The 57,671-nt window shown below is 40.2% G+C and carries 51 protein-coding genes (1 of these 51 running past the window's edge); 28 read left to right on the forward strand and 23 right to left on the reverse strand.

What is annotated here, in order from left to right; all coding sequences use genetic code 11:
• From EHQ59_RS03405 to EHQ59_RS03415, 3 genes are all read right to left on the reverse strand, one after another.
• On the reverse strand, positions 1-396 hold a 396-nt coding region (locus tag EHQ59_RS03405; protein WP_135617748.1), incomplete at its 3' end, for a helix-turn-helix domain-containing protein.
• A gap of 687 nt (positions 397-1,083) precedes the next feature.
• Entirely contained in the window at positions 1,084-1,647 is a 564-nt protein-coding gene (locus tag EHQ59_RS03410; RefSeq protein ID WP_135617749.1) for a hypothetical protein, read from the reverse strand.
• A 407-nt stretch (positions 1,648-2,054) separates the two neighbouring features.
• Positions 2,055-2,876 (reverse strand): hypothetical protein, encoded by an 822-nt coding sequence (locus EHQ59_RS03415; RefSeq protein WP_135617750.1) that lies wholly within the window; start codon positions 2,874-2,876, stop codon positions 2,055-2,057.
• A gap of 84 nt (positions 2,877-2,960) precedes the next feature.
• Here EHQ59_RS03415 and EHQ59_RS03420 point away from each other — a divergent pair, with 84 nt between their 5' ends.
• The 5 genes from EHQ59_RS03420 (at position 2,961) to EHQ59_RS03440 (ending at position 10,326) form a co-directional block, all read left to right on the forward strand.
• Positions 2,961-4,268 (forward strand): ATP-dependent 6-phosphofructokinase, encoded by a 1,308-nt coding sequence (locus EHQ59_RS03420; RefSeq protein ID WP_135617751.1) that lies wholly within the window; start codon positions 2,961-2,963, stop codon positions 4,266-4,268.
• A gap of 62 nt (positions 4,269-4,330) precedes the next feature.
• Complete coding sequence (locus EHQ59_RS03425) at positions 4,331-4,756, forward strand: hypothetical protein (RefSeq protein WP_135617752.1); 426 nt, start codon at positions 4,331-4,333, stop codon at positions 4,754-4,756.
• A 180-nt stretch (positions 4,757-4,936) separates the two neighbouring features.
• Entirely contained in the window at positions 4,937-6,160 is a 1,224-nt protein-coding gene (locus tag EHQ59_RS03430) for a TolC family protein (RefSeq protein ID WP_244245365.1), read from the forward strand.
• Positions 6,150-7,154 (forward strand): heavy metal-binding domain-containing protein, encoded by a 1,005-nt coding sequence (locus tag EHQ59_RS03435; RefSeq protein ID WP_135617754.1) that lies wholly within the window; start codon positions 6,150-6,152, stop codon positions 7,152-7,154. Before EHQ59_RS03430 ends, EHQ59_RS03435 begins: the two co-directional genes overlap by 11 nt.
• A complete protein-coding gene (locus tag EHQ59_RS03440; protein ID WP_135617755.1) occupies positions 7,135-10,326 on the forward strand; it encodes an efflux RND transporter permease subunit in 3,192 nt (1,063 codons plus the stop codon). The genes EHQ59_RS03435 and EHQ59_RS03440 overlap by 20 nt, the downstream gene beginning before the upstream one ends.
• A gap of 43 nt (positions 10,327-10,369) precedes the next feature.
• Here EHQ59_RS03440 and EHQ59_RS03445 read toward each other — a convergent pair whose 3' ends face one another.
• The 3 genes from EHQ59_RS03445 to argB are packed head-to-tail and all read right to left on the reverse strand — an operon-like array spanning position 10,370 to position 13,606.
• Positions 10,370-10,960, reverse strand: a complete 591-nt coding sequence (locus tag EHQ59_RS03445; RefSeq protein ID WP_135617756.1) for a hypothetical protein — start codon at positions 10,958-10,960, stop codon at positions 10,370-10,372.
• Between the two features lie 15 nt (positions 10,961-10,975).
• Positions 10,976-12,721, reverse strand: a complete 1,746-nt coding sequence (locus tag EHQ59_RS03450; RefSeq protein WP_135617757.1) for a SpoIIE family protein phosphatase — start codon at positions 12,719-12,721, stop codon at positions 10,976-10,978.
• A 6-nt stretch (positions 12,722-12,727) separates the two neighbouring features.
• Positions 12,728-13,606 carry an acetylglutamate kinase gene (argB, locus tag EHQ59_RS03455; protein ID WP_135617758.1) on the reverse strand — a complete coding sequence of 293 codons (879 nt, stop codon included), beginning with the start codon at positions 13,604-13,606 and terminating at the stop codon, positions 12,728-12,730.
• Positions 13,607-13,626: 20 nt separating this feature from the next.
• Between argB and EHQ59_RS03460 the strand changes: the two genes are divergently transcribed.
• Positions 13,627-14,436: a carbon-nitrogen hydrolase family protein gene (locus EHQ59_RS03460; RefSeq protein ID WP_135617759.1), complete on the forward strand. Its 810-nt coding sequence runs from the start codon at positions 13,627-13,629 to the stop codon at positions 14,434-14,436.
• 2 nt (positions 14,437-14,438) lie between these two features.
• Here EHQ59_RS03460 and EHQ59_RS03465 read toward each other — a convergent pair whose 3' ends face one another.
• Positions 14,439-15,332, reverse strand: a complete 894-nt coding sequence (locus tag EHQ59_RS03465; RefSeq protein ID WP_135617760.1) for an alpha/beta fold hydrolase — start codon at positions 15,330-15,332, stop codon at positions 14,439-14,441.
• 8 nt (positions 15,333-15,340) lie between these two features.
• Positions 15,341-16,471, reverse strand: a complete 1,131-nt coding sequence (alr, locus tag EHQ59_RS03470; RefSeq protein ID WP_135617761.1) for an alanine racemase — start codon at positions 16,469-16,471, stop codon at positions 15,341-15,343.
• Between the two features lie 56 nt (positions 16,472-16,527).
• Between alr and EHQ59_RS03475 the strand changes: the two genes are divergently transcribed.
• From EHQ59_RS03475 to EHQ59_RS03495, 5 genes are all read left to right on the forward strand, one after another.
• On the forward strand, positions 16,528-17,730 hold the full coding sequence (locus tag EHQ59_RS03475; protein ID WP_135617762.1) for an aminotransferase class V-fold PLP-dependent enzyme: 1,203 nt from the start codon (positions 16,528-16,530) through the stop codon (positions 17,728-17,730).
• Positions 17,731-17,760: 30 nt separating this feature from the next.
• Positions 17,761-18,705, forward strand: a complete 945-nt coding sequence (locus EHQ59_RS03480) for a bile acid:sodium symporter family protein (RefSeq protein ID WP_135617763.1) — start codon at positions 17,761-17,763, stop codon at positions 18,703-18,705.
• A gap of 34 nt (positions 18,706-18,739) precedes the next feature.
• Positions 18,740-18,901, forward strand: coding sequence for a 50S ribosomal protein L33 (gene rpmG, locus EHQ59_RS03485; protein ID WP_081431684.1), 162 nt, complete (start codon positions 18,740-18,742; stop codon positions 18,899-18,901).
• Between the two features lie 8 nt (positions 18,902-18,909).
• Positions 18,910-19,374, forward strand: a complete 465-nt coding sequence (locus EHQ59_RS03490) for a TraR/DksA family transcriptional regulator (protein ID WP_012476636.1) — start codon at positions 18,910-18,912, stop codon at positions 19,372-19,374.
• Between the two features lie 262 nt (positions 19,375-19,636).
• Positions 19,637-21,715: a hypothetical protein gene (locus EHQ59_RS03495; RefSeq protein WP_135617764.1), complete on the forward strand. Its 2,079-nt coding sequence runs from the start codon at positions 19,637-19,639 to the stop codon at positions 21,713-21,715.
• A 16-nt stretch (positions 21,716-21,731) separates the two neighbouring features.
• On the opposite strand, the gene EHQ59_RS03500 is transcribed toward EHQ59_RS03495, so the two are convergent.
• Together EHQ59_RS03500 and EHQ59_RS03505 are read right to left on the reverse strand one after the other, a co-directional pair.
• A complete protein-coding gene (locus EHQ59_RS03500) occupies positions 21,732-22,226 on the reverse strand; it encodes a YiiD C-terminal domain-containing protein (protein WP_135617765.1) in 495 nt (164 codons plus the stop codon).
• Between the two features lie 42 nt (positions 22,227-22,268).
• Positions 22,269-23,504 carry a methyl-accepting chemotaxis protein gene (locus EHQ59_RS03505; RefSeq protein WP_135617766.1) on the reverse strand — a complete coding sequence of 412 codons (1,236 nt, stop codon included), beginning with the start codon at positions 23,502-23,504 and terminating at the stop codon, positions 22,269-22,271.
• A 76-nt stretch (positions 23,505-23,580) separates the two neighbouring features.
• On the opposite strand from EHQ59_RS03505, the gene EHQ59_RS03510 reads away from it, so the two are divergent.
• Positions 23,581-23,892 (forward strand): hypothetical protein, encoded by a 312-nt coding sequence (locus EHQ59_RS03510; RefSeq protein ID WP_135617767.1) that lies wholly within the window; start codon positions 23,581-23,583, stop codon positions 23,890-23,892.
• Between the two features lie 25 nt (positions 23,893-23,917).
• Complete coding sequence (locus EHQ59_RS03515) at positions 23,918-24,289, forward strand: PAS domain-containing protein (RefSeq protein WP_135617768.1); 372 nt, start codon at positions 23,918-23,920, stop codon at positions 24,287-24,289.
• An 84-nt stretch (positions 24,290-24,373) separates the two neighbouring features.
• On the opposite strand, the gene EHQ59_RS03520 is transcribed toward EHQ59_RS03515, so the two are convergent.
• From EHQ59_RS03520 to EHQ59_RS03530, 3 genes are all read right to left on the reverse strand, one after another.
• Positions 24,374-25,783 (reverse strand): non-ribosomal peptide synthetase, encoded by a 1,410-nt coding sequence (locus tag EHQ59_RS03520; RefSeq protein ID WP_135617769.1) that lies wholly within the window; start codon positions 25,781-25,783, stop codon positions 24,374-24,376.
• Between the two features lie 63 nt (positions 25,784-25,846).
• Positions 25,847-27,610 carry an LruC domain-containing protein gene (locus EHQ59_RS03525; RefSeq protein WP_135617770.1) on the reverse strand — a complete coding sequence of 588 codons (1,764 nt, stop codon included), beginning with the start codon at positions 27,608-27,610 and terminating at the stop codon, positions 25,847-25,849.
• Positions 27,611-27,778: 168 nt separating this feature from the next.
• Positions 27,779-28,507: a ubiquinone/menaquinone biosynthesis methyltransferase gene (locus EHQ59_RS03530; RefSeq protein WP_167481372.1), complete on the reverse strand. Its 729-nt coding sequence runs from the start codon at positions 28,505-28,507 to the stop codon at positions 27,779-27,781.
• 16 nt (positions 28,508-28,523) lie between these two features.
• Between EHQ59_RS03530 and EHQ59_RS03535 the strand changes: the two genes are divergently transcribed.
• Complete coding sequence (locus EHQ59_RS03535; protein ID WP_135617772.1) at positions 28,524-28,988, forward strand: MotA/TolQ/ExbB proton channel family protein; 465 nt, start codon at positions 28,524-28,526, stop codon at positions 28,986-28,988.
• Positions 28,985-29,380: an ExbD/TolR family protein gene (locus EHQ59_RS03540; RefSeq protein ID WP_135617773.1), complete on the forward strand. Its 396-nt coding sequence runs from the start codon at positions 28,985-28,987 to the stop codon at positions 29,378-29,380. The genes EHQ59_RS03535 and EHQ59_RS03540 overlap by 4 nt, the downstream gene beginning before the upstream one ends.
• Here EHQ59_RS03540 and EHQ59_RS03545 read toward each other — a convergent pair.
• Entirely contained in the window at positions 29,377-31,371 is a 1,995-nt protein-coding gene (locus EHQ59_RS03545) for a PAS domain-containing sensor histidine kinase (RefSeq protein ID WP_135617774.1), read from the reverse strand. The two genes, EHQ59_RS03540 and EHQ59_RS03545, sit on opposite strands and share 4 nt — an antisense overlap.
• Positions 31,368-32,501 (reverse strand): PP2C family protein-serine/threonine phosphatase, encoded by a 1,134-nt coding sequence (locus EHQ59_RS03550; RefSeq protein WP_135617775.1) that lies wholly within the window; start codon positions 32,499-32,501, stop codon positions 31,368-31,370. Before EHQ59_RS03550 ends, EHQ59_RS03545 begins: the two co-directional genes overlap by 4 nt.
• 74 nt (positions 32,502-32,575) lie before the next feature.
• On the opposite strand from EHQ59_RS03550, the gene dinB reads away from it, so the two are divergent.
• From dinB to EHQ59_RS03565, 3 genes are all read left to right on the forward strand, one after another.
• Positions 32,576-33,652: a DNA polymerase IV gene (dinB, locus tag EHQ59_RS03555; protein WP_135617776.1), complete on the forward strand. Its 1,077-nt coding sequence runs from the start codon at positions 32,576-32,578 to the stop codon at positions 33,650-33,652.
• A 3-nt stretch (positions 33,653-33,655) separates the two neighbouring features.
• Positions 33,656-34,357 (forward strand): alpha/beta hydrolase, encoded by a 702-nt coding sequence (locus EHQ59_RS03560; protein WP_135617777.1) that lies wholly within the window; start codon positions 33,656-33,658, stop codon positions 34,355-34,357.
• 72 nt (positions 34,358-34,429) lie between these two features.
• Positions 34,430-35,188: a DUF547 domain-containing protein gene (locus EHQ59_RS03565; RefSeq protein WP_135617778.1), complete on the forward strand. Its 759-nt coding sequence runs from the start codon at positions 34,430-34,432 to the stop codon at positions 35,186-35,188.
• Positions 35,189-35,370: 182 nt separating this feature from the next.
• On the opposite strand, the gene EHQ59_RS03570 is transcribed toward EHQ59_RS03565, so the two are convergent.
• The 3 genes from EHQ59_RS03570 to EHQ59_RS03580 all read right to left on the reverse strand — a co-directional run bounded on the left by EHQ59_RS03570 (position 35,371) and on the right by EHQ59_RS03580 (position 39,361).
• Positions 35,371-35,787, reverse strand: a complete 417-nt coding sequence (locus EHQ59_RS03570; RefSeq protein ID WP_135617779.1) for an OsmC family protein — start codon at positions 35,785-35,787, stop codon at positions 35,371-35,373.
• Positions 35,788-35,830: 43 nt separating this feature from the next.
• Positions 35,831-36,466, reverse strand: coding sequence for a peroxiredoxin (locus EHQ59_RS03575; RefSeq protein WP_135617780.1), 636 nt, complete (start codon positions 36,464-36,466; stop codon positions 35,831-35,833).
• A 120-nt stretch (positions 36,467-36,586) separates the two neighbouring features.
• Complete coding sequence (locus tag EHQ59_RS03580) at positions 36,587-39,361, reverse strand: adenylate/guanylate cyclase domain-containing protein (RefSeq protein ID WP_135617937.1); 2,775 nt, start codon at positions 39,359-39,361, stop codon at positions 36,587-36,589.
• A gap of 188 nt (positions 39,362-39,549) precedes the next feature.
• On the opposite strand from EHQ59_RS03580, the gene sthA reads away from it, so the two are divergent.
• From sthA to EHQ59_RS03600, 4 genes are all read left to right on the forward strand, one after another.
• On the forward strand, positions 39,550-40,953 hold the full coding sequence (gene sthA / locus EHQ59_RS03585) for a Si-specific NAD(P)(+) transhydrogenase (RefSeq protein ID WP_135617781.1): 1,404 nt from the start codon (positions 39,550-39,552) through the stop codon (positions 40,951-40,953).
• Between the two features lie 123 nt (positions 40,954-41,076).
• The gene (locus EHQ59_RS03590) at positions 41,077-41,574 is read left to right on the forward strand and encodes an RNA polymerase sigma factor (protein WP_135617782.1); all 498 of its coding nucleotides are present in this window, start codon (positions 41,077-41,079) and stop codon (positions 41,572-41,574) included.
• A gap of 7 nt (positions 41,575-41,581) precedes the next feature.
• Positions 41,582-42,625 carry a FecR family protein gene (locus EHQ59_RS03595; RefSeq protein ID WP_135617783.1) on the forward strand — a complete coding sequence of 348 codons (1,044 nt, stop codon included), beginning with the start codon at positions 41,582-41,584 and terminating at the stop codon, positions 42,623-42,625.
• Positions 42,626-42,703: 78 nt separating this feature from the next.
• Positions 42,704-43,243 (forward strand): HAMP domain-containing protein, encoded by a 540-nt coding sequence (locus EHQ59_RS03600; protein ID WP_135617784.1) that lies wholly within the window; start codon positions 42,704-42,706, stop codon positions 43,241-43,243.
• A gap of 578 nt (positions 43,244-43,821) precedes the next feature.
• On the opposite strand, the gene EHQ59_RS17815 is transcribed toward EHQ59_RS03600, so the two are convergent.
• The 3 genes from EHQ59_RS17815 to EHQ59_RS03615 form a co-directional block, all read right to left on the reverse strand.
• The gene (locus EHQ59_RS17815; protein ID WP_244245367.1) at positions 43,822-44,004 is read right to left on the reverse strand and encodes a hypothetical protein; all 183 of its coding nucleotides are present in this window, start codon (positions 44,002-44,004) and stop codon (positions 43,822-43,824) included.
• Positions 44,005-44,307: 303 nt separating this feature from the next.
• Positions 44,308-44,838, reverse strand: a complete 531-nt coding sequence (locus EHQ59_RS03610) for a hypothetical protein (RefSeq protein ID WP_135617786.1) — start codon at positions 44,836-44,838, stop codon at positions 44,308-44,310.
• Positions 44,839-44,849: 11 nt separating this feature from the next.
• Entirely contained in the window at positions 44,850-47,738 is a 2,889-nt protein-coding gene (locus EHQ59_RS03615; protein WP_135617787.1) for a choice-of-anchor D domain-containing protein, read from the reverse strand.
• 301 nt (positions 47,739-48,039) lie between these two features.
• On the opposite strand from EHQ59_RS03615, the gene EHQ59_RS03620 reads away from it, so the two are divergent.
• Entirely contained in the window at positions 48,040-48,780 is a 741-nt protein-coding gene (locus EHQ59_RS03620) for a lysoplasmalogenase family protein (protein WP_135617788.1), read from the forward strand.
• 80 nt (positions 48,781-48,860) lie between these two features.
• Here EHQ59_RS03620 and EHQ59_RS03625 read toward each other — a convergent pair whose 3' ends face one another.
• The gene (locus EHQ59_RS03625; protein ID WP_135617789.1) at positions 48,861-49,709 is read right to left on the reverse strand and encodes a methylated-DNA--[protein]-cysteine S-methyltransferase; all 849 of its coding nucleotides are present in this window, start codon (positions 49,707-49,709) and stop codon (positions 48,861-48,863) included.
• 117 nt (positions 49,710-49,826) lie between these two features.
• Between EHQ59_RS03625 and hrpB the strand changes: the two genes are divergently transcribed.
• On the forward strand, positions 49,827-52,292 hold the full coding sequence (hrpB, locus tag EHQ59_RS03630; RefSeq protein ID WP_135617790.1) for an ATP-dependent helicase HrpB: 2,466 nt from the start codon (positions 49,827-49,829) through the stop codon (positions 52,290-52,292).
• On the opposite strand, the gene EHQ59_RS03635 is transcribed toward hrpB, so the two are convergent.
• Positions 52,274-52,756, reverse strand: a complete 483-nt coding sequence (locus tag EHQ59_RS03635) for a hypothetical protein (RefSeq protein WP_135617791.1) — start codon at positions 52,754-52,756, stop codon at positions 52,274-52,276. The genes hrpB and EHQ59_RS03635 overlap by 19 nt on opposite strands.
• A gap of 83 nt (positions 52,757-52,839) precedes the next feature.
• Between EHQ59_RS03635 and EHQ59_RS03640 the strand changes: the two genes are divergently transcribed.
• The 4 genes from EHQ59_RS03640 to htpX form a co-directional block, all read left to right on the forward strand.
• Positions 52,840-54,723: a polysaccharide biosynthesis protein gene (locus EHQ59_RS03640; RefSeq protein WP_208652317.1), complete on the forward strand. Its 1,884-nt coding sequence runs from the start codon at positions 52,840-52,842 to the stop codon at positions 54,721-54,723.
• A complete protein-coding gene (locus tag EHQ59_RS03645; RefSeq protein ID WP_135617792.1) occupies positions 54,720-55,178 on the forward strand; it encodes a ClpXP protease specificity-enhancing factor SspB in 459 nt (152 codons plus the stop codon). The genes EHQ59_RS03640 and EHQ59_RS03645 overlap by 4 nt, the downstream gene beginning before the upstream one ends.
• The gene (locus EHQ59_RS03650) at positions 55,175-56,791 is read left to right on the forward strand and encodes an NCS2 family permease (RefSeq protein ID WP_135617793.1); all 1,617 of its coding nucleotides are present in this window, start codon (positions 55,175-55,177) and stop codon (positions 56,789-56,791) included. Before EHQ59_RS03645 ends, EHQ59_RS03650 begins: the two co-directional genes overlap by 4 nt.
• Positions 56,792-56,876: 85 nt before the next feature.
• Positions 56,877-57,671, forward strand: partial view of a protease HtpX gene (htpX, locus tag EHQ59_RS03655; RefSeq protein WP_135617794.1) — the 5' portion only. 96 nt of this gene lie beyond the right edge of the window; only the first 795 of its 891 coding nucleotides appear in the window; the start codon lies at positions 56,877-56,879; its stop codon lies beyond the right edge, outside the window.

The raw sequence follows: 57,671 nt of genomic DNA on the forward strand, positions 1-57,671 counted from the left end.
ATCGAGTCTTAGAAGTCGTTGGTGTTTTGTAAGAAGCTTAGTTCTTGTCCAGACTCCTCGGACTCCGCCTGAACTAACACTGTGTCCTTTCAGATTCAATTGTTGTGCAACACGAATAGAACCATGGGTAGGATTAATAAGGCTATAATCCAGAATCACTTTTTCGAGCTCTTCGGATAATCGGTTTGGATGAGGGTTAGTAGCTCCTGAAACTCTGTCTATTAAACCCTCTGATCCAAACGTTTGGTAATTCCTTCTGATCTCATAAAACTGTTGTCTGGAATAACCCATGATCTTACAGGCTTTACTGACATTGCTCAATTCATTTGCTAACTCTAGTAAATTTAGCTTTCTTCTCGCTGCTTTGGTGTTTACGTTGGTATTGGTGGTGGTCATGCATTTTCCCTCCTAGGAAATGACTTTGTGGTAAAAATCATTTTTCTAATTAGAGTATGTGTGACCACTGCTTCTTTTCGAAACTGTCAGGTGAATACTATACTAGCACAAATGAATGTTCCGTTGATTGTCGAGATATAAGGAATTCTTTTCTTTTACAGAAGAGACTATTGAATCAAAACTTGCAGACAATGAGAGAAAACCGAAGCTTAAAAGAGAGTGATCTCTCTTAAGCGCTTGTTTCCAGGAGTAGGTGTGGTAGAGACCACCTACTACGGGATTGGATTCCAAGTGGCAGTTTCCATCTCGCGGTTTGTGGAGAATCGGTTACGGGGATACGTCAATACTTTTTTGATAAGGCGCTTTTAATTGCAATGCGGATAGCCGGTAGGGCAGGGATGATAAACGAATTTCGCAAAGCCAATCGAATCCCAGCAGTTATCTAAAGTTCTATTATTGTCCGCCAAAAGATTATTATACGTATTGCAATTAACACCCGTCTTCCCCCTCCCAAGTCCCCCGCGCCATTGACACTGAGTTTATCGAAGTGTCGATAGTAGCGGAAATACAAAGGATAAAATTTCGCAAATAAAACCGATCCATAGTCAAAATGTATCATCACACAAAAAAGTGATGATTCCTCCCTCAATTCACTAACATCTTCTAGGAAGGAAATGAGAACCATGATTATTGGCTTTCGATGATTACACTTAGTGTTCGGCTAAGATCATCTAAATCATCTCTTGATACTAACATGGAAAATTGTGAAGGTGTTGTCCCACTTGCATTATAGAGCCATCTGTTGCTCACTGAATTGTCGCGAGTCAACCCTAAGGTATTAAATCCATCTACCATTGTAGATGCTTGGAAAGGGCATGTAGTTGAGGTTGATTTCGTTCGCCCAGGGCTGAAATCGTTTAAATCAGTTCCTGAGTAAACAAATCTTATTCGATCTGTGCTGGATACACCAGTAAAGATCAGTAATACCCTCTGCGATTCGGTAGAACCGCTTTTCGTGGATTCCCATGTATCAATTGTACGCAATGTGCGGTTGACTTCAAATTTACCAGCAGCAATTGTGCTACCAGAAGTGAGTAGGTAACCACAAGCGGTAGCAGTCGTTCGGCTTGAATTTAAAGCATTTAGTAAGAAAAGCTGTGTCAGGTCATCAGATTTCTTTTCGGTAGAACAGTTTGCAACGGTTAGGAGGGAAAATACAAAACAAACGAGAATTTCTTGATATTTAATCATATTTAATCATATTTAATTTTCGTCAAACACAAAGAGAATGGGATATGTTTTGTCAATAAAAAAATCAATGCAGTTAAATCAAAATTATATTATCACCACACACTAAGTGAACGTAAGCTGGTTGTCCCCCCCATTCCCTCGCGCCAGCGATAGTAGCGGAAATCCTTTCCGTAAACTGAATTATTTTAGTCAACTAACAGACTGGAAAGATTGGAGCGAATAGCGCGATCGTTATAGAATTAAATGCCAATCGACTAACGGATTCGAGGCGCCCAAATAAACATTCATCAATTCTTTTCTTAACCAAGTGAAGTGTCTCCCACGGAGGCGTGGCCAGGGATTTTCTTGCGCTCGCCAATCGGACCCGGACGGGACGCTGGCAGGAGTGGGGGATACTGAACTCGTTCTTAATTTGAACGACTAGGAGTGACAGGCATGTAGTACTTGAGTCCTAAGTTTCCTTGGATCTCAGGTGCCCATAGTTCGTCAAGCGTGCGACCAGCTTCTCTGGCGTTAATCGGAACTCGCACCATCCCTTCAAACGTAAGGTTGCTATTGGAGATACTAATCCCTGGAGTTACGTACACTTGTCTTCCTACGAAGTTGGTGCGAGAAGGTTCTTGGGCACGAATAGACGAGTTAAAACGATTAGAGTATTCGGATGCGTCAAACCGGTGTAATTCGGAGAGTTGCAAAAATAATTCCCAACGAGAGTTTTTGATAAAAGAAAACAAGTTGCGATTGAGGCGGTATTTGATTCGCACTTTTGATTCTGCTACATCGACATACCCACTGGAACCTTGGTTGAGGGACATTCCCATACTAAGGCCTAAATCAAATGTGAAACCATTTCGGTAATACACATAAGTCACATTGGGTTGGTAGGAAAGCATGGCGGCATTAGACCTTTCTGGTCGAACGTCAAAATTTCCTTCTGGGTTACGATAAGGATTGATGGAAGTAAACGGAATGACGGGAGAAAAAATTTGAATGCCTGCCATGGGATCGTTTGATTTTGAAAAAACATAATTGGATCCCAGTTCCAATTCTTTAGGGAAACGAAAGGGGATTAGAATCGCCAAATTTCCGTTATGTGAACCGCCTACTTGGAAGAGGGAGGCTTTGGGATCAGTAAAAGAATAACTCGAAAAGAAAGGAAGGCCTTGTGCTAAAACCGAAAGGCTCGTGATGGTTACGAGAATGGAGATAAGTACGACCTTTTTTAGCATCTAAATGCATTTCTGCCTGATTTTCCTTTGTTTGGCAATGAAATTTGCTTTCTTCTCTTTCTTTTTTTGTTATAAGTGAGACCGATGAATCAAAACGATACCAAAGTAGAACAATTTGGACCATGCACCATCCCAAACCCAGCTGGGTATGACTACTGGACGGAAGACAATTCCGTTGTTCTCTTCCAAACCATCTTTTCTGGCGTGGAAGATGCCAAAAAAACCATCGATTCGAGTCCTGTATTTTTTGAACAAGCTGGCCCGAAAGAAAAGATCTATTTTCGACCTGAAGAAGTGACGGCAGGGATTGTGACCTGTGGGGGACTTTGCCCTGGCATCAATGATGTGATCCGTGCGCTTGTGATGGAGTTACACTACCGTTACAAAGTGCCGAGAATTCTTGGGTTTCCCTTTGGGTATGAAGGACTCGTAAAAAAGTTTGGACATAGGCCGATTGAGCTCACTCCCGATAAGGTGGCCCACATCATGAATTTTGGAGGATCCATCCTTGGGTCTTCGAGGGGAAACCAAAAGATCGAAGAGATGGTGGATACTTTGTTTTTATATGGAGTGAAGATGCTGTTTTGCATTGGAGGCGATGGGACTCTTCGCGGTGCCCAGGCCATCCAAGAGGAAGTGAGAAAACGAAAAGAAGACATCGCCATTGTCGGCATTCCCAAAACCATCGACAACGACATCAATTATGTCCAAAAAACATTTGGGTTCTCGACTGCTTTTAGTAAGGCGGTGGAAGCTGTCAATTGTGCTCATGAAGAAGCAAAAGGCGCACCAAATGGGATTGGTCTTGTCAAACTGATGGGGCGCCATTCAGGATTCATCGCTGTGAATTCAGCACTGGCTTCCAAAAATGTAAACTTTGTCCTCATCCCGGAACTTGATTTTGATTTAGAAGGGGAAGGTGCTTTTTTACCTGTTTTACTGGATCGTGTCAAACGAAGAGGACATGCCGTTGTGATAGTGGCAGAAGGGGCGGGACAAAAGTACTTCGAAGACAAAGGGGAAAAAGACCAATCGGGAAATAAAAAACTCGCGGACATCGGTGTTTTTATAAAAGATAAAATCACGGAGTATTTTAAAAAAGAAGCCGTACCTCTCAATTTGAAATACATCGATCCAAGTTACATCATTCGTTCTGTTCCTGCCAATGCAGAAGATTCTGTTTTCTGTGGGTTCTTAGCACAAAACGCGGTACATGCGGCGTTTGCTGGTCGAACGGGTTGTGTAGTGGGGATATGGAACAATGTGTTCACTGTGATGCCCATCTCCCTTGCCATTGCGGAACGCAAAGTGTTACGACCAGAACGAAGTACGTTGTGGCGAGCACTGCTTGCCTCCACAGGCCAACCGAATTCGATGAAGTCGAAAGGATAAAAAAGGAAAGATTTTTCACTTCCATTGGAATTGGGCTGTCGTCTAATTGGTTAGAGAATCCTATGAGACCTGTTTCCAAAAAAACAAAACGAGTCGTGAGTGTAGTTTTACTAACTGCCATTACATTCGTTTTGGTTTGTACGGCAGGTTTTTTCGAATGCCCTCAATTGGGTCTCATGAAAGGGGAAGTTTCTTCTGCGACTTCACAGGATTTCCCTTTGACTTGCCATACGGAACCTTTGGAAGAGGGGGATGAAAGTTCGAAAGCAGGGAATTCCTGTCAGTGTAATGAAATTTCCAAATCAGAAGGTATTTCGTTTCAAATTGAATTTGCAAAATTAGTTCGTATCTCCATTCAAAAACTGTATTTCATTTCTACATTGGAACTACCTGTGATTTTCTCAGAGTTTCAAATACATAGTAACTCGCACCTATCTGATCTAAACCAGTTCCAAGACCTTCAAAAAACCATAAAACTTCTCATTTAAACCAACCCGATTTTTTAACTTCAAATCGGAGGTAATATTATGAGAAGACATTATATAAATATATTTAAATATACTATTGTTCTGATTTACCCCATATTCTTTCTGGAGTTATCTGCCAGTAGTCAAAGTGGGATAAATCAAAAAATTTACGAATTATTAAAAAAACATCCAGAAGTTTCATTGAAGTTTTTGGAGGCAAAAGAGAAAGAATTTCGAGCCAAACACGCAGATGTATATCCAGATCCTAAAATTGGATTTGCATACAGGTCCTATCCTTACCGTTCGGGGTTTGATACCGATCGAGTAAGACCAGATACACCCAGTATGACGGGGAAAGAATATTCCATCTCTCAAGAAATTCCATTTCCAGGTAGATTGAATTTGGAAAAACAAATTCTGAAAACTGATTCAGAGTTGGACTATTGGAGTGGAGTTTGGGTTCAAAATGAATTCATTCGATCTTATTTTGAATTGGTATTATCGATTGCGGCGATAGAAAGGGAAATCAATGATCTTAGCCAAATCGAAAAACAATTACATACGAAAGCGAAGTTAGAATCTTCCCAATATGTTTCTGAGCAACTAAAGTTATCCAATGTTCTGAAAACAAAAAATCAAATTGAGAAATGGAAAGATCGAATTTTTGAGAAAACGATCACGCTTAAAGAACTAAAACAATCCTTAGAGTTTTACGTACAACATGTGGGTGTTAGTACAATTTCGGAAGAAGAGATCATTCATTATTTGTCCCAAAAAGAAAATGGCATCGAACAAGATTTGTCGAGTGATTCTCTTTCGAAGTTTCCACTCATTCAATTTGCGGAAGTGAACCAATCAAAAGCGATCATTGAATCGAAAAAAGATGAAATCCTACATTTGCCTGATTTTGAACTTTTTGTGAGTTATATGCAACGTAGGAGAAAACCCTTTTTACTTGATAGTGGGCCTTTGAATGTCGCCATTATGGACAATCCAGAGTTTGCGGGTGATCTTTGGAGTGCTGGTGTCACCATTCGTATCCCTGTTTGGTCATTGGCAAAAGTGGATGAATTAAACCAATCCAACTCTTTACGTATCACTAGGTTACAAAAAGAAAAAGAAAAGGAAAGAATTAGGTTAAAATCGGAATACCAAACCACGTTTGAAGCATGGCAAGGAAACAAACAAAGGTTTGATCACTTTAAAAATATTCTTTTGCCATCCTTTCAAAAGAACATCAAATCATCTCTTTCTGCGTATGCCAAGGGAGATAGCGTGTTGGGTGAAAGTTATGATTTCATCACGGACACACTCGAGATGCAATCGCAGTTACACCAAATCCAATTGAGACGTTGGACATCTGTTTTGAAATTATTGCAACTAACAAATCATTTGTTGCCAGAAGGAGAAAACCATGAAGGTTAAAGTATTGTTATATGCCGTTGTAATCACGTCATTTTTTTTGGTTTCTTGTGGTGAAACAGTACACAATCATAAGGATGTATATACTTGCCCTATGCATCCTCAGATTGAAATGGATCATCCTGGCGAATGTCCAATTTGCGGAATGCAGTTAGTAAAAAAAGAAGATCCACTTCTTAACCCAGAATCGGAACATGAATACCATACTCAAACGAAAGAACCTGACCTTAAATTGTCTGAGAACAAACAATCCATTCTAAACTTAGATACGATCCATGTGACAAAGGGAACGATCACCAAAATAATCAATCTCAGCGGACAGGTTGCGTATGATCCTGAAATTTTTTCGACTGCCAATGAATACAAATCGATTGGAACCGAGAACGAATGGGGAAAAGAAATTCGAGTCGGAATACGTTTGCGGTTTACCAAGTTGGGTTTGAGTGACAAACAAATACAATACATTCTTTCTAAAAACGCAAATCTCTTTTTGACAGGAAGATTCAATCAAACAGCACTCTTAGTGTTTCAAGTATATGAAAATGATCTCTCTTACTTAAAAGTGGGGAAGTCCATTGACTTGGTGAACCTGGTAGATACAAAAAATTCAAACAAAGCAAAAATTGTGGCGATGGGCAATTTGATCAACCAAGACACAAGGACCTTGTCCGTTTGGTGTGAGGTGAAAGACCCACAAGAATTTTTTAAACCACAAATGTATGTGCAAGGAACCTATGGAATTGAAAAACCCAATGTATTAAGAATTCCAAAAGAATCCATTCTTCCAACGGGAAAATCTGATTTGGTATATCAAAAAACCGCAACCAATCATTATGCTCCCAAAAAAATCAAAGTTGGATTTACCTCCACAGAATGGGTCGAGGTAATGGAAGGCCTAGAAGAAGGGGATCAAATTGTATCCAAGGCAAATTTTTTATTAGATTCAGAGTCAAAACTAAAGTTAGGTGGTGACAAAAATGATCAACACAATCATTAAATTTTCCGCTAACAATCGATATTTGGTCATCATTACAGCTCTATTTTTAGTAATGATGTCAATTTTTGCCATGAAACATATCCCTTTGGATGCTTTGCCTGATATGTCTGATACTCAGGTCATCATTTATTCCAAGTGGGATAGAAGTCCCGATATCATTGAAGACCAAGTGACTTATCCAATCGTTAGGTCATTGTTAGGAGCTCCCAAGGTAAAAGCAATTCGTGGGTTTTCCGATTTTGGTTACTCCTTCGTTTATGTTATTTTTGAAGATGGAACCGATTTGTATTGGGCCCGATCCCGTGTGAACGAATACATTTCCCAATTACAAAATAATTTACCTCCAGGTGTAAACTTGAGTTTGGGGCCTGATGCCACTGGTGTTGGTTGGATCTATCAATATGTTTTAGTGGATGAAACAAACCAAATGGATTTGGCTGAAATTCGATCCTTTCAAGATTTTAAGTTGAAGTATCTACTAAACTCAATTCCAGGAGTAGCCGAAGTGGCGACTGTGGGTGGATTTAAAAAACAATACCAAATCCAAATTGATCCTTTAAAATTACAAATTTTTGGAATCGATATGGACCGAGTCATTGATACGGTTCGTAAATCAAACGATGACATAGGAGCGAGGTTACTCGAAATCGGCGGGGCCGAATATATGATCCGTGTGAGAGGGTATGTTCAATCGAAAGAAGACATCGAACAAATCTCGTTAGGTGCCAATTCCCTGGGAACTCCCATTTATTTATCACAAGTTGCCAAAATTGTAGATGGTCCTGACTTAAGGCGAGGTGTTGGTGATTGGAATGGAGAAGGAGACCAAGTCTCTGGAATCATCATCATGCGGCATGGGGAAAATGCACTGCGAGTCATTGAATCGGTAAAAGAGAAAATCAAGTCAATGGAAGCCTCTTTACCCAAAGGTTTAAAAATCAAACCTGTCTATGATCGTTCCATCCTCATCAATGAAACCATTCGTGTCTTAAAAGAAAAGTTAACAGAGGAAATCATTGTTGTTTCCATTATCATTTTAATTTTCCTTTGGCATATCCCATCGGCGATTGTTCCGATTCTTACCATACCAATCGCAGTCATCCTTTCGTTTTTACCGATGTATTTGGCTGACATAGGTTCCAATTTGATGTCCTTGGCTGGGATTGCTTTATCGATTGGTGTACTTGTGGATGGAGCGATCGTGGAGGTGGAAAATGCTTATAAAAAATTAGAAGAATGGGAATCGTCTGGTCGAGTGGGTGACTTCCATGCCATTCGACTGGAAGCACTTCTAGAAGTGGGGCCTTCTGTTTTCTTTTCACTTCTCATCATCGCGGTTGCTTTTTTTCCAATTTTTACCTTGGTTGACCAAGAAGGTAAATTATTTCGACCACTTGCAATCTCCAAAAACTTAACGATGGCGATTGCTGCCATTCTTGCCATTACGGTTGATCCTGCATTTCGTATGTTGTTCACTCGAATGGATCCTTACACCAAGTTTACACCCATTGTGAATTCCATTCTCACAAGTATCTTTGTTGGGAAATACTATGCAGAGAAAAATCATCCGATTAGCAAACGTTTGTATTCGGTTTACGAACCTGTTGTGAAACTGGTTTTACACCATCCCAAAAAAACAATCCTCTCTGCCGTTTTGTTATTTTTAATCACCGTTCCCATTTATTTTAAATTAGGGACTGAGTTTTTGCCTCCCCTGAATGAAGGTTCAATCTTATACATGCCAACCACACTTCCTGGGATTAGTATTGGGGAAGCCGAACGAGTGTTAAAGATTATGGACCAGAGGTTGGTTAGTTTTCCTGAAGTGGAATCGGTGTATGGCAAAGCAGGAAGGGCCGATACTTCCACGGATCCATCTCCCATTTCTATGTTTGAAATTGTTGTCACTCTTAAACCCGAAAAAGATTGGAGGCCAGGGCTTACCAAAGAAGAGCTTGTGAAACAAATGAACGAACAAATGGAGATTCCAGGATTTTCAAATGCTTGGACTCAACCCATCCGAGCTCGTATTGATATGTTATCTACAGGGATTCGAACACCGATCGGTATCAAAGTGTTAGGCGAAAATCTGGAAGAAATCCAAGAAGTGGGGATTCATATTGAAACAGTTTTGAAAAAAGAAAAAAATGTTCGTTCGATTTTTGCGGAACGTACCTCGGGTGGGTATTATATCGATATCAAGATTAGAAGGGAACTTGCAGCCAAGTATGGTTTAACCATAGAAGACATCCAAAAAACCATACTTTCTGCATTGGGGGGAGAAACCATCTCCACCACCATCGAAAAAAGAGAAAGGTATTCCATCCAAATCCGTTATCCCAGAGAATATCGTGATAGTTTGGAAATGATCGCAAAAGTACTAATTCCTACTAAAAATGGAGGACATATCCCACTAAGTTTTCTCGCTACATTGGAATACAATATTGGGCCAACCATGATCCGAGATGAAAATGGATTTTTGACTGGGTACGTATATGTGGATACTACGGACACCGATTTACTTGGATTTGTAAATCGATTGAAGAGCATTGTCGATTCAGAAGTCAATCTTCCCAAAGGAGTTTTTTTAGAATGGAGTGGGCAATATGAAAATATCATTCGTGTTCGAAATCGCATGATGATTGTAGTTCCCATTACACTTGTATTGATCTTTTTTCTTTTATACATCAATACCAAATCTGTGATGAAAACAGCGATCGTATTAATGGCAGTTCCCTTTTCTATGATTGGAGCATTTTGGTTATTGTATGTTTTGGATTATCAAATTTCTGTTGCCGTATGGGTAGGAATCATCGCACTACTTGGATTAGATGCTGAGACTGGGGTATTTATGCTCATGTATTTAGATCTTTCTTATGAGAAACATAAATCTCAAAATTCAAATTTGAGTTTGCCGGAACTAAAATTAGCCATCATCGAAGGAGCGGTGCACCGAATTCGACCGAAGATGATGACGGTTCTTTCCGGTTTTATTGGATTATTACCCATCATGTGGGCAACGGGTTCGGGTTCTGATCTTATGAAACGGATTGCGGCTCCAATGGTTGGTGGGCTTGTGACAAGTTTTGCACTAGAGCTTGTGGTTTATCCTGCCATCTACTTCTTATGGAAACAAAATGAGATGGCAAAGATAAATCGAAGATTGACTTGAGTTTCTGAAAAAGGCAATAAAGAATATGGCTGATCGATTAGGATCAGCTATTTTCTACTTTCTTTTGGAACTTGAGGATATTGTCTCGGATTTCTTCTTCTTTTTTATGGAGTTCTTTTAGGAACTCGGTATCCAAAATCATTTCTGGTTTTTTGATAAACTTACTTTCATCGTAATTGTCAATCTCGTATAATAGATCTTCGATGTTCGATTCTACTTTCACCAAACTTTGGATGGATTCCACTACCTTTTTGTTCACAAAAAGGATTTCTTTGAAACGTAGGATATAATGTTGGAATCTGTTTTCGCGGATCATGGCTTGCCTTTGCATTTCCTTGACCACTTCGCGTTCTTTTAATACTTCTTTTTTTTCGACCAGGATTTGGTTTTTGAAGATTCGGATTAAATTTTCCGTTTCTAATTTATAATTTTCAAAACTACTGTTGTGGTTGTTTTGAAGGTCTTCTAGTTGTTTGCGGAATTCTTTTTCCCGCAACCTGTCTTGTTCTTTGCGTAATTTGTCAGAGGTTTGCAGTGCGTTTTTGACTCGTGTTTCAATGACTGCATCTAACATCGCTTTGTGCAGTTTATCCAACCGAAAGAAAACTGCCATTGCATATAAAATGCGTCTCATAAAATCTCCTTATCTTTAGTTTAGACGGATGATAAAGAGAGAAAGGTCATCATGAGGTTCTGCTTCTCCCACAAATTCACTGACTTTTTGTAGAATCGCTTGTCTAATCACTTCTGGAGGGTCGTTGATATGAGATAGAATCACAGACTCAAGCCTTTCTTCCGAAAAGAGTTCTTCTTTCGTATTCATCGCTTCGGTCACACCATCTGTGTATAGTACGAGTAAATCACCAGGCAAATAACTGACTGTGTGTTCTGAAAATTCACATTTGCCAATTCCCATAGGTTGTCCTTTGCCGGAAAGGTGTTGGATCTTATGGTGTTTTTTGCGATAGATGATTTGTAAATTATGACCCGCTGAAGAATAGGTTAATTCTTTTTTTGTCATGTTGATACGCACAAGCATCGCTGTGACAAACATTAGGAAACCAGATTTGTCTTGTAAGATTTGGTTCGCATTAAAGAGAGCTTCGCTCGTGGAAGTGGTTTTCGAAACTTCTTGTTGCAAAACAGTTTTGGAAAACTCCATAAAGAGGGCAGCTGGAGTTCCTTTTCCTGAAACATCGGCGATGATGACAGACACTTCATCTTTTCCATGTACCACCATATCATAAAAGTCTCCACCGATTTCACGAGACGCTTGGTAGTAGGTATCAAATTCGAGAAGTGAGTATTGTTTAGGAATGATGGGAAGGGAATGTTTTTGGATCATGGCTGCCACTTGCATGTCACGATCTATGTTTTTCAAACGTTCACTTTGGATCTTCACTTGTAAGGCAGTGTAAGCTTCCCCGACTTGATTTGTGAGAGTACGAAGGATACGAATGTCCATCTCATCAAAACGTGTTCGAGATGTTTTGTCGGAAACGACAAGGGAACCTAACCATTCTTTGTTTTTCAGAATGGGAAATAAAATCATACTGTGTTGGAAAAGTCCTTTATGGGTGAGTTGCATCCCTTGTGGAGAACTTGCTGTGATGATTTTAAATCCCTTAAACATCCATTCGGATTTATCATTGAAGAGAAGTCCCACCACATCTTCATCATGGATTTGGTCAGAAAATCCTTTGGACTTAGAGCGGGGCAGTCCTCGTTTTTCAATTTTTTCGAAATTGAGGCAGACACGGTCCACTTGTAACACTTCCGAAATCGTTTTGACCGCCAGGTCCATAAACTCATCCGAACTTTGGATATTGGCAAGAGCCTGTGAAATTTGGAAGAGGCAATTCAGTTCGTTTGCCCTGAGATTTAAATTATCAATGAGGAGACGATTTTTCACGGCAATCGCTGCGAGATTCGAAAGATACCGTAGGATTTTGATATCGGTTTGAGTGAAGTCACGGTTGTCGAGAGAGTTCACCGCTTCGAGAACACCTTGCACTTCCCCTTGGGCCACCATCGGTACACAAATTAGATTTCTTGTGACGTAACCAACCTTTTGGTCTATCGCTTTGAAGATCCTAGGATCGTTTGCGGCATCGTTCACAATTTCTGGTTTCAGTGTTTCTAAAACCATACCCGCAATCCCTTTTCCCCTAGGAACTGTTAGGTGGGCAAGCGATTCTTCTTTGAGACCACTTGTGGTATTAAACACCAATTGGTCATTTTCTTTGTCATAAAGGAGTAGGGAGGAACCTTCCGTATGTAACACATCACGAGTGATCCCCATAATTTCACTGAGAAGGGTGTTTAGATCTTCTTGTGAATTGATACGACTCGTAATATCTGATATCAGACTTAATGTTAATAATTTCGTAGGCATCCAAATCTATCCTTGTTCGATCAAACTTCCAATCCCTTGGTTCGTTAAAATTTCAATTAAAACGGAATGAGGCACTCGACCGTCGATGATATGAGCTCGTTTGACTCCAGAATCAATCGCACCCAAACAACACTCTACTTTTGGTATCATGCCACCAGAGATCTGTCCACTTTTTATATACGCATGAATATCGACTTTTTTGAGACCCGTTACCAATTTGCCATCAATGAGAATGCCTGGTGTGTCTGTGAGTAAAATGAGTTTGTCTGCATGGAGGGCTTGTGCAATGGCACCTGCCATCGTATCGGCATTGATATTGAGAGTTTGGCCTTCTTTTGACATGGCCACTGGGGAGATGATCGGAATAAAACCTTCACGTTGTAAGGTGAGGATAATATTGGGGTCAACAGATGTGATCTCTCCCACAAGGCCTAAATCGACTTTTTGCGTTTTCCCATCTTCGCCTTCCACTTCCATCAGATATTTTTCCGCAAGGGCAAGGCCACCATCCTTTCCGGAAAGGCCAACAGGTTTTCCACCTTTCTCTTGGATGAGAGAAACAATTTGTTTGTTCACTTTTCCTGTGAGCACCATCTCCACCACTTCCATTGTGGCTTCGTCCGTCACACGATGGCCACGGATAAACTGTGTATTGAGGTTGAGTGATTTGATGAGGGAATTGATCTCAGGGCCACCACCGTGAACCACCACTGGATTGATGCCTAAGTATTTGAGTAAAACAATGTCTTCGGCAAAAGAAGCTTTGAGTTCTTCCTCCACCATGGCCGCTCCACCGTATTTGATGACAATGGTTTTTCCAGAATATTTGATCAAATAAGGAAGTGCTTCTAAGATATGATTGATTTTTTCTGATTGGTGGTTCATAAAAGTCCTCATTTATGATAATGAATTTTAAAGCCGCCGTTGTGCAAGTCACAAGTACAGCAAGAGTCTCAAATAACCTAACCAAGTGTAGGCAACTTGTGGAAGAAGCGGCAAAGGCCGGTGCCAAGATTGTTGGGCTTCCTGAAAATTTTTCCTTTATGGGAAGTGAATCCGAAAAACAAAACCTACTGGGCCAAATTGAGGAAGAAACCTTTGCCTTTTTAAAAGAGACGGCAAAGGATTTTGGGATTTATCTTTTAGGAGGTGGGTTCCCTACAAAGGCACCATCAGGAAAGGTGTTCAACACCGCTGTCATCATGAATCCCCAAGGTGAGGAAGTGTTTCGTTACCACAAGGTGCATCTTTTTGATGCGGTTGTGGGAGATGGATTTCTTTACAAAGAATCCAATAGTACAGAAGGGGGCGAAACAATTCCGGATGTCATTGCTACCGAATATGGAAACATTTCATCCGCCATCTGTTACGACTTACGTTTCCCCGAACTCTTTCGTGCTTTATCCAAACAAGGTGTGGATTTGTGTTTTTTACCAGCGGCATTTACCGTGCCAACAGGAGAAGCGCATTGGCATGTCCTGCTTCGGGCAAGAGCCATTGAAAATTTGATGTATGTTCTCGCACCTGGCCAAACAGGAACACACGACCCACATGGAAAACGAAAGACATTTGGTCACTCACTCATCATCTCTCCTTGGGGAGAGATTTTAGCGGAGCTCGATTTCGAAGAAGGGTTTGCCATCGCCGAGATCGAAATGGATCGATTGGCGGAGATCCGATCTACCTTACCAAGTTTACACCATCGAAAGTTTTGATTTTAGAAAAACGATTTCTTTGCGGCAGAAGATTTTTTCATCAGAAGAAAGTCCTTCATCACTTTTTCTGCTGCTTTTTGTTTTTCCATATGTACAAAATGTCCACATTCAGAAAATAAAACTGCTTTCACATGCGGTGTTGTTCTTTCTAATTCCATCACATCCTTTCCTGGAATGATGGGATCTTCTTCCCCTCGCATAATGAGTGTTGGTACTTGGTTTCCAAATACGATGGGACGAATGTCTGTGCGGTCGAGCATCTCTAAGATCATGAGGATCTGTCTTGCATTCAAACATTCAAATTGAGGGCTGTATTCTTTTAGGAATTGTTTGATGTCTTCTCTCGCATGGAAAGCCGCTGAATCATACACACCATACGAAAATCCAATTTGTAAGGCCTTAGGCAATGACTTCCCAATCTTAAAACCAAAGTCAAAAAAAGTTCCTAAGTTGGCTCGAAGTCCCACAACCCCAATTTTTAAAATCCCCGGCACGGGACCATGTACATAAGGAGCAATGGCGATCACTTGTTTGATGCGTTGTGGGAAAAGGGATGCGATCGCAAGCACTGCCATCCCACCTGTGGAGTGACCAACGAGTGTGATGTCTTTTTCTCCTGCGGATGCCCAAATCCCTTGGGCTTGCGTTTCTAAAAAATCCTGGAGGGTGAGACCTTTTTTTTGATCAAAAATTTCGGCTGGGTAATGACCAACTAAGTCGAGTTCGATGACGTCACCCAAAGTTCGAAAAAAAGGAATGTTGAGACCCCAATACCCAGCTGCCGAACACCAACCTCCAATGAGGACAATGGTTTCTTTGGATTTGGGATTGAGAGATTTATGCCTAACATAAGTAAGTCTATGATTTTTCCAATTGTATGTTTGTCTTTCTGACATATGATCCTCTAGTCTTCAATGATACGAGGGAAGGATCCCAAAATTTTTGTGACTACTTCATAATTGATGGTTCCAGTCCAAGTGGCATGGTCATCAGCAGAGATCACTTCATTCCCAGATTTTCCCAAAATCACAACATCGTCACCAATTTTAGCATCGGGGATATGGGTGATATCGAGCATCGTCATATTCATACAAATCCTTCCTAAAATTTTAGCACGTTCGCCTCGAATGAGCATATAACCATGGTTAGAAAGCTTTCGGTCAAGGCCTTCATAATACCCAACGGGAACAACAGCAAGCTTTGTTTCATGAGTGGTTTTGAAAGTGGATCCATACCCAACAAAGGTGCCTGGATTTAGGTTTTGGATGTGTTGGATTTGGGTTTTCCAACTGAGAGCCGGTTTTAACATCCCCACATCTTTTTTCATGAGAGAGAGGGAAAGTTTGGTTTCAAGACTTGGCCAAAGTCCATAAAGCGAAATTCCCACACGAACAAGATCCATCCGGGCTTCTGAAAATAACATGGCAGAAGCAGAAGAAGCACAGTGACAAATAAGATCGATAAACCCTTGTTTAGCGAATGCATCAATCGATTCTTGGAACCTACCCAGTTGTAACATGGAATAACTATGTTCGGTGAAATCTTCCGTACTCGCAAAATGAGTGGCGATTCCAGACAGTGGGAGTTTTTTCTCAAAAATTTCTTTGGCAATCACCTCTGCGTTTTGATAAGGGATTCCCAAGCGACTCATACCCGTGTCGACCTTCAGATGGATTTTGGGAGTGGGAGAAAGTTTTGCTAACATTTCCATTTCTTCCACACGCGAAACCATCACCCAAAAGTTTTCATCCGCTAAATCTGCTTTTCGTTCCTCTAAATTGGGAATACTTCCCATGATGAGGATGGTGGCTTTGGAAAACACACGGCGGATAGAGAGTGCTTCTTCCAGAGAATTGACACCCAGGTAATCGGCACCAGCATCGAGAGCAATGGATGCAGTGGCAAGTAGGCCATGTCCGTAGGCATTCGATTTCACAACAGCTGTGAATTTGGATTTGGGACCAATCAGTTTTCGAAAAAGGGCAATGTTATGGCTAAAGGCAGAACGAGAGAGGTAAACTCGAGAAGATTGCACGGTCCCATTTTTTTTTACTTTTCTCTTCTGTCGCTTCAGATATTTCTATTTTTTACATGTCTGAAACACCTTCTGTGATCCCTTCCTTTCCTCCATTTTCCAACTGGAAAGGCATTTCCGAGTATTTCCCCGTACAAAAAGAATCGGTTTGGTTGAACTATTGTGGAACCACTCCTGTGTCGACCTATGCCATTGAAATGATGAATGTCTACTTACAAGAATATGCAAAAATGGGGATCTTTACTCCTAATTTTTCGGAACCCTTCATCAAAAAAGAAATTCGCCAGTATATTGCTGAAATTTTACATTGTGATCCCACAGAGATTGGAATCGTACATAACACAAGTGAGGGGATGAATTTTTATTCTCATAGCATCCAAATCCCAAAAGCCAAACGGATTTTGGTTTTGGAAAATGAATACCCAAGCAATGTGTATCCTTGGGAACATTGGCAAACCAAAGGTGTGAGTTTACACTTTGTGAAAGTAGGGAACACCCCCAATGAATTTTTAGAAAATCTAAAACAAGAATTGGAAAAAAAGGATGTGTTTCTCCTTAGCCTATCGCCTGTTCACTGGTGTACGGGTGTGGTATTTGATATGGATGCTGTCTCCAAACTTTGTGAACGTTTTGATACAAAACTTGTGATCGACGGAAGCCAAGCGGTGGGCCATATCCCCTTAGATTTTTCCAAAACCAAAGTGGCTTTTTGTGCCTTTGCAGCTTGGAAATGGTTACTTGGGCCTTTGGGGCTTGGTGTCATTTACATTTCCAAAGAAGAATCGAAAGGATTCCAATTGGTATTTAAGGGACAAGCAAGTGTTGTCAACGATTCCAATTATTTTCCATACCGCGATGAATGGAAACCTGCCGCAGAACAATTTGAACAAAGTACAATCAATTTCAATGATTGGATTTATTTTTATGCCTCACTCAAAATGTTGTCCACCCTTGGATTTTCACGTGTCCAGGAAAGGATCTATGAAGTAGCAGGGATGTTAAAGGATATGTTACACGGGTTAGGTTTTGCTTTAGAATCAGATGCTTTTCCTGACGTAAAAACGGGAATCCTTGCCATCACCGGGCACAAAAAGGCAAACAAATTCCAACCGGAACTCATCCAGTCCCATCTCAAAAGGAACGGCATCATCACAGCGGTTCGTTTGGGGCGACTTCGCATGGCACCTCATATTGGAATTGAAGAAGAACATGTAAATCGTGTGAAGTCCCATCTACAAACGTATTTGGATCAGGTGTAATCGGTTGGGCATAGGATATTAAAAACTTTCGTGTTCAATCATCTCTCAAAACAAATTGTAAACGCCTTTCCTCTTGTACTATTAGGAATTGCAGGGTTTGGGTTTTTAGAACCAGAGAAACTGGTTTGGTTTAAGGGCCCGTGGATCACCTATAGTTTAGGGCTCATCATGCTTGGGATGGGGCTTTCCTTAGAAGTAGAGGATTTTCTTCGGATCTTTCGACAACCCAAACCAATTCTCATTGGAACGGTTTTGCAATACACCATCATGCCACTGTTAGGTTACGCTTTGGGGTATTGGTTTGATTTACCAGAAGCGTATGCAGTAGGGCTCATCCTGGTCTCTTGTTGTCCTGGGGGAACGGCATCCAATGTCATCACCTTTCTTGCCAAAGCAAATGTACCACTCAGTGTCACACTCACATCTGTCTCCACAATCCTTGGAATTGTATTCACACCAGCCCTTGTTGCCTTTTTCATTGGGAGTCGATTGGAGATTGACCGCTTGGGCCTTGTTTTTACCACATTCCAAGTGATCCTAGTACCAGTAGGACTTGGCCTTCTTCTCAAATCCTTTTTCCCAAAGGCCACTGAAAAAACGAAAGATGTATTTCCCGTTCTTTCTGTACTCCTCATCGCCATGATTGTGGCTTCCATCATTGCGAGTGGGAAAGAAACCATCCTTTCCTCAGACTACCGAATCTTCTTTGCCGTAATTGGTTTGCATTTGGGTGGGTTTGGACTTGGGGGATTTTTCGCTTGGGTCTTGACACGTGATGCAAAGATCTCCCAAACCATCTCGATTGAGGTGGGAATGCAGAATTCAGGGCTTGGGGCAGTGCTAGCAAAAACCCATTTTCTCGATCCGAACACAGCAATCCCAAGTGCTTTGTCGAGCCTGACACATTCGCTCTTGGGGAGTCTCTTTGCGACCTATTTTCGAAGAGAGCCGAAAAAACCCGCTATTGTGAATTGACTATATATGGGGTCGGTACGTCATGGCATAAATTATGAGAGAAATCATAAAACTAACCTGTGTCCCATGTGCGATACCTGGGCGGTCAAATTACTTCCAGACTAAAAACAAAAAGACGAAGTCGGAAAAACTTGTGACAAAAAAATATTGCAAATTTTGCAAATCACATACGGATCACAAGGAATCCAAAGTCTAAGGAATAAGATGCCTAAACCAGCTGCAAAATCCTCCGCCGAGAAGGGAGTCGACAAGAAGTTCATCGAAGAGGTGCGTGAGCTCCTCCAAGAGAAAAAAGAATCTCTTCTCATCAAACTCAACCAGTGGGAAGACACAAGTTCTCCTTCTGGCCTCAAGGAAATGGGAGATATTGCAGACATCGCATCCGAACTCAACTCAGAAGCGCTCACTTCTGTTTTGACTGAAAACGAAATTGAGACTCTACGTGAAATTGAACTCGCTTTAGAGAAAATTGAAAACGGAACCTATGGGATCTGTGAAGGGACAAAGAAAAAAATCCCTCTTGCTAGACTCAAAGCGATCCCGTGGACAAGATTCACTGTAGAATTCGCGGAACAAATGGCGAAAAGCCGTAACCGCGCTGGTGGTTACCGAATGGATTCTCTTTCGGCATACCCCACAACTGGAATGGATGTAGATTCTCTCGACTAGAGAGAATCGAATTCTTCGAAAACCGATCGATTTTTTACTCCCACACTCCACCATCCATTTTCCTTTCTCTTCCTCTTCCAGACTTCTCCAAGCCTTCCTATTTTGAGACCACTTCACACCTTCCTGTTTCCTATCCCGTGCCAATTATCTTCCTTTATTTCTGTCGTTTGTGAAATCCCATATTTAACTAAGCCTTTGCGAATTCTTTTCCCAAGAGAAAATACAATTGATTTGCCATACCATTCCTTAAACTCTTTCCATCGTGAGATTTTTAGACCGGTTTCGTTCCTTACCAATCGCTGACTTAGGATTTTTCTTTTTTGTTAGTTTTCTCGTTTGGAACTTACACCGGTATGTGGAACCCGTTCCCGAAGCGATCTTTTACCCTTCCTTCCTCTTACAATTTTCCCTTGGATTTTTCCCACAACTGTACCAAAGGAAATGGGGTAGGGTTTGGACCAGCGCTTCTGCCATCACCATGGTACGCCTTCCTTATTTATCAGGACTACCGATGGTTGGTTCCTACCAATTGGTGGGACTTTTCCTTGGATCCATCCTTGGGATATGGGTACGGGAAACATTACTTGTGTTACTTGGTAGAAACGAAACCGCTTTACCCAAACAATCGGAACAAATCATCACTGATTGGATGATTCGGAATCCCACAGGAAAATCCAATCTTCCCATTTGGTATTCTACCTATTTTGGATTTTTATTTTTCATTCTTTGCCTTACTATTTTGTGTTTTTTAAAATACCAAGGTTTTGGGATCTTCACAGGATTAGGGATCCAAGAATTTTTATATAATCCTGGTCTTTCCTCAAGAGAAGCGATGGGTCTCTCGTGTAAGATTTTAATTCCACTCACACTTGTGATTTTGTATTTCTTTTCGGAAGAGAGGTCCATGCCCACTCCGTCTAAAGATAGTTTGTCGGAACAAATTCGGTTTGGACTATTTTTAGGATTTGGTCTGAATTTATTTTTTATGACCATCCAGTCTCTTTGGAGTTTGGAATTTTTCTCTTTGGGAACACATCTAAGTGTCAGTGCTGGTCGCACAACTGGTTTATTCCAAGATTCGGGATCTGCTTCCTGGATTTTGCCTGTTCTTGGATTTTTGTGGATCACAAAGTTAACTCACATTTGGCGGACTTCCAAAGAACGATTTAGTTTTTTTTTGGTAGTTTTCTTTTTTATTCTCATCACTTGGCTTGGGATCAAACAAGGAAAAGCATTTTGGGTCATTTGGGGTTTACTCACTTCCATTGGACTTGTGCAAACTTGTACAGACCTATGGATTCCATCTCCCAGAAACAAACTTTTGATCAGAATTGGTTTGTATATTCTATTGCCGATTGTCGGTTGTTTGGTGATGTATGGAATTAGTTTGGTCCCCAAAGAATGGGATCTTGTGGTTTTGGCAAATCGAATTTTGTTATTCTTAAAATCCTTTCCTTCTAGTCCAAGTTTAGCCTTCCAACATATGGATTTAGTGCGTTATGAACTGATTGCCTTTGCAAACCAAGGCATCAGTGAATCCCCTTGGATGGGAAATGGAATTGGTGCTTTCCCACTGAACTTACTTTCTCCATCCAGAAAGGGTATCGAGTCAGCCATCACATTTGTGGATTTCCCTCCCACGTTTTATCATTGGATTCTGTATGATTTGGGAATTTTGGGAAGCCTTGTGTTTTTATTTTTGATCGGGATTTCCCTTTGGGAAAGAGGGTTATGGAGACAAGGAATTTTGTTAATCCTTCCATTTTTGTTTGGAGTTCAGATCCAAAATGCAGATGGGGCTTTTGTTTGTTTCTCTTTACTATTGTTAGGTGGAAAGGGAACGGGGTTTTCTCCTAGTTTTGACAAGTTTCGAAAAACCATTTGGTTTTCGCCACTGCTTCTCATCCTTTCCATTGGCCTTCCTCTCAATTATAGTTTGTTTTTTTCCCAAAAATTTTTGGTTTCGGGTATCGGATCCGAGTTTCGTAAAAACGAGCTGAGAGAATACCAAATTGCCTATACAATCCCACCAACGTCACCTAACTTCGAATACGAATTCCATGGCAAAACTTGGGAATGGAAATTGATGGAATCGAGTGGCCTACGAAATAGTAGGATCTTTTTGGAAACCAATTCCAAATCATCCCTTGTGGAAATTTATTTTTTGAATGCGGACAGAAATCGCATCAAACAAGAGTTATTTACAGAAACAAAAACGGGATATAGTTGGAGTGGAGAAGCTCCGAAAGGTGCAAGTTACATCCGCATTCATTCCAGATCCAAATTGGAATTTCGCCTTCCCAAATCCCAATTTGATGGGATGGGAAGAATCCAATTTTAATGGCGTAGTAGTATTGTTATGTGAGCCTTCGGATGTACAAATCTTTTGTGATTTTCGCAACGGTTTTCCCATCCTCACCAAGAACTTCGACTTCATACGTGCGAATGGTTTTTTTCTCTTTTTGTAAAAGAGTTTTGATTTCTTCAAATTCAGAATTGGGTAGATGGAAGGTAGCAGTCACGGTTCCTTCTCCTGGTTTGACAAAATCGATTTTGGCTCCTTTGTCCCAAACCATATACTCTTTGCCTAAATTCATCATCAGTAAAAACATAAAAAAGGGATCACACATCGAATACAAAGAACCTCCAAAATGGGTTCCGACATAATTTGTATTGGATAAAACTAGTGGCATCGAGACCACCATTGTATTTTGATCGATCAACTTGGGAAGAATGTTGGCTCCTTCGTATGGTTTGAACATACGAAAAGCAGCTTCAAATCCATAGGTTTCTTCCAAAAATTTCCAAAGAGGATGTACTTTATATTCGAGTAATACGGTTCTATTTCTCATTTTTCCAGGTTTTTGAAAATAGAATAGGTAGTCTACTTTATTTCACCCTTCAAATGATAGGAGTTTATCGGTTTCACTATGGATATTCTGGATTTTATGTTTTAAAACTTCAGTTGTTCCCAAAATTTCTTGTTGGGCAAAACGGATTTCTTCACATTCTTTTTGGATGGTATCCGAAAGGGATTGGATTTCATCCAAATTTGCATTGATGGTAACAATTTCTCCATACACTTCTCCCGAAGTATCACGCACACGTTCTGCCACATCATCCAAGATTTTCGCTTTGGAAAGAATGGCGCCCCCTCTGGACTTTAGTTCTTGGATGGATTGGACAACTTCCGCGATCGTTCCATGGACCACATGTATTTCACCCGCAATGAATTGAAAGGCGTCTCCTGATTCAATTCCCAAACGTTCTGCTCGTTTGTAATCATTTACATTTTCGTTTAAGATTTTGGAAATTTGTTTGGCGTTATTGGCAGTAACTGTGGATAAATTTTTGATTTCTTCGGCTATGACAGTAAATCCTTTTCCCTCGGAACCAGAGTGGGTTGCTTCAATGGCAGCGTTAATCGCAAGTAAGTTGGTTTGTTTGGAAACTCCATTGATAAAATCGATGAGTTTTAAAATATTCCCAGAGGATTCACTAATTTTCTGAATCGTTTTGTTGGTATCATCCACTTTATTCCTTCCGTCCTTACTTAAGGAAACCAGGTTTTCCATGGTTTCGTTCCGACTTTGGATTTCGGCAATGACTACGTTCACAATTTCAAACATGATATTGATTTCTTCCGAGGTTTTTCCAACGGCTTCCATGAGTCTCACTTCTTCCGATGCAAGTTGCGAAACAATTTGGTAAACTCGATCAATGTCTTTGCCTGTCAGATGAATTTTTCCGTTGAGTTCGATGACATGGTTTCCAATGGCATCTAAGCGATTATGTAGGTCAGAACAAGTTTTCAAAAGGAGTTCGGAATACTCATGCATGTCGATCCCATAACCAGAAAGAAGTAATACTGGATCAGTATTTGTGACTGTTGGTTCTAGATAGTTTTTGAGAATGTTCTTATGTTTTTGCATTCGAATAAAAAGAATAACGAATAAAATAAGAATCCCAACTTGAACGTAATAGGAATAGGGTGCTGGTACCAGTCCGTAATGAAATTGTAATAAAAGAATGGCAGTCAGAACGAAAGAGAAAACCTGATAGATGGAATCATTCCAAACCAATTGAGTATAGAGTTTTTGTTTTTCCGTGTGTAAACGTTCGTTCTGCATTTCTTTTCCTAAAATTTGGGGGATTCTGAATTTTTTTGACGTATTTTTTCAGAAAATTACATCTAATCTTTAGACTATGATATTTACTAAAAGGGAAATAGAAGAACACTATCCGCTTGCCGAACGTCTGCGTTTGGAAAAAACGAAGTCACAAAATTCGGTGATCTACTGGATCAACGAATTGGTGCGAAATCAAGTCAGAGGTGCGGAAGACGTACCGAGTCTGATTGAAGTGACCAAGGATTTGGTTTTACAAGTAGAAGACTTGTATGCAGAAAAAGAGATGTTATTTGCGGAAACCAAAACTCATTCCATTGCTGAGGTAATTTCTCTCATTCGTGGTATGGAAGAACAACTCAACTCAATGTATTCAGAGTACGAAACATAAAAACATTCGATTAGGAACGAAATTAATGAGCAAATTTATAGACCCCAATATTTTAGGTAAACTTGGAACACTTGGCCAATCAGACGCAGATTCTTATCCATTTGGAATTGTCAAAGTAGATGAATCCGGGAAAATTTTATTGTATAACAAATACGAATCGGAACTTGCCAATGTTCCCATTCAAACGGCTGTTGGGAAAAACTTTTTCACTGAAGTTGCTATTTGTACAAACAATCGTATTTTTTACGGAAGATTCAAAGAAGGAATGATTTCAGGTGATTTGGACATTGCTTTCAATTATGTATTCACATACAAAATGAAACCAACCAATGTGGTGATCCATTTATACCATGACAAAGGAACCAATTCCAATTGGATTTTTGTGAAATTAAGATAATTCTGTAAGATGGATTCCCTTTCTTCCATTTGGTCTTTGGATCATGGAAGGGGGATTTCCCGATTTTAGGAAGGACCATTCGATTCATTGTAAATAGAGTTTCTCTTTTACATACTCTTCCAAACCAGAAAGGCTAACAAAATAACTTGTTTGTTTGTCTTCTTCTGGGATCTTCGTTCCCAATTTTTCTTCTAACTTCATCATCATTTCTGTAAACAAAATCGAATCCATCCCACAATCATATACCAAATGGTCATTTGGTTTTGGTTCATAACCGAGAATGGACTTAAGGATGATTCCGATAGGAGTATTTGCATCTATGGAGACAGGAATTTTGCTATTTTCCTGTAGTTGTTTTAATCGGATCAATTCCTCTAAACAAAGTTTGGTGATCGTCCTATAGTCTGTTTTCCCATTCGGAAGTTTGGGAATGGTGTTTTGGATCACAATCACCCTCGGCACATGGCTTGTTGGGAGTTCATTGCGGAGAGTGCGATATAACTCATCCAAAGGAATGGTGGAATTGGTAAAAAGTCCGATGGTATCTCCTGATTCCTGTTGTATGGGAACCGATACAAATTGTCCATCCAGTCCAAGTCCTAAAATTTCTGATTCAATGCGGTCGAGAGAAACACGTTTTCCTTTGTGTTTGATGATGCGATCTTTTCTGCCTAATAGGTAAAACCCAAGTTCACTTGTATCACCTAAATCACCAGTCGCATAATATTTGTCTGGTGGCAAGGAAACAAGTTCCCAATCTTTGTTTTGGAACGTATAAAAACTTTGGGATAAAAACGGACTTTGGATGAGAAGTTCCTTCTCTTCGCCTTCTCCTACCAAGTGAAACTTCACTTCCTCTAAGAGTTGGAATCGATTTTGACGCAGTGGATCGCGGTATCCCATTCCCCCTGTCTCCGTAGACCCATAAATTTCCAAAAGGGAAATTCCTCCTCTGTCTCGTAACTCACGAGCTAGGGGCACAGGAAATTTCATACCGGATACAATCGCTCGTTCTGGGAGAGGTTTCCTTTGTGTCACCGCGAATTGCAATTGCGGCGCAGAGGTGATCCAGAGGGAGGGAGACTTGGACTCCCTTTCCCTTGGTTCTGTCATAATGGGGAGATCTAATGCCTTTGGTAACAAATACCCCCAGAGGAGGCCGTACAAATGGCAGAAGGGCACTTGTACAATGACTTCCTCTATGTCTTGGAAAAAGGTTAGGAATTCTGCATGATGAAGCCACACATCTAGTTCTCTTTGGATTTGCTCCAGGTCCTTGGGAACGAGTTTCGGAAGACCAGTAGAACCCGAGGTGACCAAACAAAAAGACTTTGGGTGGGAAAGAGTGGGAAGTGGGAAGGTTGTGAGATCTGTTTCGAGTTTGGTTCCTTGCCACAAAGGGTCTACAAGGATGGGATGATTTGTTTCTAAGTCTCTTTTAAAATTTCCAGATAAAAAGTAATCAGTGTCAGCAAACCGTAAGAGGGAGGCCATAAAACAAAAATCCTCCCCCCAAGGATTTGGAGGAAGGATTTCTTTTGGAAGGTAGGTTTGTTTTTAAGCGGCTTTTGGATTTCCCATTCGTCGCTTCATGAGAAAACCTAAGGCAGCTCCCACCACAATCAAACTTGCTGATACTTCCAAAGCGTTTTTGCGAACCGCTTTGATTAAGTATGCAGTAAATCCATTGTCAGTATAGAAGTCGCTCACTCTTACCACATAAGATGGTCGGTTTGGCGCAGGGATTTGGTCTATGTGTAAGTACCAATCTTTATGTGCCACACCATTGGAGTGCATCCAAGAGTTGAAGAAAATGTAACCGGAAGTAGATGGTTTTCTGATGTCAGCACCTTCTGTTGGGTGGTTGAATACACCTGGAACAATGATGGCCCAAGGGAAACCATTTTTGTCTAGGAAAGCATCTTTTCCTTTTGCATCTTTGAAGTACCCTGGACGGAAGATTTGTCTAAACACACCATCCGTCTTTTGGTTGATTGCTAGGAAGTAATTGAGGTGTCCCCCAACCAGGTTCTTCGTTGCATTTAAATCCACTGGTTCTTCGAAAGTAATAGTCACTTGAGCAGTCACACCTCGAACAAAGTCATTGATGGTAAAGGTTGATCCTGCAGAAGGAGCATTCTTTTTGCCAAACAATGTTTTGTCAGAACTTGGTAGAATGAGCACTCCACGTTTGAGTTGTGCAGAAGTTAACGTTCCGCCAGTGCAATCACCTGCTGCATTCGCAGTGTATTTTGGTGCGCTAGCACATCCATTCCATGGGTTTCCGTTTCCATCTACATAACTGATTTGAACGTTCGCATTGGTTGGAACATCAAGTGAAAGTCTGAGTTCGTGGTTGTATCCTGCACCTTTTGCAACGTGAGTGTAAGTTCCACGAATCGTTTTCACCTTGTTTGCTGGAGTTTTGTCCATCTCTGTGCTAAACACAGTGGAGTGGTCGTTTAAGTCAGCATCCCCAGCAGAAGGGAATAAGTCTTCAAACGCGATTGTGTATCGACCTGATCTTGCAATTGCTGCAAGACTTGGATCATCTGGGAATTCATCGTAATTGTTTGCGATTCCATCACAGTCAGAGTCAACTGCTTGCACACAACCATTCACTGGTTGGAAGTTTGTTGTGTCTACGTTGACAACAGGAGCAACCACAACAGTTCCTTCGGAATTGTCACCAGTTGCTGGTTGTTGCACAGGAGCAGAACCAACGATCTCTACCACTTCACCAGTGGTTGGGTTTACACCCACGATGGTGATGTCAACAGAGACAACAGTGGGAGGAACACTGATAGGGATCGTTGCCGAACCATTTCCATCAGTCGTTCCAACTCCAACTACATTTGGTTCTCCCGTTGTGACGGATTCAGTTACGGTCACTGGTGCATTCACCACTGGACCAGATTCGTTTTCCACGACCACAGTCACTGGAACTGTAATATTTGTTTCAAAGTTAAAGTCGCCACCGTTTGTTTGGTCCACTACGTTTGTAGTCGTTTCATTGTTAACGGTAGTTGGTGCCGGTGTAGGCGCCGCAGGAGCTGGTGTAGGTGTGACCACGGAAGAATCCGAATTGCTAGTGTCGCCACCTGTCCCTTGGTTTGTGTCAGGACTAGTCACTTGGCTTGGATCAGTTGTTTCTAATCCAACGACGGTAAACGTACCATCTCCAGTATTGGTTGACGTTGTATTGGCCTGGGTTGACCCATCGCCGAGCCCTAAGAAGGGGAGTAATAACATTCCTTTTTTCTTATTGGAACAATCCACTAGAAAGAGAGGAAGCACCAAAAGAATGATCCATCGATTCATATTTTTTTCCTACCTGTATAGAGAATTAAACGACAAAGAGGGAAAATAATCAACATTGTTTTCAAAAAAATTAGGGAAATCCATGGGATTTCTGGGGGGATGTACGAACAGAATTCAAAAAAAAGTACAATTCCCTCCCATGATCAGACATAATTGCTGGAAATTAGGTCAATTCCCTTTTTTGGCTACGTGGGCGACGGCATTTCCGAAAACAAAATTTCGAAACCAAACTTCTTTGAATCCAACTTCGATGAGGATGGTTTGGAGTGTTTCCTGGTCGGGATAGGTTTTAGAAGAGTGTGGCAGGTAATCAAACATTTCGTTTTGTTTCCCATAGAGAAGGTATCCAAACAGGGGAACAATTTTGAAAAAGTAAAAATCGGCAAAGAATTTGAGAAAACGAGGACGCACACGACCCACATCCAAGTTCACAAACACTCCCTCTTTCTTTAACACTCGTTTGATCTCTTGCAAACACAAACGTAAATCGGAAACATTGCGAAGACCGAAACCCATGGTTACAATATCAAAACTTCCCTCCGGAAATTTTTTGAGGTTCATGGCATCACCCACAATGAGTTTTACTGGTTGTCCTTCCACTTTGGGGAAAGCATAGGACAACATTTGTTCCGAGAAGTCAAGTCCCACAACTGTTTCCAAATCTGGATCTAGGGAAAGTCGGTAGGTAATGTCTCCTGTCCCACAACATAAATCTAAGGCAGATTTGGCATGGGGAACGGAACGTTTTGCTTCTTTGACAACCCAGTCCTTCCAAATGCGGTGGAGGAAAAAACTATTCCAATCATTGAATCTGTCGTAGGCTTTTGCGATCCCATCAAAATTCTTGCGTACATATTCCGGTTTCTTTTCTTGGGAAGGCAGTTTGTATTGGTTCATAGAGGTCGATACATCCATGAATTGGACATTTTCAATTCCCGCAATTTTGATTTTTGTTCTGCTTTTTGCTTTTTCCCTTCTATCCTTTGCCAATTTCATCCGTTTGTACCTGGGATTTCGAAAATTAGAAAAAAAAGAAGTCAGAAAACAAATTTTTCCCACAGAACCGAAGGAAGTAGAGTTGGAATTATTTTTTTCTCCCCTGGAAAGAACCATTGATTGGTTTCCTACCATCGCTTCTGTCGCGATGTTACTTGGGCTCCTCGGCACAGTGATTGGAATCCATACAGCTTTTGGAGAAATGGAAGCCCAAGGGAAAGTGAGTTTAGAGGTTTTAGCTGGTGGAATCAAAGATGCCTTAAACACAACGATTGCGGGACTCTTTGTTGCCATTCCTAGTTTGTTATTCCTCCGCATTTGCGAAAACAAAATCCGATTTTTATCAGAACGATTGGTAGAAGACTTTTCCAAAACCCGATGAGAATTCGTAAACCCAAACAGAACACTAGTCTTGATATCAGCAGTTTGATTGATGTTTTATTTATTTTACTCATCTTTCTAATGTTAGCGGTTCGGTTTACAGAACCCACGTCCACCATCTCGATGGATTTACCAAAGTCCAAAACTGACAACTTTGGAAGCCAGACCTATGCATTCAAAATCCAATTAAAAGCATCTGGGGACATTTTTCTCAATGGAGAAAAACTGGATTTCAATTCGTTTCAGAAAAAAATAGAAGAACGAACGAACCGTGATGATGTGGTGAGTTTGGAAGTAGACAAACAATTAGAATTTGGAAATTTTGTGAACATCACAGACCTTTTAAAATCAAAAGGTTATGATAAAATTGATATCAAAACTAAAAAAGATTAACTATTGTTAGATTGTAGCAAATCAATCAAAAACTTATATCGTTTGTGTTTCACTTTTTCTAACAGAATCGATTTCCCTTTGTGATCGAGAGGAATGTTATTTAACAAATTGAGTAATTGACCAAAGTTTTGGATTTTGATGAGTTGCAAAATTTCCGATTTAAATTTAGCGGAATCTAAATTTAAAAATGTTTGTACAAATTCTTTTTCCGTTTCATCTACTTTTGTAATATGCCAAACATCTTTGGAGCTTGTGGGGCCAAGTTTTGATTTTTCTTTTAATTCTGAAGAAATTTCATTCACTTTCATGAGCGGTAACTCAAAACTAAACCTAGAACCTTGGTTCAAATCACTTTCTACTTGGATCATACCACCTAAAAAGTCAACTAACTGATGTGATATGGAAAGTCCAAGTCCAGTTCCTTCTTGGTAAGAACTGCCTTGTTCCGTTTGTTTGAATGCCTCAAAGATGGAATGGAGTTGGTCTTTGGGAATTCCAATTCCCGAATCTTTTACGATAAACCGAACCATTTCTATATTGGGATCTATTCCTGGTTGGATTTGCATTTCTAAATGAACAAACCCTTGGTTTGTAAATTTTAAAGCATTGCCAAGTAAGTTCACAAGGATTTGTTTTATCTTTTGTAAATCAGCTTCGTAAAAATGGTTTTCAATTTGATTTGGATGTAATAATTCAAATTGAATTTGTTTTTCTGCAAATCGATAGGAAAACATGGAAAATAAAGTATCCCATAATTGTACGAGAGAAAACTTCTCTTTCAATTCTGTCATTTTCCCTGCTTCAATTTTGGAAAGATCTAAGATATCATTGATCATCCCTAATAAATGAACTCCATTTTCGTATAAGGAATTGACATAACCTTTTAAGTGTTCGGGTAAATTGGGATCCTTACCTAAAATTTGTGAAAATCCAATCACTGCATGGAGGGGAGTGCGTAATTCGTGTGTGATTTTGGAAAAAAAGACAGATTTGGATTGGTTGGCTTTGATTGCCGCTTCCACTGCTTTTTGCAGTCTTTTGTTTTGTAATTGGATCTTTTGCGAATAGTCGTTTAACTTATCTTCTGCGATTTTGCGATCTGTGATATCAAAAACAGTGGATTTGCTAATCACAAAGTTCCCATTTTTATCAAAAGTAGGGATAGAGTTTAAACTCACAAAAAATGTAGATTTGTCTTTGCGAACAAATTCCAATTCAACACCTGTTAAAGTTTCGTGAGGGAAGGAATTCAAAATTTGTTGGAATTTGTCGAAACTACTTTCAGTTAACAAATCATTGATTTTAAAATTACCAACAATTTCTTCTCTTGAATAACCCAACCAATCAAGTTCGGTATCGTTGATGGAAACAACTACATTGTCTTTGTCGAGGGAATGGTAACCACAAGGTGCATTGTTATATAAATCTAAAATCCTTTCATAGGATTTCATTAAGTTTTCTTCTGCAATTTTACGATTTGTGATATCAATTCCAATCGACAAAACTTCGTAAGGATAACCAAATTCGTTTTTTAAAATACGATTGGACCAAGTCACTGTTCGTTTGTCATCGGATCCTACAAATACATCAAACTCTTGGCGTATGTTTTGTTCTGGTCTATGGAAGATATTCCATAATTGGCTTTTGATTTCGTTCGATTTTTCAAACGGAATGCGAAACAAATCAAGGACGAGGTCTTTGCCTTCTGCCATCTCTTTTCCCATTTGAAAAAATTCTTCTGCATATGGGTTTACAGAATGGATTCGAAAATCTGGACTCCAACGAATGATGATGGAATTGGCTGTATCATAAATATCTTGGTATTGTTTTTCTTTTTCTCGAATGATCCTTTCGATCTCTTCCGCATTGGTGAGATTTTTACGAAATAAAATTAATCTGAGTTTTTTTTCCCTACGATAAGCGTTACGATAATAATACGCGAAAAATAGTAGTGCCGCAGCAATGAGAATGGCAATGAGTTCGTCTATCATTTCACTTCTAACAGTAACATCGTCATATCATCTGCAACTTTTCCACCTGAGAATTGTAAAACTTGTTTTGAAATCGTATCTAAAAGTTCCTTGGAAGGAAGTTGGATATGTTCTTCCACAATTTCGGAGAATTTTTGGTCGCCTAAGTATTCTTCCTTTTCATTGGGAACTTCAAACATCCCATCCGAAAACAAAAACAAACGATCTCCCGACTTCAGAATGATATCTTCATTGGTAGTATTCAATTGGTTAGGGAACATCATCAAACAAAATCCTTTGGTTCCCAATTTTTGAATTTGGTTCTCGCGTAATAAAAAAATATGGTGGTGGCCCGCCATCGAAAAGGATAACAAATTTGCCTCAGCCTTATAACGGATGTACACGGCACTGATAAAATGGGTACTAATGAGAGGTGTTAAAGTATTATGAATCCAATACAAACATTCGCTAGGTGCTAAAAATGATTTGTTCATCGTTTTAAAAGTGATGATGGCCATAAGAGATACCATGGCCGCTGCAATACCATGCCCAGTCACATCTCCAAACAAAATATCTAAGTCCCCCGAAGGTAAAACATCATAGGTGATCAAATCTCCACCTACCAAATCCATTGGTTTGTATGAGGTATAAATTTCGTAATATGGGGAAGGTGGGAATTGGAAGGTAACCAATTTTTCTTGGTTTGTTTTTGCTAACTCTAAGTCCTTTTGGATTCCATATAATAAATTAATTCGTTCTTTTTCCAAAGTTTTGATTTTGATATGAGTGCGTATCCTTGCCAAAACTTCTGATTCTTGGAATGGTTTTGTGATATAGTCCACGGCACCTGTTTCCAATCCTTTGACGATGTCAGCTGTTTCGTTTAAGGCTGATAAAAAGAGGATAGGTGTATTTTTTTGGCGTTCCATTCCGAGTAGGCGGTTTGCGACTTCTAAACCACTGATGCCTGGCAAAAGGATATCGAGTAAAATCAAATCAAAATCCAAAACTTCTGCCAGTTCCAAAGCATACTCACCATCATAGGCAACCGCAACTTCATAACCTTGGCCAAGTAAAATATGGGTGATGATTTCCATATTGGTTTCGTTATCATCAACGACTAAAATTTTTGCGGCGGCTTTGGAATTCACTATGCAAAAAGCATCTGTACCAAAACTCTTTTGGCAAGGTTTTTTTGAAACATTAGGTTTCTTCTACTTCTAGCATGAGAAAGATTATTCACATCGACATGGACGCGTTTTATACATCTGTGGAACAAAGAGATTTCCCAGAAATGAGAGGAAAACCGGTTGTAGTTGGTGGTTCTCCGCATTCTCGAGGTGTGGTCTGTGCTGCCAGTTATGAAGCGCGTACGTTTGGAATTCGATCCGCCATTTCTTGTTACCAAGCGTATAAACTTTGTCCCGATGCCATTTTCACACCACCTCGCTTTGAAGTGTACAAATCCGTTTCGAAGGAAATTCGTTCTATCTTTTTAGAATACACAAACCTCGTCGAACCACTGTCGTTAGATGAAGCCTATTTAGATGTCACAGAAAACAAAAAGAATATTCCTCTTGCGAGTACCATTGCAAAAGAAATTCGAAAAAAAATTTGGGAAAAAACAGGTCTAACTTGTTCTGCCGGTGTGGCAACAAACAAGTTTTTGGCGAAGATGGCTTCTGAAAAAAACAAACCCAATGGTCTCTATGTGGTTTTGCCAGGTGAAGAAATTTCCTTTTTAGATGAACTTCCTTTGTATCAGTTTTACGGAATTGGAAAAAAGACATTTGAAAAATTACAACGTTTGGGTTTTTCAAAAGGGAAAGACTTACGTTTGGTAGAAGAGTCAATTCTTGTCAAAGAATTTGGTAAATCAGGCGCCGTTTTTTATCGGATGGCAAGAGGATTGGATGACAGAGAAGTGATTCCATACCGTGATCCCAAATCCATTGGTGTAGAAACCACTTTCACTCATGACTCGGATGATTTTTCTTATTTTTTACTCACCTTGGAAACTCTCGCAAAAGAACTAGAAATGCGAATGATGAAAAAAAACAAAAAAGGCAAAACTCTGACCCTCAAGGTAAAGTTTGAAGATTTTACGGTGAAACAAAAATCCATCACTTCTGATTCTGTTTTCTTCTTGGCAGACAATCTTTTCCAACAATCCTCGAACTTGTTGGCCACCGTTTGGAAGGAACACATTGACCCTCCCAAAAAAATTCGACTTTTAGGTTTGTCAGTCACCAATTTTTATGAAAAGGATACAAAAGGAGACCAACCCTCCTTATTCGGATAATATATGTTAGATGATGAAAGCGATTTAGAATCTTTAGGACCTTTAAAGGTATTACGAGTTAAAGGGGATCCAGATGCCCCTACAGTAGTTTTGTTTCATGGATACGGTGCCAGTGCCTTTGATTTGTATCCCATTCATGAAGTTTTAGTAACTGATCAAAAATTCAATTGGGTATTCCCTCATGGCCATTTGAGTATCCCACTCATGCCAGGTTATAATGGAAGAGCATGGTTTCCCATTGACATGGCCGCTTTAGAAGAAGCGATCCGCAAAAACGATTTCCGTAATTTTGCCGATAAAGATCCAGAAGGTATGGATATTGCTAGGGCATCCGCCTATTTGATGTTAGAGGCACTTGGAGTTCCATGGAACCAATTGATATTAGGTGGATTTTCGCAAGGTGCCATGCTTGCCACAGATCTCACTTTACGAAATGAACAAATGGCAAAGGGACTTCTCATTTTATCGGGTGCACTCGTGAACGAATCTCTTTGGAAGGACTTGGCTCCTAAAAAATCCAATTTGCGTTTTTTCCAATCTCATGGGGAATACGATCCCATTTTGGGTTATGCAAACGCGAAAAAACTCGAAAAATTACTCCGAAGTTCTGGATTGTTAGGGGAATTCATCGCGTTTCCTGGTGGCCACGAAATTCCAGCACCCGTTGTCCAAGGGATGAGCCGGTATTTGAATAGTTTATCCTAAATCAAAAAAACCTAAGATACGAAAATCCAATCAGATTTGGAAATCAAACTGTCTAAGGTCTGGATGGTTGTTATGAAACAGTTTTTCTCTTTTGTTTTGTTTGTGGGAATTTCACAGACAGTGTTTGCACAGAGTTTTGATCACAAACATAGTGTTTGGGATTCTTTATTAAAAAAACATGTGAAAAACGGTCTTGTTTCGTATAAGGGTTTTGTTTCGGATGTTTCTACTTTAAACGGGTATTTGGAGAGTTTAACGAAAGTTACCGATAGCCAATACCAATCATTCTCCGACAAAGAAAAAATGAGTTTTTTAATCAATGCATACAACGCATTTACGGTGAAACTCATTGTAGACCATTATCCAGTGGAAAGTATCACCGACATTGGATCGCCGATTTCTAAAATCAATTTAGCTAGAGGTATTCCTTGGAAAAAAGAATTCTTCAGTTTACTTGGGAAATCACGCCACCTGGATTGGATTGAACATGAAAAACTACGTAAGGATTTTTCAGAACCAAGAATCCATTTTGCCATTGTTTGTGCATCCATAGGTTGTCCCATCTTACAATCCGAAGCCTATGTACCGACAAATTTAGAAAAACAATTACAAACTGCTAAATTGGTTTTCCTAAAGAATCCAAAGAAAAACTCCTATGATAAAAGTACGAACACTTTGTACTTAAGTAAGATTTTCAATTGGTTCCAACCAGATTTTACAAAAAAAATGAGTTTAGTTGAATTTGTCCAAGATGGATTTGCCGAAACGATCAAACCAGATGCCAAAATCATTTATAATGAATACAATTGGGATCTAAATGAATTAAAATAACCAAAAACCCTGCTTTGATAAAACAAGGGCAGGAAAGCAGTGAATCCCAACTCAGGAATGAGTTCAAGTTTGGTTTGGATTCGTTCCCGTTGACTCGAACATCGGATGGGATGTTTGAAGTTCCCAATGTAAATGTTGGGATGCACAAGATGTAACGTTTTTTTTTGAATCGATTCTTTTTGTTACGGAACTAATTCCAATTCATATGTGATGGTGGCTGTTTTTTCCAATGTTTTGGCCACAGAACAATACTTTTCCAAACTGAGATCAATCGCTCGTTTCACTTGTGATTCTTGGAACTCTCCTTTCACAAAAAATTTCATATGAATTTTTTTGAAAAGATTGGCTTCTCCCACTTTTTCTCGGTCTGCCTCGACATCCACAGAGTAATCTTTCACTTCAATGCGATGTTTGTTTAAGATCATAATCACATCAATGCTACTACAACCAGCAAGACCCATTATGAGTAGTTCCATTGGTCTTGGTCCTGAATTTTTGCCACCAATCTCAGGGGAGGCGTCAATTCGGATGGAGTTTCCTGATTCATTCGTTGCTTCTAAGACAAAAGGGGATTCGATTCGTTTTAAGTGAATGTGCATAGTGATGAGTCTCGGGCGGGGTGAATTCCCCGCCACATTTCAACTATTTATTGGGTTGGGGTGTGTAACGTAAATAAGGTTTGATGGTACGAAATCCTTTTGGGAATTTTTTCTTTGCATCTTCGTCAGAAACAGAAGGGACGATGATCGTATCTTCACCATCTTTCCAATTGGCAGGTGTTGCCACACTGAATTGGGAAGTGAGTTGTAAAGAATCAATCACACGAAGTAATTCATCAAAGTTTCTACCAGTAGAAGCAGGGTAAGTCAAAGTGAGTTTCACTTTTTTATCAGGTCCAATCACAAATACGGAACGCACAGTAGTGGTTTCACTTGCATTGGGATGAATCATGTCATATAGATTGGAAACTTTTTTATCCGCATCTGCGATGATAGGATAGTTTACAGTCGTTCCTTGTGTTTCATTGATATCGGAGATCCAACCTTTGTGGCTGTCCACGGGATCAACGGAAAGAGCGATCACTTTTACATTTCGTTTTTCAAACTCAGGTTTGATTTTGGATACATACCCTAGCTCAGTTGTACAAACGGGAGTGTAATCTTTAGGGTGAGAAAATAAAATCCCCCAACTTTGTCCTAAGTATTCATGAAAGTCAATTTTACCTTCTGAGGTTTCTGCTTGGAAATTGGGTGCTTCATCGCCGAGTCGTAATGCCATCTCATATTTCTCCTAATGGGTGGGTTACTTCCCAATATTGAAACCTCACCCTCAATAGCAAGAAAATTATACAATTTATTAGATATTTTGTCTAGTTTAGCGGAAAATATCCCCGAATTCCTACTTTTTCGTTCTGGTAAATGACCCGTCCCAATCCAATTCCGGGGGAGATTCCAAATAGTATTGGCATCTTTCTAAGAGAAGTTTGCTTGCTTCATCCTGTGTTGCTTTGTGTAAGGATTCAAACTGAGTTTTTGAATCCGAAAACTTTCGATTAAAATAGGAAAAGAGAGCAGACTCGTAGGCATTCACAAACTTTTTCTCTTCTTCTGTTTCCTCTCCTTTTTTACACCTCACTTCGAAGAGGGTCACGGGTTTGGATTTCCCTTTTACGCGCACTGTATCCAGTTTTCTTGTGAAAAAATGATCTTTGATTTCATCGTGTACAAATTCCGAAACCAAAATACAAACTCCATAATCTTTTCCCGCTGCCTCAAGCCTTGCTGCTAAGTTGACAGTATCACCCATCATTGTATAAGAGGCGAGGGCATCCGTTCCCATAAACCCAACTTTCGCATAACCCATGTTTAATCCAATGCGGAATTTCATGTTGTGGGCTTCTGGGATATAGGAATTTTTTTGGATCCATTCTTTTTTCAGAACTTCAAGGCGGTCTCTCATCTCCACACTTGCCGAAACTGCTTTCAGACAATGGCTTTCGACATCGAGAGGAGCATTAAAAATCCCAACAATCGCATCCCCGATGTATTTGTCTAAAACCCCATCATGTTGTTTTAAGATCAGTGTCATCGCTGATAGGTATTCGTTGAGTAAGTCCGCGAGTTCTTTCGAATTGAGTTTTTCAGAAATGCTACTAAAACCAGCAATGTCAGAGAAAAAAGCAGTGATGACTTTTTCACTTCCTTGTTTTAATTTTTCCAAGTCTTTGAGTGCTTCGCCGACCACGACAGGATCCACCATACTACCGAGAACACCACGCATCTTCTCTCTTTCTTTGAGACCTGACACCATTTGGTTTAAGGCAACCGTTAAGTTCCCAAACTCATCATTGCCACCATCATCAAAATGTACATGTAGATTCCCTTGTCCCACATCTTCGGCACTGCGAATTATCTTTCGAATTTTTTGAACCACAACTCCAGAAATGAAAATCGCAAAAATGATGGCCACAAAGCAAATTGTAATCGCAGTGAAAACAATTTGGTTACGGTTTTCTTTGATGGCTTTGATGCCGTCGGTTCGATCCACAAGGGTGCGAATGAGTCCCGAAAAATTATCACGTAACACCATAATAGGAACATTTTCGGCTTCCAATAAATGAGTTCCGTCTAACTTCCACATGATTTCTTCTGACTCACTTCTCGAGTGGCCAAAACTTCCATCTGGGAAAAGTCTTTTTAATTCTTTTGTTGGAGTTTCTTGTTCAGCGGTGACGATCCATTTCCGAATTGCTTTCCAACGATTCCTTTGTTCTTCTCTGGCATCTGGGTCTTGGTAATATTTTTCATATTCCAAAGGATCTGTTTTGAATTTTAACAAAACCCAATCTTCCAAAGCCACATCCCGTAAACTACGTAAGGAATCTATTTTTTCGTTTAATTCTTTATTGGCTATGGGATAACGTAAGGAAACTTCTTCATAAATTTTATCCCTTTCGCCCACCAATTCATTGTAAGATTTATAGAAACTAGTAAAAAGTTTATCCTTTGCAGGTGGGATAGGAGGTTTTGCATTTTTTAGAAATTGGAGCCGGTCTCTTAATTTCGGAATGAGTTCTGACAACTCGTTTGTAATGCGATAATCTTCTTTGATGACTTCTCTATAGTCACCTAGCTTCGATTTCACGTTGATTAAATTAAAAGCACGTTTTGTGGAGTTTTGATGGCGGAATAGTGGGGAGTGGAGGGCTTGGATTTCTCGTTCCTGCCATTCATATACATATTGTTTTTCATTTTCATCTACAGCCGTAATATCGTCCGAGAGTTTTTGAAAGGAATCCACTAAACTATTTTCCATTTGGTCAAAACGATCAATTTTGGCTAGAGGGGATGTATTGTCGATGATCTGTGTATCAAAGGATGCGAGTGATGTTTCCCCTTGGATCATCGCTGACATTGGGAAAGTTTGGATTCGGAATAATTTCGTATCGAGTCCCAATTCTTCTAATTTTCGTTTTTTGGAATCAGCATAAAACTTAGCGATGTATAAATCTAATTTGGACTTTTGGTTCCGGATTTCCTTTTTGATATTTTTAATGTCTAAGTCCCATTTGGCTTTCGCTTCTGTTTCTTCTGGTGTGGGTTGTTTGATGATATCTAAATATTTTTCTTCATTTTTGACATAGGAGGATGCTAAACCAACTAAGGTATTCCATTCCTTTTCACTGAGATTACGATTGGAAGCCTCCCGTAATTGTTGGCGGATTTCGCGTTCTAAAACGTTAACATCATCTTTTGTCAGATAAACAGAAAAGAATGTATCCACTTTTTTAAACACTCTCGAAGTTCCAAGGGAACCAAAAAGATTGGTTTTGAATCCAAACACAGAAACAGTTTTTTTCTTGGTCACCAGTTTCTTCGTTTGGTATTTTTTGAGTTCTTCTTGTTGTTTCTCAATTCGAGATTTAAATTCTTCAATGCGAATTAGGTTTTGTGCAATGGATTCAATTTCCATCACAAGGCTTGCGATGAAATTTTTGGATACAGCCGCTTGTTTTTCATAACTCTCTGAGAGGATGGCAGTTTGTTGGCGTACTGTGATGATGGACAAAAGCAAAATGGTGAGAGCAATGAGTGTCCCCGTAAACCAAGCAAGTTTGGCACGAATCCCTTCCGAAAGGATTTTCCACACAGACAAGAGACCAGACTGAATCAATTTCAAGAATTTCATGAGCTTGTCTAAATTCTGGAACGGCAAAAGCAAAAAGCAAGATTTTTTGTCCTTCATTTTTCTCTTTGTTAGGTGGTCGTTCTTCCTAAATCAAAACTCTTATTTCCCCTCGACTGAGTTTTGTCCATTTTTGCTTGCTATTTTTCACTTTCTCGGTAGCGTTCTTTTATCCAATGTCTATCAATCGTTTTGATTTAATTGCTATCGGGGGCGGTCCTGCCGCTCAAAAAGCTGCCATCCAAGCAAGCAAACTCGGCAAAAAAGCCGCCATTATTGAAAAAGATCCTTACTTAGGTGGTGGTTGTGTCCACTGGGGAACGATTCCTTCTAAATCCCTCCAAGAAACGAGTCGGTTTTATCGGAATTTAAAACTCTCCAACCTTCACGGCATGCAGTCTCCCCAAACCAACAGTCTCACCTTACAAGAACTGATGTTTCGTGCGTCCACTGTCATTGAAAAGGAAGAGGATGTTACCCGTGAACAGATGATCCAAAACCGAGTGACAACGCTCACAGGTTGGGGGAAAATCATCGACAAAAACCAAGTGGAAGTCACGGACTCTGCTGGCAGAAAAAAAGTATACGAAACGGAAAACATCCTCATCGCTACAGGAAGTAGCCCCAGACGTCCAACGAATGAAAACATTCCTTTTGAAGATGGACTTGTTTATGATAGCGATGGACTTTTTGCCATGAAAAAAATGCCGAGTTCGATTGCGGTGGTTGGGGCAGGGATCATCGGTTCTGAATATGCGACCATTTTTTCTCATATTGGTGTGAAGGTTCATCTTTTCGATTCCCAAAGTCGAATCTTAGGTTTTTTAGATGAAGACATTTCCAATGAGATGACACGCATCATGCAAAATGTGGGAATCCAAATCCATGTGGATACTTCCATCACGAGTTACAAAAAAATTTCAGACGAAGAAGGATTTGAACTCACAACAAACAAGGGTGAGGTGATCCTTGTCAACCAAGTGTTGATTTCACGAGGAAGACTTGGAAATGTTGACAATTTAGGGCTTGAGACTGTTGGCATCATCCCCAATGACAGAAAACAAATCCAAGTGAATGAAAATTACCAAACCACTGTTCCTAATATCTATGCTTGTGGAGATGTGATTGGGTTTCCTAGTTTGGCATCGGTCTCCATGTACCAAGGTGCGTACGTCGCAAAACATATGTTTGGCTTGCCGTCTGTTCCTGTTGATGCCGAAGAATTTCCGATAGGAATTTATACCTTACCTGAAATCGCGACCATTGGCCCCACAGAAGAAGCCTTACAGAAAAGAGGGGTCTCTTATGGTGTTGGACTTGCCAAATTTGATACTATCACAAGAGCTCAAATCAGTGGAGACCAAGTAGGTCTTCTCAAAATCTTATTTGATAAACCAAGTCGCAGAGTGCTCGGAGTTCATATCATTTCTGACAAAGCGACAGAACTCATCGCTCTTGGCCAATGTGTGGTCAACTTAAAAGCACCTATTGAGTACTTCACCGAACACATTTTTAATTACCCCACCATGATTGGGGCCTATAAAAATGCGGCCAATGATGCCCTTTTACGTGAAAAATAATCCAAGTTTCTGAGAATGAGTGCCATCCCATTTGTTTTCTTTTACAGAGAGGAATGGGATTTTACTTGTCAGAGACTCGGTTTTACGAACACATACAAGATTGTGTCCGACAATTCTGTCTCCATGAGTCAAATCTACGAAAGAAGTCATAAACGAATTTTTGACTTTCTTTATAAGTACACTCAAAATGCGGACACAGCAATGGATTTGATGCAAGATAGCTTTTTAAGTTTTCACAAACACTATGCCAATGCTGGTCTCTCGGAAGAGAAGTCTGTCATGGTTTTGTATACCATTGCTCGCAATTTATCGATTAATTATGCAAAAAAGTTTTCAACCTCTAGAGAAATTGCTTCTGATGAAATTGAGTTTCATAGCCATAACCCTAAATTGGAAACCAAAGCCGAATACCAAGACTTAGAAGATCGTCTGTATTCGTTTTTAGGAGAACTTTCAGAAGAAGAAAGGTCTGCCTTGTTACTCAAAAATGTCGAGGGATTTCAACTCGTTCAAATTGCGGAGATCTTAGGAGTTTCTGTTTCCACCGCCTCTAGGCTTGTCATCAAAGCCACTGAGAAAGTTTTGGCCATTGCAAAAAGGGAAAATCTGGTTCCAGATTAAACAACGAATGAACGAATTTGAAAAACAGAAACAGATCCAATCGTTAGAATCCCTGTTGCAAAAACCTTCTCAGGTCACAGAAACACGATCCTTCCCAAAATGGGAAGAGATGGCGACCCGTTCGATTCGTTACGAATACCAAGTTCCGAATCAAAACAAAAACAACATCATATCCTTTTTTAAAAAACCCATTGGTCTCACTTTTGTGGGTGGTGCTAGTTTTGCTTTGGCAGCGACATTCTTATTTGTTTTCTTAATAAAACCCGATCCGGAAAAAAACTTGGAAGTGGCCAGTGCTTCTGCTATGGAAGAACGAAGAATGGATTCCTTACCACTTCTTGTTTCGGTTTCACAAGTGAAAGGGACTGTCTTTGTCATTCCTTCTGGTAGCGCAACTCCAGTTCCCCTTATGGAAACATATAAACTCACTTCCGGTGATCGGATCACAACGGAAAAAAACTCTCAAGCAGACCTACATTTCGAAACAGGTTCTTGGATTCGAGTGGCGCAAGAGTCACAAGTAGCCGTGGATCTGATTCAAAAAACAAACGATGGGACAGTAAACCAAAAGTTTACCGTGAAACAAGGGAAACTCTTTGCCTCTGTCTCCAAATTATCGAAAGACAGTGACTTTGTGGTGCAAACCGGCGATCACCTTACACAAGTTCGGGGAACAGTATTTAGTGTGACCTATGATGGAAATACCGAAACTGTTGCTGTTAGAGAAGGGGCGGTTTCCTTCGGTGAATTGATTTTAAGTGCAAAGCAACAAGCAGTTGTTAAACAAGGGGAAGTTTTCCCAGTATCTCCTTCTCCTGTGACCACCAAAGAAGAAAAAGAACTAAAGGCTTTTTATACCCAGTCAATCCTGACAAAAGAATCCATGTTGTACAAGGAACATGCACGCCTAGAACTTGTCCGATTGGATAACGGAACCGAATACCGGGGAGTGATCTTAGGGCAATCGGAAACCCATTTGCACTTCAAAGGTTTGGACGGTGACATTGAAATTCCCATCCAAAACATCCTCGAAACAGAAAAAATCCGTTAAATCTCAGAAGTTTTTTGACAAATTTCCTTTTTCTGAAATTCTTTTTTCGAAAAGCACCATCACCACGCAAAGGAAACTATGCCAGAGAATCCCAAAAAAACATTTCGATTCCGATATCTCATCGATAAGGAATTCCAATTAAAATTTTTAGCCCATTATTCTCTTTTGTTTATCTCTGGAGTACTTGTGACCTTACTCTTCTTGTACTGGTTGAACCAATCCAAGTATGATGGTGGGGCTGTGTTCCGTCTGCGCCAAGATGCCCAAACGGTGTATTGGAAAGTCGAAAATGAAGATCCGGCTCCTGGGGAAGCGAAAGAAAAGTTCGTACCCAGAGAGATTTACCTTCCGAACTACGACCACCAATTGAATCTCTATACGATTCAGTTTGATGCGGTTGTGACACTTTCGGTTTTATACCTTTTACTCATCACCGTATTCTCTATCTTCAAATCCCACAAAATGGCTGGGCCTGTTTTTAGTATCAAACGATCTCTCCAAAGGATGGCTTCTGGGGAACCAATTGAAACGATCCGCATTCGTAAGGGTGACGAATTCCAAGAGCTTGTGGAAGTTTTGAATGAAGTGATCCAGAAGCGAATGAAAGAAGGAAAATAGAAAAGAGAAGATAAGTTTTCTATGTCACATGGTGACAGGGCGGCCCCCGCCCTGAATTGGGTGGTGGAGGCGGGCTTGTGGGCTTTCTTTTGCGGACTTCCCACCTAACACAGAATTTCAAAATCCGCAATCCAAACTCAAATTCCCACATTTTTTTTAATAATAAGTTCGCAGTTCCCCTTCGGTCAATTTTCGACAGAACAAATACATTTACTTTTGAAGCATTATTCTGATTTGAGATACTATGAATTATGAAGCAATATGCAACTTCCCATAATGAATCTTATGTCGCATTATATCAGTATCGTGTTGTGCAGAAAGGCACATCGGTAACACTTTAGATCACTCACATGGGTAACAGCAACCCATTTGATACGATTCCCTTTCTCTTAGGGCGCCTCGAATCGATTATTTCCTAAAACGTACCTTTGCAAATCGACCGCGCTTTTCGCTCCAATCTTTTCCGAGTCATTCGAATAAGAGAACAAAGCAGGCCAACTTGCGGGAAAAGATTTCCGCTGCAATCGCTGGCGCGGGGTCAAATCTCAAAACATTAACTAGTTCTAAGTAAGGGACCCTTACTTGGTTCCGCAGGCTTTTTTCTTGATGTCTTCACAAAGGTAAGAACCTACCAATCGCTCTGCATCACATTGAAATTTAGCCGCTGCCTTGGTTTCGGTACTCCCTGATATCGCAGAAGCCGATTCGGCACAAAATGTATAGGATTGGTAAACGACAAGAGAACAGGCCAAATAATCCAAGTCCGCCCTCTCACAAGCTTCGTACGACGGATTGGTTTTTGTACATTGACTTAGGGAAAATAATGTGAGAAATAGAAAACTAAATCGAAGGAGCACCACTGGTTGTTAGACAAAATGGGAGGCTTACAATTCAGGTTTTTTTTCTAGGAGCGCATTCCGTTCGACATAACGGATCGAGCCAAGCAGAGTTGATTTGGGTGAAAAATTTAAGGGAACTAATTTATTTTAATTAGTTCCCGCAAAGAGTACAACATTCTCGATTGATACTCTCTAATGCCGAAAGATTGACATTTAACGACACAATTACTGATTCGCTTTTTTCTTCATTTTGATATTTTCAGTAGCTTCTGTTTTTTCCAAATTTAGATTTAAATTCTTTTTAATTTTTGGATCTAAAAGTGTCCGGACTGTATCTCCAATCTTCGCATCATAGCGATATTGGTTTAGGTACGAATTCACTTGGTCTGCTTTTTTACCGATGAATCCATCTCGATAAGAACGGGCAGAAAACTTGCGCAAACTTGGATGAAGTGCTTGGTTTGCCACATTATTTTTAAGTAAGTTTTCTGATTCTCCGTCAGGATAATGAGCAAGAAGCATAATAGCTCTCTCTTTCACATAAATCCGAACCCCAGACTCTTCACTAAGAGTTCGAAGATAAGGTGCTGGGTAACTAACAATCGATTCCAGTGAACGTTTCATGACATCCAATTCAAGATGTCCTGTTTGACTTAAGATACGTTTGATCTTTTGGTAACGATTCGGATCCAATGCTTCTGCAAACAAAGTGGTTTGCAGAATGAGTAAGGTAAAAATTAGTTTCATCATTTTCATATTATAATTCCTTAATAAGTTAATGGGTTATTACGTAAGAGCCACCCTTGCTCTCCTGTGAGTTGTCCTTGGTCGGTCACACCGTCACCGGCCCAAAACATCAAATTGTATCCACCAGCACTCGTAAACGTGGTTCCAATACATTCGTCAATATCAACTACGCCATTCGGATAAACAGTATTCGCCAATGAAGATGCGCAAGATGGTGTGTCGCGAATCGGATCACGAGCATTTAGACCAGTTGGGGATGCGGCATTATATCCATTCCTTTCATTTGTATGGAAGAGACCAAGGAAATGTCCCGCTTCGTGGGCCATTGTATTTCCTAAAAACACCAAATCCGCATTGGAGAGAACTTCTCCAGGATCTCCAGAAGATCGGTGTGGTTCGATAAAAAGGATCATACCCGATTTTTTGCTTCCAGTAACACCAGGAAGTCCAGGAATTCCTGAAGAAATTCCAAGAACACCTCCAACTTGGCTTTCATCTGCGGTTAGATAAATATTAAGAGATGTCGCATCCTGGGCAGCACTTGTTGTAGTATAAAGCTTTGTAAGTGATGCTGCGACACTACCCGTGTCATCATCCAAATCAACTATGGTTTGAAATTCTGCTGCGGATACCGTGGTTGCTGTAAATTGAAGGTCAATTTTTACTGAATTTTGTGCATAGACTTGGATCATTCGATCCACTGCTGCCTGTACCCCTGCAATCGTTGGCGTTGCATACGTGCCATCTACGAAAATCAATCGAACATTCAATTTTTTACGATACGTCCAAACCTTATCCAATCCATGCGTGGAAGTTGTCCCTTCGGAAGAAGTGAATGCTTGGTCTTCCAAAAGCATTGGATTACAACTCGTTGCTGTAGTTATTGTCGCAGTTGTCGATTGAAACGAAACTGTAGAGTTCGGTTCAAACAAGAGTGCAAACGAAGAAGCAGGATTATAAGTTGGAATCGTTGATCCTCCTACAATTGTCAAATAATCATTCGAATAACGTGAATAAGGAATCATTCCTGACATAACAGTTGTACCAACAGAGTCTCTACTTTGCATGAGTGTAGTTTGAGTGAAATTATAGAAATAACTTAAAACCGCTGCCGATGGATTGGAATGAGGTTGATCCATATAATAAACTACACTTGGGGAAGTAGGTGAAATTGCAAAACCTAGAGTGCTTGCCCAATACAATGTTCCCCCTGTGATAGCTTGAGAGCCCACATTTGCATTTTTTGAGAATGTGTCAATTGTTGGACTGCAAGGAGAAGTTGGTTCATTCCCTGTCCCAGAAATATTCACAGTATACGTGCCTTCATTGCTATCATTGTTTGCGATTTGAAATGTAGAGGAACGTAGTCCTGTTGCCGTAGGGGTAAAACGCACTGTGAAAGTTAAACTGGATCCACTATTGATTGTACTTGCAGATGGTTGGCTTACAATTTGGAAATCCGAAGTGTTCCCGCCAACAATCGAAACTCTTGGAGTACCTGTTAAGTTTAAGGTAGCATTTCCTGTATTTTGGATTGTAACAGTAGTACTTGCACTTGCGCTTCCAACGCGAACTGTTCCAAAGGATGTCATTGATCCAGCACTTGCAATATCAACACTGTTTGCTATCAAATTGATTTCGGGAGCAGGAGCAGGTCCCGCTGTTCCAGTAATCGTAAATGTATAGGGATTCTCATTGGAATCATTATTTGCGATCGAGATAGAAGCAGTTTTCGCGCCTTCTGTAGTTGGACGAAAGCGAATCGAGAAATTACGAAACGAAGCACTCGCAATTGGAGTCGTAGGTTGGGATCCGACAAACTCAAATTGGTTTGCATCAGTGCCCGTGATTTGAACGTAGTTAGGAGCGCTCGTTAAGTTTAAATTGGCATTGCCTTGGTTTTGGATTCTAAAATCGATTGCCGTCGCATTTGTCACAGTAGCAGCAACAGTTGGAAAATTATAGGATCCACCATTTGCAATCGTCCCCAAATTACTAACTAAAACAACATTGATTTCAGGGGCGGGAGCTGCAGTAGCATTTCCTGAAAGATTGAGTACGAATGTAGACTCGTCGCCATCATTGGAAAGAATATTCACTACTGCTGCTTTGGTTCCCGTCGAACTTGGATTAAAACGCATCGTAAATGTAGTGCTCCCTCCAGCGGAGACACTTCTAGGGATTGTTCCTGGAGTGATCGAAAATTGAGAAGTATCCCCTGATACTAACGAAATATTAGATACGTCTAACGCAGCTGTACCTTGGTTGCGAATGGTTACCGTAACATCTGATCCGGTAAGACCTTCTTGTACGGAAGTAAAAGTATGAGTGTATCCACTGACTCGATCAACACTCGCAATGGTCAACGAAATCTCAGGTGTAGGGACAGGAGTTCCAGTTCCAGTGAGATTGATTTGGAAATTTGGTCTTGAAGGATCATTTGATGAAATCGAAATTTGAGCTGTTTTTTCACCTAAAGAATCTGGATTGAATTGGATCGTAAAATCAACAGTTTCATTGAATGATAATGAAAGATCAGAAGGCTGTGTGATCGTAAAGAGAGCCGCATGGGTTCCTGTTTTGGAAATCACATCAGGAACACCATTTAAATTTAAAGTTTGGAATCCATAGTTTTTGATCGAAAACACAACGGGGGTTCCTGGAGTTAATACCACTACTGAACCAATATTAGTAGTGGATGAATGTGTGATTTGGTTCCCATCACGAAACACTTGCAATTGGGGAGTTTCCGTCGGAGGGATTGAAGGGTCTGTGACGGTCGACGATGATGACCCTCCCCCAAAACCTAACAAAGCCAAGGCGGATCCGCCACCACCGCCCCCGCCTCCAGGGCAAGAAATCAATGTGAATAAGGAAATTAAGTAAATTAAAATGTTCTTTTTTTGCATTTGTATGGGACCAAAACTACGATTTTCGACCACTATGAATTCCCTAATGGAGTTTCGCAACCAGAGTGTATTTCGACCGAGGGAGTACAAACCGTTAGAAACGGTGCAAACGCGTTTTGAGAACGTTCATTCTGGTGCAGTTAGAATTTTTTTTAATGGGATAGCTCCATCTGAACTCGTTAGGAGTTTGTTCGTGTTATCCTTTTGTTTCAACAGCAATTGGATACTATATAGTAATGATTTTCACCACATTTAAAATCCATCTATTTGCCGTTTTTGGCATTCTATGTTAGAATGAAGTATGGTCTATTACCTCATTCTCACCGCCATTCCCTTTGCCATCGTCTCTGCTTTTTGTATCCACTGGTATACAATCAGTGAAGAAAGCGATCCAACATCACGTCTCAAAATTTCTCGTGGTGTATACTTTGGTTTTTCTTTCCAAGTCCTTGTATTTGCTTGGTTGTTATTCCAAATGGGACATGCCAGGTTTTCTTATCCTTTATATGCAATCGCATTCTCTATGCTAGGTGACTGGTTCAATTTACAATTCCCGTTGGCAAAAAAGTATATGAAAGACCCAGTTCTTGGTGGAATTTTTAGTTTTGCGATTGCCCAAGTGTTTTTCATCTTAGCGTTTCAAAAGCTCATCAGTTGGACTGAATTGTATTCAGGAACACAAAGTTACCTAGTCACTGCAGTTTTACTCATTTTGCCAGCTGTGATTTTTTATTTTCGAGTTTACAATCCCGAAAGATCCAAATGGGTGATGGCATCTGCATTTGTTTATGGTCTCGTGCTCTGTTTTTTTGTATCCCTCTGTATCAACGCCTATCTTTTGTATGGTGGTGTTTGGGTCTATTTAGCAATTGGTGCTGGCTTTTTCTTATTGTCAGATGCGGTTATGGGAGAAACTACGATCAACGGAACCAGGCATCCCAAGTGGGAATTCCAAGTTCCTTGGGTCACTTACCTGATTGCTCAGTGTTTATTACTAATAGGATTTTTTCTCGTCTCTCATACTCGTATGATTGCCCATTAAAACAGATCGTATTTTAAAAAAAATGGATCTCAAATTGAGATCCAAAATCCAAACGTTCGTTATGACCTATCTTATTTCAGTTATGCTTTTGGAGAAGTTTTTGCTTTCTCCCAGGCAATTAACATTGATTTTCGCAGTGGATCCCACCTGTAACCTCCAAACAAACCAGAGGATTGAATCACGCGATGGCATGGAATGAGGACAGCTATTGGATTTTTCCCAATCGCCGAACCAACAGCTCTTTGTGCCTTCGGGTATCCAATGGATTTCGCAATTTCACTATACGTGGAGACTGACCCCAATGGAATCTGGACTAGCGACTGCCAAACTTTGATTTGAAAGGGAGTTCCGTTAAGCGCTAAGGGGATCGGAGTTTTGGGAATGGCAAAGGTCTGAAAGTATTCTTTCACACTGGTATGTATAGGAGCTTCCTTCTCTTCCCAAATCGCATTTGGAAATTCATTTTGCATAAATTGAATGAGGGTTGCCTTATCTTGTAAAGAAGAAGTAAATTGGAGGGATTGGATTCCGAATGCGGAGGAAACAACAACCAAATCTCCAAAAATCGTAGGTATCGTTTCATAAAACAAAGAAAGCCCCTTCCCTCCTGATTTGTAAACCCCAGGTGTCATTCCTTCCCATTTGATAAATAAATCATGTAATCTACCAGATCCCGACAAACCTAAATCAAAACTTGTCTCGAGTAACGAATTCTTTTTTACGATTCGCTTAGCATGTGTTATGGTGACTGCTGCTAAAAATTGTTTGGGAGATACACCCACATATAAAAGAAATAGTTTTTGAAAATGGGAAGGACTGAGACCCGAAAGACTTGCCAAAGTATCCAAACTCGGTTGGGTTTCATGGTGGCTCACAATGTATTCTATGGAATTTTGAATGAGTTTGTATTGTTTTTCCTGAATATCCACCTGATTAGGTTAACCCAAACTTAGAGTCAAGGAAACCCGATTCTTGTGATTTTTAGAAAAAAATACAATTTGTTTGCATTTTTAGCTGGGAACTAAAACTATTTTTTATCCCCTACTGTGAATTCTAAAAATCCAAATTACCCAGTCCTTTCCGCCTTACAGGAAATAGTCGAATCAATTCAAAATTTTCCCATTACGATCTTAGATGCACCACCAGGATCGGGAAAAACCACTGCCTTACCTATGGAGTTATTCAAAAAGGGAGTGAGTGTCGGCAAAAAAATTTGTATCTTAGAACCTCGCCGAATCGCTGCCAAAAATGCAGCCAAACGGATCAGCCAATCCATAGGAGAAGATTTGGGCCAAACAGTTGGGTATAGGGTTCGGTTTGACTCCAAAACGAGTGCGAATACAAAAATTGAATTTGTAACTGATGGAATTTTAACCAAATATCTTCTTTCGGATCCCGAACTTTCGGACATAGGGCTTTTGGTATTTGATGAATTTCACGAACGTAGATTGGAATCTGACCTTTGTTTTGCCCTCGCGAAAAAAACCCAAGAAATCTTTCGTAAGGATTTAAAGATCCTTGTCATGTCTGCAACGTTAGAAGGGCAAAATTTTTCTAAATTGGGAATTGAAAATCCACCCATCCAAGTTTCCACAGAAACACATCCTTTGGAAATTTTTTATATGGGTGAGTCCAATAAAAATGCCCAAACAAGACTCCTTGACCTCATTCCGAAGGCAGTGGAACAAACGTCAGGCGATATTCTTGTATTTTTATCTGGGAAAAAAGAAATTTTAGATCTCAAATATGTACTGAGTTCAAATCCCATTTGCCAAAACCAAACTTCCGTTTACCCATTATTTGGTGATATGAGTTTACAAGAGCAAGAAAAGGTTTTCCTCCCCGAAACGATGGGAAAAAAGAAAATCATTCTCGCAACGAATTTAGCTGAATCTTCAGTCACCATCCCTGGTGTTCGTGTGGTCTTTGATACAGGTTTTTTCAAACACTCCGTATTTGATCCAGACTCCGGAATCCAACACCTAGTAAAAGATCGTATCAGTTTGAGTAGTGCCAAACAACGAGCAGGTCGTGCGGCAAGGGAAGGAAAAGGATATGTATACAGACTTTGGTCGAAAGAAGAAGAATCTAGTTTTTATGATCGCACCAAACCAGAAATTTTAGAAGGAGATTTGGATCGTTTGGTTTTGGAAGTCAAATCATTTGGGGAAGAACTCCATTCCCTTCCTTTCCTCGATCCACCAAACAAAGGTTCACTGATCTTATCCATGGAACGTTTGAAACGCTTAGGTTGTTTGGATGGAAGTGGCAATCTAACCCAACTTGGTAAAGAGGCTTTGTCCTACCCCCTACCCATTCGATTAGGAAGGATCGTTGCGAGTTTGCCTAAGTCAATGGAGAACATTCTCAAAGACATTGTTCTCATTGTAGGAAAAGAATCCTCAGGCAAAGAGGCAAAAGATTTTATGCAAACAGGCCAAACACTTACATTCACAAACGAACTCAAGTTAGTGTATGAGCAAATTTTCGCCATTTTTAAAGGGAAAAATGAGAGTTCTCCTTCCAAAAGGAACCGGTCTCGAGAGTTTTATTTTTGCCAAGGATACCCAGATCGAATCGCCAAACGTAAATCCAAGGAAGGAAAAGACTACAAACTTTCCAATGGCAAAATCGGAGTTTTAGAAACGAATTTACTGGATATTCCAGAATACCTAATCGCTTTAGATACCATTTCCTTTGGACAAACGCTCTACATCACACATTACCTTCCTATTTCATTAGATATCATCGAAGAAAGCCTTCCCGATCAAATCGAAACCAAAGAAAGTCCCGAAATTCGAACCAACCAAAAGGAAGAATCCTATTTACTTGTGTCAGAAGAACGAAGATTAGGTGAGATGGTATTAGAATCAAAAGAACTTTTGAAACCAAATCCAATTGCTCTCCAAAATGCATTGGAGGCTTATTTGTTCAGTTTAGATTGGGAAACCGAATGGAGAAAAAATGAGGAACTCATGCGGTATTACCACCGAGTGCGTTTTTTGGTAGAACACCAAGTTTTGGATGCAAAGATATCATTTGAAGAATTAAAACAAACAGCCAAAGAATGGCTTTTCCCCTTCCTAGGTTGGGAAACACAAAAATTTTCTTTGGATCGGATCCCCTATTTCGAAGCCTTTAAAGCATATCTAGGTTATGAAACAGAATCCATTTTGAATAAAGAAGCACCTACTTCCCTACAAGTTCCATCTGGTTCTAGAATTTCCATCCAGTATTCAGGAAAGGAACCCGAGTTACATGTCAAATTACAAGAGTTATTCGGTCTAAAACAACTCCCAAGTTTGGCAAAGGGCAAGGTCAAAATTTTGATCCATTTATTATCACCAGCAAGAAGGCCAGTACAAATTACAAAAGACTTAGAGAGTTTTTGGAACCAAGGTTACCATGAAGTGAAAAAGGAATTAAAAGGAAGGTATCCAAAACACCCTTGGCCAGACAAACCTTGGGAAGCTGTTCCCACCAAACATTTGAATCACAACAAACGTTCGTAAGTGGAAACCCAACCTTTTTGGTTCACAAAGAATTTAGCCTGGCAATTCGGGCAAAGATGATCTCCCATTTGTTTGAATCGGAGTTTGGTTTGGCATTCTGGACAATGGATGGTTTTGCCCTCTTTCGAATTTGGGTTAAGTTCATTGGCTGGCGTTTCGCCGATGTAAAATGATTCTAAGTAATGGATACATTCTGCTTCCTCTTTGAAAAAAGAAAGGATTTGTGGATCCATACCTGGAATTTCAGTTTGCAATCCAAATCCTGCCAGTTTGGAACCTGTCTCCTTACACCTGACAGCCATTTTTTTGAGAAATTCAAAGCCCACTTCCGTGACCTCAGTCACCTCGCTAAAATCAAGGCAAAAAAGAGCAGGCGAAAGGGTTTCTTCCTTTAGTTTTAAATAAAGTTCCGAGCCTATTTCGGCGGAAAATATCCCCGCTAAGCGGAAAAGAAGTGATTTCAAACAGGTTTTTCCTCTTTTCTATTCTTCGGAACAGATTCTGTATTTACAAGGAATTTTGTTCCAAATACCTTTATTTATCAGATATGAAATCGATTCCAAGAAGATACTGGGTTTTTCCTGTCGACATCCTCTTTATGTTTTTGTCCTATTTTCTCGCACACCTTGTGCGTTTCGAAAACATAAGCTTCTTAGAAAATTATCCCGATTTTTGGATTTGCGCCACCATCGTTGTGGTCACTCGTAGTGTTGTCTTTCTGTTTTCAGGAATTTATCGTTCCTTATGGTCTTATGCTTCTTTACACGATCTTTTAGCCATCATCAAAGCAACCATCCTTTCTTCTCTTGTCTCAACACTAGCACTGCTTTTTTACAATCGATTTTACCAACTCTCTCGGATGGTTCCGATCCTTGATACTCTCATCTTACTCGGATTTTTATGCCTCCGCAGTTTGAGTTGGAGAATGATCCGTGAACAAATTTTCAGTTCAGACAAAATTCGAAAAGGAACTCCCATCTTACTTGTTGGAGCGGGCAAATTAGGAAGTTCTTTCTTAACAGAAATTAGGCGAAATATTGACCTAGATTATCTTCCAGTTGGATTTTTAGATGATAACATCTCTAAAAAAGGTGGTTACATCCAAGGTGTTCCCATCCTCGGTTCCACGGATGACATAGGAAAAGTTTTGGTTCGGTATGGAATCAAAAAAGTAATCATGACCGTTCCCCAACCCGATGGGCGTGTTGTGAGCAAACTCATGAAAGAATGTGATGGCGCTGGTGTTGAGTTTAAAATCTTACCAACGTTTGGCGAATATCTCGCAGGGAAACCAAACATCACTCAACTTCGGGAAGTACAAGTGGAAGACTTACTCGGGCGACCCACGGTGAATTTGGAAATTGAATCCATTCGTTCTTATTTAGAGAAAAAAGTCATTTTAGTCACAGGGGCTGGTGGTTCCATTGGATCTGAAATTTGCCGCCAAGTGGCAATTTTTAAACCTAGTGTTCTTGTCATTTTAGATGCCGCCGAAACTCCGTTATACGAAATCGATTATGAACTGAGGAAAAACTTTTCTGAATTTAATATTGATATCCGGCCAGTTGTCGCAGACGTAAAAAATTTATCTAGGATTTCTGCCGTTTTTGAAGAACACAGACCTTCTGTAGTTTTCCACTCTGCCGCTTACAAACACGTTCCGATGATGGAAATCAATCCTTCGGAAGCAATCCTCAATAACGTCATGGGTACAAAAAACGTGGCTGATGTTTGCCGACTCATTGGTGTGGAACGTTTTGTATTAATCTCTACAGACAAAGCTGTAAACCCAGTCAATGTGATGGGCGCCTCAAAACGTGCCGCAGAAATTTACTTACAACATATCTCCCAAAATTCTCGCACAAAATTCATTACCGTTCGATTTGGAAACGTACTTGGTTCCAATGGAAGTGTGATTCCAAGATTTCGGGAACAAATCAAACGTGGTGGCCCAGTGACTGTCTCCCACCCCGAGGTCATTCGTTATTTTATGACGATCCCAGAAGCCACACAACTTGTGTTACAAGCGGGTAGTATGGGCGAACATGGAGAAATCTTTTTACTCGATATGGGCGAACCAGTAAAAATCCTCTCCCTCGCAGAAGAGATGATTCGTTTATCAGGTTACACTCCTTACAAAGACATCAATATTGAGTTTTCTGGATTACGCCCAGGCGAAAAATTGTACGAAGAACTCCTGTTAAATGAAGAAGGAATTAAAAAAACTCATCATCCAAAAATTCGGATCGCTGCTCCTCTTGATCATTACAATTTATTACTTTTCCAAAACAAATTGAATCGATTGTTTTCTTTGGCAAAAGCCAACAAAAGCAGAGAAATTTTTGCAGCATTAAAAGACATCATACCAGAATATAAAATTCACGATGAATACATCGAATGGGAAACATCACTCGGTAAAAGGAATTTATGAGCCAAAACCTCACGCAGGAAGAAATCACAACATTACGTGAGTTCAAACGAGATTTATTTAATTTGTATTGGGAACGATTTGGTATTTTTTACATCCATGTCATGCCACACCCCAAATTAGAAATTGGAAAACGAGGCCTACTGAATGCAGAAAAAGAATCTGGCATCGTACTTGTGTTTGGTGACAAAGCGGTAAAAGTATTAGATAGTAAACCCGATTATTTATTTGCTGAGTTACAATTTGGATCTACTTGGGAACCAACAATGATTCCTTGGGATGCCGTTTTTCGTATCTACGATAAATTTCAAAATTCTGCGACTCAACTTCGGTTTCTACAAATCGAAACAAATATAAGCCCAGAGGAAACGCAAACAAAACCCAAAACTCCCAAACCAGAAGTAACGGGAGATGGAAATGTCATTCGAGTTGATTTTGGAGGCAAACGAAGCGAATGAATTTTTTTACCATCACACGTGGTGACCTAGACGGATTTTTTGGTCTTATGGTCGACAACCTGATTCAACTATTAGTTCTTTCTGCCCTTTGTATTGGTGTCTGTGGCTTTCCTTTGGCATTTATCACCTCAGTGGTGTTACCTGGAGCTGCTGTTTCCTTACTTGTTGGGAATGTATTTTATGCCTGGCAAGCTTGGAAACTAGGACAAAGAACCAACCGAACGGATGTCACAGCAATTCCTTATGGAATCAATACCGTATCTTTATTTGCTTTTATCTTTTTTGTGATGTTTCCCACCTACCAAGCGACAGGTGATTACAAAGAAGCTTGGAAAGCAGGACTTCTTGTTTCCTTTGCTTCCGGTTTGATTGAAGTTTTAGGATCATTCCTTGCAGCCCACATCCGTAAATACACACCAAGAGCTGCCTTACTTTCTGCTTTGGCAGGAATTGCCCTTACCTTTATCTCCATGGATTTTTTACTGAGAACTTTTGAAAGACCTCTCATTGCCTTTATCCCACTCGGAATCATCCTTCTCCAATACTTTGGAAAGGTTCGTTTCCCTTTTGGAATCCCAGGTGGCTTTTTGTCTGTTCTTGTAGGAGTATTCTTATCCTATCTTTCTAGTTTTTGGGGAGATCCCATTTACCAGGAAGCAGGAATTCAAAATGGACTTTCTAATTTAGGTTTTTATTTCCCGCAACTTTCCCTTGGTCCTCTTTTAGAAACACTGAACTATGCCAATTTACAAGCCTACTTTTCGATCATCTTACCTATGGGCATCTTTAATGTGATTGGTTCTTTACAAAATATTGAATCCGCAGAAGCTTCTGGGGATAGTTTTGATACAAAAACATCCTTACTTGTGAATGGTATTGGAACACTTGCTGGTACACTATTTGGTTCCCCTTTCCCAACTACCATTTACATTGGTCACCCTGGTTGGAAAGCTCTAGGGGCAAAACACAGTTATTCGATGTTATCCGGTGTGTTCATGACAGTCGTTAGTTTGTTTGGACTGATGGGTCTTATCCAAGCTCTCATCCCTATAGAAGCAGGAATGGCGATTGTATTGTGGATAGGGATTATCATCACAAGCCAAGCATTCCAAGCGATCCCCAAACACCACTCTCCTGCTGTTGTCGTTGGTTTATTACCTGCATTTGCTGGTTGGGCAGTTCTCATCATCCAAAATGTATTTTTATATTTAGATGGAAAACTCCAAGGCATTTTACAGGAAGTAGGTGGAGCAAAAGAAATTCATTTTTCTTTGTCTGACATCCCAACTCATATGCCGTTTCTTCCCTATGCTCTTGGAGGAGTCCTCTCACTTTCCCAAGGGTTTCTCATCACTTCTATGATATGGGCGGCCATGGTCGTTTTCATTTTGGAACGAGAATGGTGGAAGGCAAGCCTATGGGCAGTGATTGCAGCAGTTTTGTCAACGGTAGGTTGGATCCACGCTTATGAATTGAAAGGGAATGCGATTTTGAATCGATTCACCGAAATTGCCAGTTGGGATTTTCCAATCGCCTATCTTTCTCTTGCGACCTTGTTTTTACTGATTCAGTTCCTCGGTTCCAAAGAAAAAGCGGATACTTCTACCCATTAAATTGCTTGTAATCTTTTGCAAACAGTCTTAGAGTTTCAGTCTAATGTATAGGTTCCCAAAAGAACCTTAAGGAGAACAATATCCTATGACTTGGATCAAACGAATCGGTTTTTTCCTGTTAACCAATATATTGATTATGACTACGATTTCCATCGTTACTACCCTCATGGGTTCGATGGGATTTAGCATCCGAGCCTTTGGTTTGGATCTAACTAGGCTCATTATTTTCTGTTTGATGTGGGGTATGGCGGGGTCTTTTATTTCCCTTTTACTCTCAAAGATGATGGCGAAATGGACGATGGGAGTCAAAATCATCGATCCGAAACAAGCCTCTTCGCATGAAATGGAAATCTATCGTCGTGTTCAATCTTTAGCACAACGAGCTCACCTTCCTATGCCTGAGGTGGGAATTTACGAATCCCCTGAAGTGAATGCGTTTGCAACAGGACCTAGTAAATCAAGTGCCTTGGTAGCAGTTTCTACTGGCCTACTCAATCGAATGAACACACAAGAGTTAGAAGGTGTGCTTGCTCACGAATTGTCCCACATTGCCAACGGTGATATGGTGACTCTTACCCTCATCCAAGGTGTGGTAAACTCGTTTGCAATGTTTATCTCACGTATCATTGCTTATGTAGCGGCAAATGCGGTGAAAGAAGAGATGGCACATATTGTTCGCATTGCAGTAACCATCTTACTCGACATTGTATTCTCGATCCTTGGTTCCATCGCTGTGGCTTATTTCTCTCGCCAAAGAGAGTTTCGAGCTGATGCTGGTGGTGCAAAACTTGCGGGAAGAGAGTCCATGATTTCGGCCCTCGAGTCCCTCAGACAAATGGTAGAGATGCCAGAAGACCCAAGAGGCGAAGCTCTTGCATCC

This window comes from Leptospira kemamanensis, assembly GCF_004769665.1.
GTDB lineage: Bacteria > Spirochaetota > Leptospiria > Leptospirales > Leptospiraceae > Leptospira_A > Leptospira_A kemamanensis.

Excerpts from the sequence above, each read along its gene's own strand:
- EHQ59_RS03410 (WP_135617749.1), bottom strand. The coding sequence starts at position 1,647 with ATGATTAAATATCAAGAAATTCTCGTTTGTTTTGTATTTTCCCTCCTA.
- EHQ59_RS03415 (WP_135617750.1), bottom strand. The coding sequence starts at position 2,876 with ATGCTAAAAAAGGTCGTACTTATCTCCATTCTCGTAACCATCACGAGC.
- EHQ59_RS03420 (WP_135617751.1), top strand. The coding sequence starts at position 2,961 with ATGAATCAAAACGATACCAAAGTAGAACAATTTGGACCATGCACCATC.
- EHQ59_RS03425 (WP_135617752.1), top strand. The coding sequence starts at position 4,331 with ATGAGACCTGTTTCCAAAAAAACAAAACGAGTCGTGAGTGTAGTTTTA.
- EHQ59_RS03435 (WP_135617754.1), top strand. The coding sequence starts at position 6,150 with ATGAAGGTTAAAGTATTGTTATATGCCGTTGTAATCACGTCATTTTTT.
- EHQ59_RS03440 (WP_135617755.1), top strand. The coding sequence starts at position 7,135 with ATGATCAACACAATCATTAAATTTTCCGCTAACAATCGATATTTGGTC.
- EHQ59_RS03445 (WP_135617756.1), bottom strand. The coding sequence starts at position 10,960 with ATGAGACGCATTTTATATGCAATGGCAGTTTTCTTTCGGTTGGATAAA.
- EHQ59_RS03450 (WP_135617757.1), bottom strand. The coding sequence starts at position 12,721 with ATGCCTACGAAATTATTAACATTAAGTCTGATATCAGATATTACGAGT.
- argB (WP_135617758.1), bottom strand. The coding sequence starts at position 13,606 with ATGAACCACCAATCAGAAAAAATCAATCATATCTTAGAAGCACTTCCT.
- EHQ59_RS03460 (WP_135617759.1), top strand. The coding sequence starts at position 13,627 with ATGAATTTTAAAGCCGCCGTTGTGCAAGTCACAAGTACAGCAAGAGTC.
- EHQ59_RS03465 (WP_135617760.1), bottom strand. The coding sequence starts at position 15,332 with ATGTCAGAAAGACAAACATACAATTGGAAAAATCATAGACTTACTTAT.
- EHQ59_RS03475 (WP_135617762.1), top strand. The coding sequence starts at position 16,528 with ATGTCTGAAACACCTTCTGTGATCCCTTCCTTTCCTCCATTTTCCAAC.
- rpmG (WP_081431684.1), top strand. The coding sequence starts at position 18,740 with ATGAGAGAAATCATAAAACTAACCTGTGTCCCATGTGCGATACCTGGG.
- EHQ59_RS03490 (WP_012476636.1), top strand. The coding sequence starts at position 18,910 with ATGCCTAAACCAGCTGCAAAATCCTCCGCCGAGAAGGGAGTCGACAAG.
- EHQ59_RS03500 (WP_135617765.1), bottom strand. The coding sequence starts at position 22,226 with ATGAGAAATAGAACCGTATTACTCGAATATAAAGTACATCCTCTTTGG.
- EHQ59_RS03505 (WP_135617766.1), bottom strand. The coding sequence starts at position 23,504 with ATGCAGAACGAACGTTTACACACGGAAAAACAAAAACTCTATACTCAA.
- EHQ59_RS03510 (WP_135617767.1), top strand. The coding sequence starts at position 23,581 with ATGATATTTACTAAAAGGGAAATAGAAGAACACTATCCGCTTGCCGAA.
- EHQ59_RS03515 (WP_135617768.1), top strand. The coding sequence starts at position 23,918 with ATGAGCAAATTTATAGACCCCAATATTTTAGGTAAACTTGGAACACTT.
- EHQ59_RS03520 (WP_135617769.1), bottom strand. The coding sequence starts at position 25,783 with ATGGCCTCCCTCTTACGGTTTGCTGACACTGATTACTTTTTATCTGGA.
- EHQ59_RS03525 (WP_135617770.1), bottom strand. The coding sequence starts at position 27,610 with ATGAATCGATGGATCATTCTTTTGGTGCTTCCTCTCTTTCTAGTGGAT.
- EHQ59_RS03530 (WP_167481372.1), bottom strand. The coding sequence starts at position 28,507 with ATGAACCAATACAAACTGCCTTCCCAAGAAAAGAAACCGGAATATGTA.
- EHQ59_RS03535 (WP_135617772.1), top strand. The coding sequence starts at position 28,524 with ATGAATTGGACATTTTCAATTCCCGCAATTTTGATTTTTGTTCTGCTT.
- EHQ59_RS03540 (WP_135617773.1), top strand. The coding sequence starts at position 28,985 with ATGAGAATTCGTAAACCCAAACAGAACACTAGTCTTGATATCAGCAGT.
- EHQ59_RS03545 (WP_135617774.1), bottom strand. The coding sequence starts at position 31,371 with ATGATAGACGAACTCATTGCCATTCTCATTGCTGCGGCACTACTATTT.
- dinB (WP_135617776.1), top strand. The coding sequence starts at position 32,576 with ATGAGAAAGATTATTCACATCGACATGGACGCGTTTTATACATCTGTG.
- EHQ59_RS03560 (WP_135617777.1), top strand. The coding sequence starts at position 33,656 with ATGTTAGATGATGAAAGCGATTTAGAATCTTTAGGACCTTTAAAGGTA.
- EHQ59_RS03565 (WP_135617778.1), top strand. The coding sequence starts at position 34,430 with ATGAAACAGTTTTTCTCTTTTGTTTTGTTTGTGGGAATTTCACAGACA.
- EHQ59_RS03570 (WP_135617779.1), bottom strand. The coding sequence starts at position 35,787 with ATGCACATTCACTTAAAACGAATCGAATCCCCTTTTGTCTTAGAAGCA.
- EHQ59_RS03575 (WP_135617780.1), bottom strand. The coding sequence starts at position 36,466 with ATGGCATTACGACTCGGCGATGAAGCACCCAATTTCCAAGCAGAAACC.
- sthA (WP_135617781.1), top strand. The coding sequence starts at position 39,550 with ATGTCTATCAATCGTTTTGATTTAATTGCTATCGGGGGCGGTCCTGCC.
- EHQ59_RS03590 (WP_135617782.1), top strand. The coding sequence starts at position 41,077 with ATGAGTCAAATCTACGAAAGAAGTCATAAACGAATTTTTGACTTTCTT.
- EHQ59_RS03595 (WP_135617783.1), top strand. The coding sequence starts at position 41,582 with ATGAACGAATTTGAAAAACAGAAACAGATCCAATCGTTAGAATCCCTG.
- EHQ59_RS03600 (WP_135617784.1), top strand. The coding sequence starts at position 42,704 with ATGCCAGAGAATCCCAAAAAAACATTTCGATTCCGATATCTCATCGAT.
- EHQ59_RS03610 (WP_135617786.1), bottom strand. The coding sequence starts at position 44,838 with ATGAAAATGATGAAACTAATTTTTACCTTACTCATTCTGCAAACCACT.
- EHQ59_RS03615 (WP_135617787.1), bottom strand. The coding sequence starts at position 47,738 with ATGCAAAAAAAGAACATTTTAATTTACTTAATTTCCTTATTCACATTG.
- EHQ59_RS03620 (WP_135617788.1), top strand. The coding sequence starts at position 48,040 with ATGGTCTATTACCTCATTCTCACCGCCATTCCCTTTGCCATCGTCTCT.
- EHQ59_RS03640 (WP_208652317.1), top strand. The coding sequence starts at position 52,840 with ATGAAATCGATTCCAAGAAGATACTGGGTTTTTCCTGTCGACATCCTC.
- EHQ59_RS03645 (WP_135617792.1), top strand. The coding sequence starts at position 54,720 with ATGAGCCAAAACCTCACGCAGGAAGAAATCACAACATTACGTGAGTTC.
- EHQ59_RS03650 (WP_135617793.1), top strand. The coding sequence starts at position 55,175 with ATGAATTTTTTTACCATCACACGTGGTGACCTAGACGGATTTTTTGGT.